44 protein-coding genes and 3 pseudogenes are annotated in these 46,164 nt (G+C 57.3%); 20 read left to right on the forward strand and 27 right to left on the reverse strand.

Annotated features, from left to right (window positions below):
• The first annotated feature begins 1,044 nt into the window (after window positions 1–1,044).
• A complete protein-coding gene (locus FH08_RS0143985) occupies window positions 1,045–2,349 on the forward strand; it encodes a DNA topoisomerase IB (RefSeq protein WP_035568838.1) in 1,305 nt (434 codons plus the stop codon).
• Window positions 2,350–2,362: 13 nt separating this feature from the next.
• On the opposite strand, the gene FH08_RS0143990 is transcribed toward FH08_RS0143985, so the two are convergent.
• The 3 genes from FH08_RS0143990 to FH08_RS0144000 form a co-directional block, all read right to left on the reverse strand.
• Window positions 2,363–3,046 carry an RES family NAD+ phosphorylase gene (locus FH08_RS0143990; RefSeq protein ID WP_031364469.1) on the reverse strand — a complete coding sequence of 228 codons (684 nt, stop codon included), beginning with the start codon at window positions 3,044–3,046 and terminating at the stop codon, window positions 2,363–2,365.
• A gap of 50 nt (window positions 3,047–3,096) precedes the next feature.
• Window positions 3,097–3,519 (reverse strand): MbcA/ParS/Xre antitoxin family protein, encoded by a 423-nt coding sequence (locus tag FH08_RS0143995; protein WP_031364470.1) that lies wholly within the window; start codon window positions 3,517–3,519, stop codon window positions 3,097–3,099.
• A 134-nt stretch (window positions 3,520–3,653) separates the two neighbouring features.
• Entirely contained in the window at window positions 3,654–3,932 is a 279-nt protein-coding gene (locus FH08_RS0144000) for a DUF2866 domain-containing protein (protein WP_031364471.1), read from the reverse strand.
• A 211-nt stretch (window positions 3,933–4,143) separates the two neighbouring features.
• Here FH08_RS0144000 and FH08_RS0144005 point away from each other — a divergent pair, with 211 nt between their 5' ends.
• Both FH08_RS0144005 and FH08_RS0144010 read left to right on the forward strand, forming a co-directional pair.
• Window positions 4,144–4,365: a hypothetical protein gene (locus tag FH08_RS0144005; RefSeq protein WP_031364472.1), complete on the forward strand. Its 222-nt coding sequence runs from the start codon at window positions 4,144–4,146 to the stop codon at window positions 4,363–4,365.
• A gap of 19 nt (window positions 4,366–4,384) precedes the next feature.
• Entirely contained in the window at window positions 4,385–4,747 is a 363-nt protein-coding gene (locus tag FH08_RS0144010; RefSeq protein WP_235210694.1) for a DUF1328 domain-containing protein, read from the forward strand.
• 39 nt (window positions 4,748–4,786) lie between these two features.
• Here FH08_RS0144010 and FH08_RS0144015 read toward each other — a convergent pair whose 3' ends face one another.
• Window positions 4,787–5,575, reverse strand: coding sequence for an SDR family NAD(P)-dependent oxidoreductase (locus tag FH08_RS0144015; protein ID WP_031364474.1), 789 nt, complete (start codon window positions 5,573–5,575; stop codon window positions 4,787–4,789).
• A gap of 168 nt (window positions 5,576–5,743) precedes the next feature.
• Window positions 5,744–5,899 (reverse strand): DUF3309 family protein, encoded by a 156-nt coding sequence (locus FH08_RS51020; RefSeq protein ID WP_035568840.1) that lies wholly within the window; start codon window positions 5,897–5,899, stop codon window positions 5,744–5,746.
• 39 nt (window positions 5,900–5,938) lie between these two features.
• On the opposite strand from FH08_RS51020, the gene FH08_RS52320 reads away from it, so the two are divergent.
• Window positions 5,939–6,160, forward strand: coding sequence for a hypothetical protein (locus FH08_RS52320; protein WP_152603074.1), 222 nt, complete (start codon window positions 5,939–5,941; stop codon window positions 6,158–6,160).
• An 86-nt stretch (window positions 6,161–6,246) separates the two neighbouring features.
• Here the strand turns inward: FH08_RS52320 and FH08_RS0144025 are convergent, their stop codons facing one another.
• Window positions 6,247–7,842, reverse strand: a complete 1,596-nt coding sequence (locus FH08_RS0144025) for an inorganic phosphate transporter (protein WP_031364475.1) — start codon at window positions 7,840–7,842, stop codon at window positions 6,247–6,249.
• Between the two features lie 223 nt (window positions 7,843–8,065).
• On the opposite strand from FH08_RS0144025, the gene FH08_RS49875 reads away from it, so the two are divergent.
• Both FH08_RS49875 and FH08_RS0144035 read left to right on the forward strand, forming a co-directional pair.
• Entirely contained in the window at window positions 8,066–9,499 is a 1,434-nt protein-coding gene (locus FH08_RS49875; RefSeq protein WP_081889799.1) for a CHAD domain-containing protein, read from the forward strand.
• 40 nt (window positions 9,500–9,539) lie between these two features.
• Window positions 9,540–10,382, forward strand: a complete 843-nt coding sequence (locus FH08_RS0144035; RefSeq protein WP_031364477.1) for a TOBE domain-containing protein — start codon at window positions 9,540–9,542, stop codon at window positions 10,380–10,382.
• On the opposite strand, the gene FH08_RS0144040 is transcribed toward FH08_RS0144035, so the two are convergent.
• The 4 genes from FH08_RS0144040 to FH08_RS0144055 all read right to left on the reverse strand — a co-directional run bounded on the left by FH08_RS0144040 (window position 10,345) and on the right by FH08_RS0144055 (window position 13,367).
• The gene (locus FH08_RS0144040; protein WP_051888993.1) at window positions 10,345–11,067 is read right to left on the reverse strand and encodes an ATP-binding cassette domain-containing protein; all 723 of its coding nucleotides are present in this window, start codon (window positions 11,065–11,067) and stop codon (window positions 10,345–10,347) included. The genes FH08_RS0144035 and FH08_RS0144040 overlap by 38 nt on opposite strands.
• 11 nt (window positions 11,068–11,078) lie before the next feature.
• Window positions 11,079–11,753 (reverse strand): molybdate ABC transporter permease subunit, encoded by a 675-nt coding sequence (gene modB, locus FH08_RS0144045; RefSeq protein WP_031364479.1) that lies wholly within the window; start codon window positions 11,751–11,753, stop codon window positions 11,079–11,081.
• A 21-nt stretch (window positions 11,754–11,774) separates the two neighbouring features.
• Entirely contained in the window at window positions 11,775–12,536 is a 762-nt protein-coding gene (gene modA, locus FH08_RS0144050) for a molybdate ABC transporter substrate-binding protein (RefSeq protein WP_419178058.1), read from the reverse strand.
• A 135-nt stretch (window positions 12,537–12,671) separates the two neighbouring features.
• Window positions 12,672–13,367, reverse strand: a complete 696-nt coding sequence (locus FH08_RS0144055) for a phosphatase PAP2 family protein (protein ID WP_031364481.1) — start codon at window positions 13,365–13,367, stop codon at window positions 12,672–12,674.
• 270 nt (window positions 13,368–13,637) lie between these two features.
• Between FH08_RS0144055 and FH08_RS0144060 the strand changes: the two genes are divergently transcribed.
• Both FH08_RS0144060 and FH08_RS51025 read left to right on the forward strand, forming a co-directional pair.
• Window positions 13,638–14,783 carry a PHB depolymerase family esterase gene (locus FH08_RS0144060; protein WP_031364482.1) on the forward strand — a complete coding sequence of 382 codons (1,146 nt, stop codon included), beginning with the start codon at window positions 13,638–13,640 and terminating at the stop codon, window positions 14,781–14,783.
• A 131-nt stretch (window positions 14,784–14,914) separates the two neighbouring features.
• Window positions 14,915–15,088 carry a DUF3563 family protein gene (locus FH08_RS51025; RefSeq protein WP_075583458.1) on the forward strand — a complete coding sequence of 58 codons (174 nt, stop codon included), beginning with the start codon at window positions 14,915–14,917 and terminating at the stop codon, window positions 15,086–15,088.
• A 188-nt stretch (window positions 15,089–15,276) separates the two neighbouring features.
• Here FH08_RS51025 and FH08_RS0144070 read toward each other — a convergent pair whose 3' ends face one another.
• From FH08_RS0144070 to FH08_RS52325, 6 genes and pseudogenes are all read right to left on the reverse strand, one after another.
• Window positions 15,277–15,696, reverse strand: a complete 420-nt coding sequence (locus tag FH08_RS0144070; RefSeq protein ID WP_031364483.1) for an organic hydroperoxide resistance protein — start codon at window positions 15,694–15,696, stop codon at window positions 15,277–15,279.
• Window positions 15,697–15,855: 159 nt separating this feature from the next.
• Window positions 15,856–16,308 carry a MarR family winged helix-turn-helix transcriptional regulator gene (locus FH08_RS0144075; protein ID WP_031364484.1) on the reverse strand — a complete coding sequence of 151 codons (453 nt, stop codon included), beginning with the start codon at window positions 16,306–16,308 and terminating at the stop codon, window positions 15,856–15,858.
• Between the two features lie 169 nt (window positions 16,309–16,477).
• Window positions 16,478–17,296, reverse strand: a complete 819-nt coding sequence (locus tag FH08_RS0144080; protein WP_031364485.1) for a BPSS1780 family membrane protein — start codon at window positions 17,294–17,296, stop codon at window positions 16,478–16,480.
• Between the two features lie 3 nt (window positions 17,297–17,299).
• On the reverse strand, window positions 17,300–18,277 hold the full coding sequence (locus FH08_RS0144085; protein ID WP_031364486.1) for a homoserine kinase: 978 nt from the start codon (window positions 18,275–18,277) through the stop codon (window positions 17,300–17,302).
• Window positions 18,278–18,492: 215 nt separating this feature from the next.
• Window positions 18,493–18,891 (reverse strand): hypothetical protein, encoded by a 399-nt coding sequence (locus FH08_RS0144090; protein WP_031364487.1) that lies wholly within the window; start codon window positions 18,889–18,891, stop codon window positions 18,493–18,495.
• Window positions 18,892–19,582: 691 nt separating this feature from the next.
• Window positions 19,583–19,876, reverse strand: a pseudogene (locus FH08_RS52325) (transposase); the annotation flags it as partial.
• Between the two features lie 209 nt (window positions 19,877–20,085).
• Between FH08_RS52325 and FH08_RS0144100 the strand changes: the two are divergent.
• Window positions 20,086–21,807, forward strand: coding sequence for an IS1634 family transposase (locus FH08_RS0144100; protein WP_031364489.1), 1,722 nt, complete (start codon window positions 20,086–20,088; stop codon window positions 21,805–21,807).
• Here the strand turns inward: FH08_RS0144100 and FH08_RS54575 are convergent.
• Together FH08_RS54575 and FH08_RS0144110 are read right to left on the reverse strand one after the other, a co-directional pair.
• Window positions 21,793–22,697: pseudogene (locus FH08_RS54575) on the reverse strand (IS701 family transposase); the annotation flags it as partial. The gene FH08_RS0144100 and the pseudogene FH08_RS54575 overlap by 15 nt on opposite strands.
• Before the next feature lie 262 nt (window positions 22,698–22,959).
• Window positions 22,960–23,673 (reverse strand): H-NS histone family protein, encoded by a 714-nt coding sequence (locus FH08_RS0144110; RefSeq protein ID WP_031364490.1) that lies wholly within the window; start codon window positions 23,671–23,673, stop codon window positions 22,960–22,962.
• A 491-nt stretch (window positions 23,674–24,164) separates the two neighbouring features.
• Between FH08_RS0144110 and FH08_RS0144115 the strand changes: the two genes are divergently transcribed.
• The 3 genes from FH08_RS0144115 to FH08_RS0144125 all read left to right on the forward strand — a co-directional run bounded on the left by FH08_RS0144115 (window position 24,165) and on the right by FH08_RS0144125 (window position 25,782).
• Window positions 24,165–24,608: an HU family DNA-binding protein gene (locus FH08_RS0144115; RefSeq protein WP_031364491.1), complete on the forward strand. Its 444-nt coding sequence runs from the start codon at window positions 24,165–24,167 to the stop codon at window positions 24,606–24,608.
• A gap of 428 nt (window positions 24,609–25,036) precedes the next feature.
• Window positions 25,037–25,264, forward strand: a complete 228-nt coding sequence (locus FH08_RS0144120; RefSeq protein WP_152603075.1) for a hypothetical protein — start codon at window positions 25,037–25,039, stop codon at window positions 25,262–25,264.
• 44 nt (window positions 25,265–25,308) lie between these two features.
• Window positions 25,309–25,782: a hypothetical protein gene (locus FH08_RS0144125; protein WP_152603076.1), complete on the forward strand. Its 474-nt coding sequence runs from the start codon at window positions 25,309–25,311 to the stop codon at window positions 25,780–25,782.
• Window positions 25,783–25,943: 161 nt separating this feature from the next.
• On the opposite strand, the gene FH08_RS0144130 is transcribed toward FH08_RS0144125, so the two are convergent.
• From FH08_RS0144130 to FH08_RS0144140, 3 genes are read right to left on the reverse strand one after another with little or no spacing between them, the layout of a single operon-like run.
• Entirely contained in the window at window positions 25,944–26,936 is a 993-nt protein-coding gene (locus FH08_RS0144130) for a CBASS cGAMP-activated phospholipase (RefSeq protein ID WP_031364494.1), read from the reverse strand.
• Entirely contained in the window at window positions 26,933–27,361 is a 429-nt protein-coding gene (locus FH08_RS0144135) for a hypothetical protein (RefSeq protein WP_035568843.1), read from the reverse strand. Before FH08_RS0144135 ends, FH08_RS0144130 begins: the two co-directional genes overlap by 4 nt.
• A 1-nt stretch (window position 27,362) precedes the next feature.
• A complete protein-coding gene (locus tag FH08_RS0144140; RefSeq protein WP_051888991.1) occupies window positions 27,363–28,565 on the reverse strand; it encodes a nucleotidyltransferase in 1,203 nt (400 codons plus the stop codon).
• A 100-nt stretch (window positions 28,566–28,665) separates the two neighbouring features.
• Between FH08_RS0144140 and FH08_RS0144145 the strand changes: the two genes are divergently transcribed.
• Both FH08_RS0144145 and FH08_RS0144150 read left to right on the forward strand, forming a co-directional pair.
• Complete coding sequence (locus FH08_RS0144145) at window positions 28,666–29,037, forward strand: helix-turn-helix domain-containing protein (RefSeq protein ID WP_235210696.1); 372 nt, start codon at window positions 28,666–28,668, stop codon at window positions 29,035–29,037.
• Window positions 29,037–29,900 (forward strand): ImmA/IrrE family metallo-endopeptidase, encoded by an 864-nt coding sequence (locus FH08_RS0144150; RefSeq protein WP_031364498.1) that lies wholly within the window; start codon window positions 29,037–29,039, stop codon window positions 29,898–29,900. Before FH08_RS0144145 ends, FH08_RS0144150 begins: the two co-directional genes overlap by 1 nt.
• Before the next feature lie 170 nt (window positions 29,901–30,070).
• Here the strand turns inward: FH08_RS0144150 and FH08_RS0144155 are convergent, their stop codons facing one another.
• Window positions 30,071–30,928 (reverse strand): hypothetical protein, encoded by an 858-nt coding sequence (locus tag FH08_RS0144155; RefSeq protein WP_031364499.1) that lies wholly within the window; start codon window positions 30,926–30,928, stop codon window positions 30,071–30,073.
• A gap of 1,337 nt (window positions 30,929–32,265) precedes the next feature.
• Between FH08_RS0144155 and FH08_RS0144165 the strand changes: the two genes are divergently transcribed.
• The 3 genes from FH08_RS0144165 (at window position 32,266) to FH08_RS0144175 (ending at window position 37,149) form a co-directional block, all read left to right on the forward strand.
• Entirely contained in the window at window positions 32,266–33,651 is a 1,386-nt protein-coding gene (locus FH08_RS0144165; protein ID WP_031364500.1) for an SIR2 family protein, read from the forward strand.
• Window positions 33,648–35,639, forward strand: coding sequence for an ATP-binding protein (locus FH08_RS0144170; RefSeq protein ID WP_031364501.1), 1,992 nt, complete (start codon window positions 33,648–33,650; stop codon window positions 35,637–35,639). The genes FH08_RS0144165 and FH08_RS0144170 overlap by 4 nt, the downstream gene beginning before the upstream one ends.
• Before the next feature lie 964 nt (window positions 35,640–36,603).
• On the forward strand, window positions 36,604–37,149 hold the full coding sequence (locus FH08_RS0144175) for an H-NS family nucleoid-associated regulatory protein (protein ID WP_081889803.1): 546 nt from the start codon (window positions 36,604–36,606) through the stop codon (window positions 37,147–37,149).
• Window positions 37,150–37,982: 833 nt separating this feature from the next.
• On the opposite strand, the gene FH08_RS0144185 is transcribed toward FH08_RS0144175, so the two are convergent.
• Window positions 37,983–38,813, reverse strand: coding sequence for an SDR family oxidoreductase (locus FH08_RS0144185; protein ID WP_031364503.1), 831 nt, complete (start codon window positions 38,811–38,813; stop codon window positions 37,983–37,985).
• 139 nt (window positions 38,814–38,952) lie between these two features.
• Here FH08_RS0144185 and FH08_RS0144190 point away from each other — a divergent pair, with 139 nt between their 5' ends.
• Window positions 38,953–39,900 carry an AraC family transcriptional regulator gene (locus FH08_RS0144190; protein WP_031364504.1) on the forward strand — a complete coding sequence of 316 codons (948 nt, stop codon included), beginning with the start codon at window positions 38,953–38,955 and terminating at the stop codon, window positions 39,898–39,900.
• Between the two features lie 166 nt (window positions 39,901–40,066).
• Here the strand turns inward: FH08_RS0144190 and FH08_RS0144195 are convergent, their stop codons facing one another.
• From FH08_RS0144195 to FH08_RS0144210, 4 genes are read right to left on the reverse strand one after another with little or no spacing between them, the layout of a single operon-like run.
• Window positions 40,067–40,546: a DoxX family protein gene (locus tag FH08_RS0144195; protein ID WP_051888994.1), complete on the reverse strand. Its 480-nt coding sequence runs from the start codon at window positions 40,544–40,546 to the stop codon at window positions 40,067–40,069.
• A 29-nt stretch (window positions 40,547–40,575) separates the two neighbouring features.
• Window positions 40,576–41,355: a DNA-binding domain-containing protein gene (locus FH08_RS0144200; RefSeq protein WP_031364506.1), complete on the reverse strand. Its 780-nt coding sequence runs from the start codon at window positions 41,353–41,355 to the stop codon at window positions 40,576–40,578.
• Window positions 41,345–42,268, reverse strand: a complete 924-nt coding sequence (locus FH08_RS0144205) for a DUF692 domain-containing protein (RefSeq protein ID WP_035568845.1) — start codon at window positions 42,266–42,268, stop codon at window positions 41,345–41,347. The genes FH08_RS0144200 and FH08_RS0144205 overlap by 11 nt, the downstream gene beginning before the upstream one ends.
• 32 nt (window positions 42,269–42,300) lie before the next feature.
• Complete coding sequence (locus FH08_RS0144210; RefSeq protein ID WP_031364508.1) at window positions 42,301–42,612, reverse strand: DUF2282 domain-containing protein; 312 nt, start codon at window positions 42,610–42,612, stop codon at window positions 42,301–42,303.
• A 2,029-nt stretch (window positions 42,613–44,641) separates the two neighbouring features.
• Here FH08_RS0144210 and FH08_RS0144220 point away from each other — a divergent pair.
• Window positions 44,642–44,914 (forward strand): annotated as a pseudogene (locus FH08_RS0144220) (aspartate dehydrogenase domain-containing protein); the annotation flags it as partial.
• Window positions 44,915–45,238: 324 nt separating this feature from the next.
• Window positions 45,239–45,901 (forward strand): RraA family protein, encoded by a 663-nt coding sequence (locus tag FH08_RS54580; RefSeq protein WP_419178059.1) that lies wholly within the window; start codon window positions 45,239–45,241, stop codon window positions 45,899–45,901.
• Window positions 45,902–46,164: the final 263 nt, after the last annotated feature.

A 46,164-nucleotide genomic window follows, 5' to 3' on the forward strand; every position in this document is an offset into this window, starting at 1 on the left:
GAGTCATTGCCGGGTTGCTGCTGCTTAGCTTGGCGGTCTGCTTGAGTTGGCTAATTTCTTTATCACTATTAGCCACTGTGCGTGGCGGCACGTCATTTCTTTGTCCAAAGCGACAAAGAAACGAAGCAAAGAAAACGCTTTCAGAACGAGGGCTCGTAAGTTGACCTAGCGTGCAGCCTCCACGTTTTTGGCACCCCAAAAGCACGGTGCTCGCCAGAACCACGGATGTGTGAACCCCTCCTTCTCGCGAATTCTTACACGCACACGCTTCGCCCCGTACGCTCTCGGGCAAGCACGAGTGCCAAGGAACCCGCACGGCCTCACGCGCTTCTAGTGCTTCATCGCTTTTAGTGCTTCATCGCTTTTAGTGCTTCATCGTTTGGTCAGCTGGTTGCTTGATCCGAGCAGCTATTTTTGTGGGTATGGCCTTACGTACTCTGCGGCTTTATTTCTTGGTGGGTTGACGACGTGGTTCGTCGTGCGTACAAATTGGTGGATGGTTGTTCGCGGATAGCGCGGGGTGAACCTTAGGCAGGTTCAGTCACTGGTGGCGAAGCGTGTGGGTATCCGTGTTCGGAGAAGGAGGGTTTCACACATCGGTGGCTCTGGCGAGCACCGTGCTTTTGGGGTGCCAAAAACGTGGAAACTGCACGCTAGGTCAACTTACGAGCCCTCGTTCTGAAAGCGTTTTCTTTGCTTCGTTTCTTTGTCGCTTTGGACAAAGAAATGACGTGCCGCCACGCACAGTGGCTAATAGTGATAAAGAGAAAATCCAACTCAAGCAGACCACTAACGCCGAAAGCAGCAACCCGGCATTGACCCCGACCGCTAACGCAGGAACCTGGCACCCCGGCATCAACCCCAACCGCTAACCCCAGAACCTGGCAACCCGGCACCGACCGCAACCGCTAACCCCTGACCCTAGCAACACCGCGCCAAAACCCGCCCCCGAGTGCGAACGAAAACCCCGTGCGAACGAAAACCCCGTGGAATGGGCTTTGCTGGAATCTCGTCCAATCGAGCGATATCCAGGCGAGGCGCGCAGTGACAGCACCCCAAGACCAACAACCTCAAAGCGAGATCAAGGGCTGCCCCGAAGACCTGCCCCCCGGTCTGCGCTACGTCGATGACTCCCGTCCCGGCTACACGCGCGAATGGAAAAACGGCGCCTTCGTCTTTTTCAACACCCAGGGCAACCCCCTCTCCGACGACGCCGACATCAAGCGCATCAACGCACTCGCCATCCCACCCGCTTATACCAACGTCTGGATCTGCCCCGACTCACGCGGCCACCTGCAAGCCACTGGCCGCGACGCCCGTGGCCGCAAACAATATCGATATCACCCGCATTGGCGCGAAACCCGCGACGCCACCAAGTACGAACGAATGCTGGCGTTCAGCGCCGTGTTGCCGAAACTGCGTGCACGCGTCACCCGGGATCTCGACCTCGAAGGCATGCCCCGCGACAAGGTCCTGGCCACCGTAGTCAGGCTCCTCGACACCACGCTGATTCGCGTAGGCAGCGAAGAATACGCACGCGACAACAAGTCGTATGGACTTACCACCCTGCGCAAGAAACACCTGAGCGTCAAGTCCGGCACGCTGCGCTTTCAGTTCCGCGGCAAAAGCGGGATTGAACACGATGTCTCGGTGAACGACGCTCGAATCGCCAGGATCATCAAACGCTGCATGGACCTGCCCGGTCACGACCTGTTCCAGTACCTCGACGCGAACGGCGAACGCCACACCGTCAGCTCCTCCGATATCAACGACTACCTCCACGACATCACCGGCGCCGACTTCACGGCCAAGGACTACCGGACATGGGCCGGCAGCGTATTCGCCCTGGCGGCGCTGCGCAAGCTGGCGTGGGAAACCGTGACCGAAGCACGCATGCATGTGGTCGGCACGATCAAGGAGGTATCGAAGATATTGCGCAACACACCGGCCGTGTGCCGCAAATGCTACGTCCATCCAGCGGTGATCGAAGCGTTCGAAGCCGGTGAACTTGCCGACGAACTGCCATCTTCGCGCCGATCGGGCCTGAAAACCGACGAAGCGACGCTCGCCATTTTTTTGGAAAAAGACGCGAAGCGCCGTGCTCGCGAAGCGGCGCGAGGCCGCAAGAGCCAGGCGAATGGAGCAGATCCGCGGCTCGCCCGGCTGCTCGCCAAGTCCAGTCAAAAAGCGAAAGCGGCTGCGCTGAAGAACTCGTCGAAGGACGTTGGGATGGAAGCGCTTGCGGCGGTATCGAAGGCCGCTGCACCGAAAACCGCATCGACGGCCGCGCGCCCCGCGACCAAGAAGATCGCGCGCGTACGGTCGTCGACGGCGGTGTCTATCAGTTAAGTGCTCAGCGGACCTAACCGACCTTGCTCATCTCAAAGACGTTGGTCACGGTTTCGCCATTCCATTCGTATTCCAGATACGCAGCGTGGCGGCAGTCGCGCAGCAGGGTAGTGCGGAAAGCGGCAAGGCATTCGCCGCCGTGGTCTCGCACCGATGGATACGCAATTCCCGGTGCGCCCGCTCCCCGCGCAGCCCGTCCCAACGCCTGGCCCGCAACGTAACTGGATGGCGAAAGAATCGCAGGATCGAGCGCAGCTTGTTCCAGCCGACCCTTGCATAGGTCGATGACATCCCCTTGCGCCAGCACCGTATAAAGCCGCATCTGCTGGCGCAGCGGCGCTTGTTTGGTGTCCGCTAGAAACAGCCCCGAGTGATAACGCGTCTCCTCAATGGCCGTACGCCGGTCGCGCGCGCAATAAAACACGCCGTAGCTGCCATCGGAGAAACGGCTGCCGTTCGGGTTCAGATGAGTGAAGGCCGCCATGATCGGGCCGTAACCGGCACCGAACTGCCGCTCGGCGAGCGGCACCAGATCCAGGTCACCCACTTCCGTGCGCAAGCGGTCATTGGTCATGGCCTCGAGCGCGTAGAGGGCGTCGAAATCCTGGGGCGACGCAACGCGATCGAACAAGTTCACGGCTGGAAAACGCGTGGGAATCACGCGGTAGGCCGGCGACCAGTTGAGGTCGATATGCAGCCAGTCAGCGTGCCAGTCGTTTTCAGCTTGCGGCAGATTGGATAGATCGCTCACGCCCAACCGCCCCGCATCGCATCGAGATATTGGCGAACCGCCACGAGATCGCTCACGTTGCCCGCGAGCATGCGGTCAAGCGCGCGCCGTCCGCCAAATGGCGGCGCGGTATTCGCGCGCTTGATCCAGCCATCCGCTGCTTCGGCTTGCGGCAACAGGATTTGCAAGGCTTTGTAAATGCCGAGAATCAGTGACAGCCGCTCGAGCGTGTCGCGCCCGAGACGCGCCGTTTGCGGCGTTTGTTTCCACTTGAAGTACGTGGACCGCCCGGGAGAACCCAGCAAGACGATCTGCTCATCGGCCGACAGAGTCCAGTCGCGCGCGATATTGAAAAACGCGCGCAAGCCTGCCGCGGACATGTCCGCGATCGACGGCTGGGGCGTAGGAATGGGTCGCGGGACGCGTTGAGCGCGGGACATAGATAAGTCTCGTTAAGAACTTGATTCACATATTAGTCCATTTGTGGACTATATCAAGTTTTAACTGAGATTTTGCGCTGCGCCCAAATCGATGTCCGTTCGCAGCGGAGCCAAAAAAGCGCCGCTGCTTGTGTTCAAGCGTCGTTGTTCACGGTCCCGTCGGTATCCGTGGGACCGTAGCGCCGCCCCGATACGTGCGCGCGCAGTACTTCTGCAATCTCGGAGGTAGTGAACTCTGCCGGCACGACGCTCAGTTGACTGCATGGATCGCTTTTGCGCGCCCATTCAACCATGCGATACGGCTTGCCCCATGGCCTTTCCACAGCCTCGGAAAGCCGGCATTCGTGCAGCGGCAGGGCGTGATCGGTTTTCATCGTGGACTTGATGTTTTGAAACGATGCGCTTGCGGCCATGACGTGTCCTCGCGGTGAAAGCCCTGATTTAAAAGCCGCCGTCTTCGGCGGCGACAAAAGCTCGCGTTTGTAATGTGCCCTCTGACAATTAAGTGCAACTTAAAACCAGGCGGGTTTACGTGCACACTGCTCTTCGCCGCACGAATGCTTTTCCGTCGCGCGGCATTACTGTATATTCATACAGGTGAGTGCTTTTGCGTGGACACGAAACATGAACAGTCATTCTTCTGCTGAAGCCGCTGCGCTCGCGCGATACGTGCAAGCTACCCGCGCGGTATCGGCCGCTTTTGACGCTACACGCAGCGAACCGGAACTGGCCGCCGACGGCCGCACCGTCGCGTTGGCGCTGCAACGGCTGGACAGCGCGTTGCTTGAACTCGATACATCGCAGCGCTCGCTCGACGCTATACTTTCGCGCGCTGGCGGACACTGAACACTCTGGAGCAATTGCTGTGAGATCTGCTTTATCCACACTCTCTTCGAACGTCTTGCTTGCAGTCGTCGCCGGATTCCTGGGTTTCGGCTCACTCGCAGCGGCAGCAGCCGAGCGATACGTCGAAGTCTGGAATCCGCCTGAAGCGCAGATGCATAAATCGAAGGCCAAACCGCATGGCGTGCAGTCGGCGCAGGTAAAGAAAAAGCGCAAGAGCGGCCCCGCCGTCAAGCAAGTCGCCGATAAAACCAACATCGCACCACCAGCGCTCACGACGGCTCCGGCGATTCCGGGACACGCGAAAACAGCGCCCAAAGGACCGGACTCAACGCCGCGCCTGCCGCCGCTGATCGGGCCGGACGGACGTGTCCTGCGCGTGTGAGCCTGCGTTTAGTACGTTGATCCAGCGCGGCACGCAGTTCTAAAAAGCGGACCGCACAACTCCGCCGTCCACTCGCAACGCTGCGCCATTCGTAGCCGACGACGCTTCCGAGCACACATACACCACCATATTTGCTACTTCCTCGGTTGTGGCAAAACGCTTGAGCAGCGAACTCGGCCGCGCCGTTTCGAAGAAGCCCTTCTCGAACTCTGCGAACGACTTGTCGCCCATGCCCTTCGCGGCCATTTCATCGAGGCCGTCGGAATGCGTCGGACCCGGTAATACCGCGTTCACCGTCACGCCTGTGCCTGCACAGTGTTCGGCAAGCCCACGCGACAACCCGAGTTGCGCGGTCTTCGTCACACCGTAGTGGATCATCTCGACGGGAATCTGAATGCCGCTCTCGCTGCTGATAAACACCACACGGCCCCAGTTCTTCGCTTTCATCTTCGGCAGGTAGGCGCGCGCCAGCCGTACGCCTGACATCACGTTGGTATCGAAGAAACGCAGCCATTCGTCGTCCGGAATTTCCTCGAACGGTTTCGGATCGAAGATGCCCAGGTTGTTCACCAGCACGTCGACGGCCGGATAGCGCGCGACCAGCGCATCGATCTGGCGGGCGTCTGAGAGGTCCCCGGCGAAGCCTTCAGCGTTCGCGTTGGGCACCTGAGTGCGTAGCTTTTCCAGGGCTTCATCGACGGATGCCTGCTTGCGGCCGTTCACGATCACGCGCGCACCTTCGCGAGCAAGTCCCGTGGCGATCGCAAGGCCAATGCCTTTCGTCGATCCCGAGACGAGCGCGAGTTTGTCTTCCAGGTGGAGGTCCATGAAATGTGTACTCCTTGATTAGCGGATGTCGAAGAGTAGTCGGTAGCCAATGAAAACCGCCTGCCACAAGCGATGTTCTACTTTGGCAGGCGATAACACAGCAGTTTCGAGTCTGCGCCTGACTAAACGGCAAACAGGCAAACGGCTGACACCAGTCGACTTATACCCCTAGATTCGTCCCATGAGCAGCAGCACGATCACAACGACCACCACCACGCCCAAAATCCCGCTTGGGCCATAGCCCCAGCTACGGCTGTGCGGCCATGAAGGGAAAGCCCCGAGTAGCAGCAGGATCAACACGACAAGCAAGATTGTTCCGATCATTCCACTTCTCCTTAATTATTAAAGTCTGCTGAAGAGTGAATGGCGATGCCGCGTATGGTGCGGCGTGAGTATTGGCGGATTGCTTCTTTATGTGTCCACAGCGCCAATACCCTCGCGATTGCCGCTTTGATTGAGCAAGCGCTGTGCCTATGGCGAAAAGCAGGTGGCGCGGGGAGGGAGCCGGAGAGAGGAAAAACAGCTGCCGGCTATCGGCAAATTCTGCAAGCGCGCGAGCGGTTTGAAAAAACCGCTCGCGCTTAATGTGCAACGGTGCGTGCAACTGGGGGCGCGTGAAACGGGCTTAAAACCGCGTTTGGAATAGCCCGATAAATCTACTCATATGGCGCTTAGAACAAACCGCGGAACACCCAGAACAATCCCGCGGCGAGTCCGATCGAAACGGGCAGGGTCAAGATCCAGGCAAGCGCGAGGCTGCGCACAGTGCGCCATTGCAGCCCTGAACCGTTCGCCGCCATGGTTCCCGCCACGCCCGAGGACAGCACATGGGTTGTACTGACCGGCAGGCCGTAGACGTCCGCTGCGCCAATCGTCAACATCGCGACGAGTTCCGCCGACGCCCCTTGTCCATAGGTCAGATGGGTCTTGCCGATCCGTTCACCGACCGTCACCACGATCCGCTTCCAGCCGACCATCGTGCCCAAGCCGAGCGCGACCGCCACCGCCACTTTCACCCACGTCGGGATGAACTTGGTCGAATGGTCGAGCTGGCCTTTGAAGTTCTTGAGCACGGCAGCGTCGTCGGCGGCGAAGGCGGGCGCATTTTGCTTGTCCATCAGGCGCAGCGCTTCGGAGGTCACATACATGTTATTGCGGACGTTGCCCACGATATCTTGCGGCACGGTCGCCATCGACGACGAAGGCCCGACTTGTCCATCGATGATATCGGTGAGCTGCTTCAGCGCGACCACGGTGTCCGGCTGGACCGCCTTGGTCTGCACGTAGTGCTGTACCACCGCGCGCGGGTCTGCAACGGGTGCGGCGCCACTGGTGTACTTGCCGAGCACTTCGGACGCGTGGTGGCCGACCGACAGGAAGGTCTGCGTCTCGGCCGGCGTAACGGCCTTGTTCAGCGCATAGGCGGTCGGCACGGTGCCGATCAGGATCAGCATGATGAGGCCCATGCCTTTCTGGCCGTCGTTGGAACCGTGCGCGAACGACACGCCCGTGCACGTCAGGATCAGCAGGCAGCGAATCCAGAACGGCGGCGGCGTGTTTTTCTTCGGCTCTTTGTAGAGCGCGGGAATGCGCACCACGAGCTTCATCACGTACAGCAGGAATCCCGCCAGGATGAAGCCGACCAACGGGGAGAACAACAGCGATTTGCCGACCGCGAGCGCCTGGTTCCAGTCGACACCCGATGTCCCCGACGGGCCGTGCATCATCTGGTTCATCAAGCCGACGCCGATCACCGAGCCAATCAGGGTATGGGAGCTCGATGAAGGAATGCCCAGCGCCCAGGTACCGAGATTCCAGATGATCGCGGCAATCAGCAACGCGAAGACCATTGCAAAACCCTGCGATGTCCCGACGCCCAGGATGAGTTCCACCGGCAGCAGTTGCAGGATGCCGAACGCCACCGCGCCGCTCGATACCAGCACGCCGAGAAAATTCCATGCGCCCGACCAGACGACCGCGAGATTCGGCGCGAGCGAATGGGTATAGATGACGGTGGCGACGGCATTTGCCGTATCGTGGAAACCATTTACGAATTCGAACCCAAGGGCGATCATCAAGGCGACGCCAAGCAGGACGTAAGGCAGTATCGAAGACTGTTGGACCGACTCCAGGTCGTGCATCAGATGCGTCACGCAATAGATAATGCCAACGCCGATCACGACGAGGAATATCGGCATGCTCAGCCGGCGTCCGAGTGAGCGGGGCCCGTTGCTGTCGTTACTATCGGGTAGGGTCAAGTCAGGCATGGAACATCCTTTGAGCTAGAGGCTGCGCGTGTGACGTAAGGGATTCAGGTGTAGAGAAACACTGGAAACACTGAAAGGCGTTGCTTCTGGCGGTGGCGGCAACCATGTTTGCACACGGTTTATGGCTTTTTGATGACATTGAAAGAATTGAAATTTGTCTGATCTGAAGGTGCGGTTCGCGACTTGCTGCCAGCTAAGGACAGCCGCTCATGATGGGGAAGTTATGTTGCAACTCGTCGAGTTGAGGATGGTTTCTCTGGATGTTTCGAATGGTCCGCTGGACGAAGCGCTGGCGCGACTGAGCCGGTTCGCTACGGCGCGCCGGACGGATTTCGCGCTGCGATCGCAAAAAGCCGGGACGAATCTGGCCGAGTGGGAAGTTGGGATCGAGACGCACGATGACCATCGGGTTTTCGTGGCAATGCACCGGGACTGGCCGCTGGTCCGGCGGATTGAAACCGAGGCGGGTCCGTTTGACACGCTGCATGGCTGGATCAAGTCGGAGGAAGCGCTGACTGATCTCAAGACCTTGCTCGGCGATGCCAGCTTTACATTAAGCGAGGCCACCGAGACGGCGATCGTCGAGTGGGACACGCCCGGCGAGATGGACACCGGTGTGCACGTGCGCGCCACGCTGCGACCCGACCCGGATCGCCCGGCAATGCTGACGCTCACGGCCGCTCCCGACGCACACGAAGCGCTGTTCGCGAGCGCGCATGAGATTGTGGAGGCGCTGCCGTTCCTGATCGTACCTATTCCTATCGACAGCTCCTTGCGCGAGCCGGTCACGGCCTGCAAGCTGAAGTTGCCTGAAGAGGCCAGCACGACCGATGCATTCGTCTTGATTGGCAAGTCAGTCGCGGCGCAGTGGTTCGGCAACGACGCTGCGTCGCGTGGCGGGCTCGAGGTGGAACACGTGCATCAATTGCGTGTCGCGCAGCGTCGCCTGAAGACGGCGCTCAAGCTTTTCCCGGATTGGATCGACGAGGCGTGGACCACGGAAATCGCGCCCGACCTGAAATGGTTCGGCGATTTGCTGGGCGATGCCCGCGACTGGGACGTCTTCACCGACACCACGCTTGCCGCCTATGCGGAATCGGATGATCCGCAGCACAAGGACGCGTGGAAACCGACGCATGGCGCCGCCGACAGCAACCGCATCGCTGCCCGGCAGCGTCTGCAGGACGCGATGAATTCCCCGCGTTACGCTCGGCTCGCGCTGTCCTATGTCGAGTGGTTCAGCGCGCTTGAGCCGCCCCCTGGCCATGCGGACCAGACGCTCGCCGTCTATGCACAGAAGCGCATCACGAAGCATTATCGGAAGATCGAGCGTGCACCGGACCTCACCACGATCGATGCCGCGACGCGGCACAAAGTGCGCATACACGCCAAGCGCTTGCGTTACGCGCTCGAATTTTTTCGCTCACTGCTGACCCGGAAAACCCGTAAGGAGGTGGAGGACGCATTGGGGAAGTTGCAAAGCGTCCTGGGCGACGGCAACGACGCGGCCGTTGCTGCTCAGCGTCTGGCCGATCTGAAGGAAGCCGGCGAATTCCAGAAGGGTTTGGCCAAGGGCTTTGCCGTCAACGCGCAACGGATGAGCGCAATGGAAGGCGAGCGCATCCTGCGCAAGATAAAGCCGCCGCGGATCAAGTGAATGAACGCATCGCTATACCTACACTCTTCACACTTTCCTCATGACTGACGAATCCCGTAGTACACCGCACGATCCCATCGAAGTAGGCGGATCAGTCTGGTTTCGCAGCGGCGAGGCCACCCTCGGCGGCGCGGCGCGCATCGCGTTGCTCGCGGCCATCCAGCAGACCGGTTCGATCACAGGTGCCGCGAAGGCCGTCGGCATGAGTTATAAGGCGGCGTGGGACGCCATCGACACCATGAATAACCTCGCCGGCACCGCGCTCGTCGTGCGTGCCACGGGCGGCAAGGGCGGCGGCGGGACCACTTTGACGGCGAAGGCTCTCAGACTGATCGATACGTATCGGGCGATCGAACGGGAGCATCGGGCGTTTCTGGAACGCGCCGGCGCCGCGATTGAAGGCTTCGCGCAGGACTGGCGGCTGATTGGACGAATCGGCATGAAAACGAGCGCACGCAACCAGCTGTTCGGCACGGTCAGTAAAGTCACGCGCGGTTCTGTGAACGACGAAGTCCAACTTACGTTGTCCGGTGGCCAATCGATCGTCGCGGTGCTCACGCACGAAAGCACCACATCGCTCGGTCTCAAGGAGGGTGTGGAGGCGTTCGCGCTCGTGAAGGCGTCGTGGGTCATGCTAATGGTCGATGACGCCGAAGAGTCCTCCAAACCCATGCGGATCTCGGCGCGAAACCAGTTGCGCGGCAAGGTGTCCAGCGTGACGCCGGGCGCGGTGAACGCGGAGGTATCGCTGGCACTGGACGATGCCACCACCGTCACTGCCGTCATCACGAACGAGAGCGTGACGACGCTCGGCCTGGTGGAAGGCCAGGCCGCCATCGCGGCATTTAAGGCGTCGAGCGTGATTCTTGGCGTGACGGACTGAGTGTGTTGAGGGCATCGTCCGGTTGCACGATGCCTTCGCGCAAACTCACGACCTGATCGCCGAACATGGCGACGTCGTCGGGATCGTGCGTGATGAGCACCATGGGAATGTCCAGGCGGCTTTGAAGGTCGGCCAGTTCCTGGCGCATGCGCTGACGCAGGGTCATGTCGAGCGCTGAAAAAGGTTCGTCGAGCAACAGCAATTGCGGATGCGGAACCAGCGCTCGCGCCAACGCAACGCGTTGCTTTTGCCCACCCGACAATTGCGCCGGAAACTGCCGCGCGACCTGGGTCAGGTCGAACGCGTTCAGCCAATAGTCCACATCGGTGTGCGCAACATGTTTCGACGGATTCCACCAGCCGCGCTTCAGGCCGAAGGCAATGTTCTGGCGCACGTTCAGGTGCGGGAACAGCGCATAGTCCTGAAACAGATACGCGATCCGACGCGCTTGCGGGCTCAGGTCGATCGCGTTGGCTGTATCCAGCAGCGTGGCGCCATTCAGGACGATCTCGCCTTCATCCGGTGTGATCAGCCCGGCGATGGTTTGCAGCGTCAGGCTTTTGCCTGCGCCCGATGGCCCGAACAGCACGATGCGCTGGCTGGTCGAACGAAACGAAATATCAAGCATGAAGTCGCGCTCGGGCGTGATGAAATGCTTGCGCAAGCGGACGGCGAGGGCGGTCATCGCGGTCATCTTCAACGCACCGATGCGGTGGAGCGCTGCGGCAGCAGCCGTCCGGCTGCGAGCAGGATAACCACGCACGTGACCGAGGTCACGATCACGAGGATGTTTGCGGTGCTGTCGTCGCCGGCCTGGACCGCGGCGTAGACGGCGACCGAGAGCGTTTGCGTTCTGCCCGGCAAGTTCCCCGCGATCATCAGCGTGGCGCCGAACTCCCCGAGCGCCCGCGCGAACGCGAGCAGTGCGCCGGCCAGGATGCCGCGTGCGGCGAGCGGCAGCGTCACGCGAAAGAACACGGCAGCTTCACAAATGCCGAGCGTGCGTGCCGCACGTTCGAATTGCGGGTCGACGGTTTCAAACGCGGTGCGCGCCGACTTCAGAACGAGCGGAAACGCAACCACGGCTGACGCGATCACCGCGCCTTGCCACGTGAATACCAACTGGATGTCGAACTTGTCGAGCCATGCACCGATCACGCCGCGCCGGCCAAGCAACACGAGCAGGTAATAACCGAGGACGGTAGGCGGCATGACCAGCGGCAGCGTCAGCAACGAGTCGACGAGCTCACGCGCCGGCGAACGCCAGCGCGACAACCCAAACGCCACCGCGACGCCGAGCACGACGTCGATTGCTGTCGCCCATCCCGCTACCTTCAGCGACAACAGCAGTGGGATCCACGCCTGGTCCATGGTTCTATGTTCTATATAGCGTCATTTCACCGGCGGTTTGAAGCCGAATTGCGCGAGCGTCTTCTGGCCGTCCGGCGACAACACATACGCGATGAACTGCTGGGCGTCGGCTGCGTGTTTGCTCTGCGCAACCTGGGCGATGGGGTAGGTAATCGATGTTTGCGTCGGCACGTTCAGCGCCACTTTCACGCGATCCGGCATCACGGCGGCGTCGGTGCTGAATACGAAGCCGGCGTCCACTTCGCCGCGTGCCACGTAGTCCAGGCTTTGGCGCACGTTGGCCGCGAGCACGCCCTTGGCGCTGACTGCGTCCCATACGCCGGCTTCCTTGAGCGCGCCTTCGGTATAGCGGCCGACCGGTACTGACGCCGGGTCGCCGTAAGCGACGCGTTTCACGCTGGCGACTGTCAGGTCCTTGACGCTGGCGGGTGCAAACGCGCTGTCTTTCGGCACGATCAGCACGAGCGAGTTGGCGGCAAAGTCGCGGCGCGAATCGGTGGCGATGACCTTTTCGTCGACAGCCTTGTCCATGGCTTTTTGATCGGCGGAAGCGAACACATCGGCGGGAGCGCCTTTCACGATTTGCTGCATCAACACGTCGGAGGCGCCGAAGTTCATCAGGACTTTCGTACCGGGATGCTGTTTCTCATAAGCGTCGCCGATAGCCTTGAACGCATTGGTCAGGCTTGCTGCAGCGGAGACGACAATTTCATCAGCGTGGGCGGCGGATTGCAGCGTGAACGTGAAGACAGCGGCGATCAGCGAGTGCTTGAAATTGAACACGATGGACAGGTCGAGGGAAATGGAAAGCGCATCGTAATATATTTGGGTTTATAACGATAGGTCGTTCGTTTCCCCTACTTTGCGCTGGTGGCATCGACCCCGATCGCCCTCCAGATGGTGACGAGCGCAGCCCCTTTACGACTCCGACGTCCCTGAAAACCTCACATCGATATGTTGCGACCGCGGTGCAACGGGCTTGTCATAGCGTCCCGCTTTCCATCGAGCGCGAATGTAGGGTTGCTCGCGGCCTGACAAATGCAGGGCGACATCCGTGATCCAGCGCTGCGTTGGCACAGAAATCCCGTGCAGCGTGATAGCTACCATTGCAAGGCTTACCGCAACCGGCGCCGCTGCCAATTTGCCGGATTCAGCCCGCCAGGCGAACACCACGAAAACCAACGCGGCGAGCGCGCCGAGCCCGCATCCTGTCACCACCTCCGACACTGAATGCGCATGCAGCAAGATCCGCGACACGCCGACCACAATGCCGATCAGCACGCCAGCGGTCACGCCAGACGCGCGCACCCATCGACGCCCCGGCAAACACGCGACGAAAAAAGCCACCGGCAATACCGCCGACGACACCATCGCATGACCGCTGATGCCCGTGAAATCCAGGTCGCGCACGCCGACACCCCATCCCATGAACGCGATTTTGGTCAGCGCGACCAGTACGCTGGCGGCGCCGAGCACCGCTAGCCAGCACGCGGCGTAACGCCATGGATACCCAAGCGCCAGCCATGCGGCAACCGCGAGCGCGAGCGGAATCATGACGCCGACGCTGCCGAGCGAAGTAATCGAGAGCCAAAGAGAAAGCGGCAAGTCAGGCATGAAGATTGATACTGCAGAGCGTGAAAGAGCCAACAGTATACCTGCCAGGCGGCCCTCTAAAATTTTTAGAGGGAGTCTAAAAATAACAACGCATTGAATCAAAATTCTTGCAACGTACGGTATCAACCGCTTACATGACGTCAACCTGACGCAATGTGAAATTCTGTGATGCACACACGGTCTCGGAATCGGTGTTATTGTGCACTGCACAACATTCGTCATTCCCGATGGGTTTGGCGATCCTTTTCCTCAGTGCGGACCCTTAATTCGATGCCAAAAAGCCTGACAAAACTCTGGCTGCGAGGCTTGAAACGCCTTGTAGCGACGCAGCTCGCTCCGCCCCGAGCGCCTAAAACGCGCGCTCCGGCGAAGTCTGTCCGCGCCAAGGTGGCCAAGGTGACTAAGCCGGCCTCGGCGAAACCCAAAATTACACCGAAACCGCGTGTTGCTCGCGAGTCACGGGTGAGGCCGCGCGCCTCGGCGTGGGCGGCGGGAAAGTGGACCCGGTCGTTCCATTCGGCTCCGCCGACAGCGGGCCGCTTCGTCAACCACCTGGCATACGCGTTGTATCTGCCGACAGGCGCATCCCTCACGGACATGCCGCTGGTCGTGATGTTGCATGGCTGCCAGCAATCGGCTGAAGAGTTCGCCCAGGGCACGCGCATCAATTTACTGGCCGACCGCTTCGGATTTGCCGTGCTGTATCCCGAGCAGTCGAAAACGGCGCACGTGCACCGCTGCTGGCATTGGTACGAAGATTCAGCCAATTCGGGCGGGGGAGAGGCGGCAGCGGTCGTTTCCCTGGTGCGCGAGGTGGTTGCGCGTCACCATTTCGACTCCGAGCGTATTTATGTGGCCGGAATGTCGGCCGGAGCGGGGCTGGCAGCCATGCTCGCCGTTAAGTATCCGTCGCTGTTCGCGGCCGTCGGATTGCACTCAGGCGTGGTCTTCGGCGACGCACACTCCGCAATCGGTGCAATGGACGCCATGCGGCGCGGCAGCCGCGGCGACCCTGTCGGCCTGATCGACGCTGCGGTCGACGTCGCCGATTACCCCGGCATGCCGGCCATGATCGTGCATGGCGAGCTGGATTCGGTCGTATCGAAGACCAATGCCGAGCAACTGACAACGGAATTCCTGCGCCTGAACCGTTTCATCGACGCAAACGGCGCCTGGCGCAGCGGTGAACGTCGCGAGGAAAAGCAAGCCGACAACGTTGTGACGGACTACGTCAAAAGTGGGCGGCGAGTCATCAAGACGTGCGTCGTCCGCGGTTTGGGCCATGCCTGGAGCGGCGGTGACGACACCGTGCAGTTCCATTCTTCCAAAGGTCCGGACGCATCGGCCATGTTCTGGGAATTCTTCAAATACCAGCGTCGCGTGCAATCGGCCGTGCGCGACGAGACCCTGGTTTAGCCTCGAGTGTTGTAAAAAAGTCTTTCGTATCAACGTGATTCTTTTTTGAGCACTAGTATTTGCTTAGGGATTACCCTATACTTCGTTCAAAGCAGTAGGTAATTACCCTAATCATTTAAGCGAGGTTCACCATGTATCTACTCAGCCGCCTCTTCCTGTTCCTGACCAAATCCGCCGACCAGCGTGACAAGGAGCGCAACGACGCTTATCTGGCCGAAGCTACCGACATTTATGATCTCGAATACCGCATGCAGAAGCTGGATCGTCGCGTAACGTCGCGTCATCCCTCGTGGCTCGCACAGTAATTCCGCAATAGTCCCGCGGTAGTTCGCTAGTCAGTAGAAGGACAAGCAGGATTCGTCACGCCGAAGACGGCGTTGTCGAAGCAAAAAAATGCCGGCCACGAAGGCCGGCATTTTTGCGTCTGGCGCTTGCTGGAGCGTTGGCGCGATAGGCGCGAGCTTTCCGCCGCTCATGCGCCCCAACCTTGAGCTCAGACCAGCTTGACCCGTACGTCGACGTTACCGCGCGTCGCGTTCGAATACGGGCACACTTGGTGAGCTGTCTCTACCAGCGTTTGCGCTTCAGCCGCATCCAGTCCCGGCAATGAGACACGTAATTCAACGTCCAGCGCGAAGCCGCCCTTGTCATTCGGGCCCACGCCCACGTCGGCGGTAACCGTCGTATCGGCGGGGATGGTCTTCTTTTCGTGACCGGCGACAAACTTCATCGCGCTCAGAAAACAGGCCGAATAACCAGCAGCAAACAGTTGTTCAGGGTTCGTGCCGGCTGCGCCCGAGCCGCCCAATGCCTTCGGCGCGCTCAATTTCACGTCCAGGTTTTCATCCGACGATACTGCCCGGCCGTCGCGGCCACCCGTGCTCGTTGCGGTTGCTGTGTAAAGAATGCTCATCATGTTCTCCTGTTCAATGGTTGCCGCCCGGCGGCAGAAAGAGGTTACTGCAGGTCTGAAGTTCGGTAACGCGGTGCCAACGGGAATAAATATATCGCACTAATCATTAGTGCACAAATTAAATTGACGTATCGACGATTGATTGTGACTATCGGTTTTTTAGGATTCGTTGTGTTCCATCAGGGACGTACGCAGCTGCACGAGATCGTCGCGCAGTTTGATAAGCTGGTCGGCGTCCGATCCGGCTGCGCAGTAGATCTCGCCGGGAATATCGCGGATAGCGTTCTTCAGTTCACGGCCGGCGTCGGTAAGGTGGATGTGTACTTGCCGCTCGTCTTCAATACCGCGCACGCGCTTGACGTACCCCTGCGCTTCAAGACGCTTGAGCAGAGGCGTCATGGTTGCCGAATCGAGACTTAGCCGTTCGGCCATCTGCTTGACGGTCAGATCATCGCTTTGCCATAACACCAGCATGGTCAGGTACTGGGGATAGGTCAGTCCGACCTTGTCCAGCAGCGGTTTGTACGTCTTGGTCATCGCGAGTGAGGTCGAGTACAGCGCGAAGCAAAGCTGGGCGTCGAGTTCGAGCGAGAATTGCGGGAGTGAGGTCATGGCGGTCGCGCCTGAATACGCTAAAAACGGATATAGCGATAGTGTACGCAAATATTTAGCGCACGAAGGAAGTCGCGGGTCCCCGCTTCACGACACGTCACAAAATAAAACGCCGATGACCAGGCAGTCATCGGCGTTCGCTCATCAGTTTTCGTTCATCCGGGAAGACTCACACCGGCGGTTCGGACGGATCCGGGATATCAGGTGAATCCTCCGATTGCACCCCGAAACAGCCGCGATACGTCGCGTAAAACGAGCAATACAACGCGGTCGTGACAAGGATGGACGCTGGCATCAACACCGCGAGGGCCATATCCTGCTCGGCGCCCAGCGCCTGCATCAACGCGCTGAGTCCGAAGGACACGGCCAGCGCAATACCAATCCATAACACGCCGTAGATGACGAACGCGCCGCGATTGCGCCAGCAACTCACGAAGCTGAAGAACAGCGCTTTCACCGGCGGTACGTCGTGCCAGGCGACCAAAATGGGCGCGAACCAGAACAGCATGGCCACCGGCAGATAGCAGACCATGGCGACCAGCACCGCGAGCGGGTTGAAGCTTGCCGCCACGGTTTCCGGATCGCCGGCCGGACCGTTGCCGAGCATCATGTTGAGCAGCAAGCCGCCGTCGGCCAGCGCGGACGCGGCGAAGATCAAGCCCATGGCCGCCACGTAGATCACGCCAAGTACGAGCAAGCGGCGGGCGACGATCTGTCCGTAGGTACGAAAGCCGTCGACGAGCACCGTCGGCCAGACCGGTTTCTTGGCGATGGTATTGCGGCAAGCCGCCATGAACCCTACGGCCACGCCCGGAATCAGCAGCAGCGGCAGCACGGGACCGATCAGCGGCAGCCGCGAGATCAGCGTCATGGCAAACAGATAGGCGAAGAACACCGTGAGAAACGCGAGCGGATTCCGGCGAAACAGCCAGATACCCTGGCGGAACCACACATAACCGGTTTTGGCGGGGACTTCGATCAATTGCATTGATTAATTACCGTGAACGGGAGGGGGCGCAACTTTGATGCGCTCGCGCAAGATGCGTTCGAAATGGCCGGGATCGTGCGGTTTTAGCATCTCGGCTTCGCGTGGCCGGTGAAAATCATAAAGGCGCGACACCCAGAAGCGCAACGCGCCCGCGCGCAGCATGTCGTTCCAGTGATGCGCTTCGGCCGGCGTGAACGGGCGCACTGTCTGATAGGCGCGCAGCAACGCGTCGACTCGTGCCATATCCAGCGCGCCAGTAGCCAGATCGATGCACCAGTCGTTCACGCACACGGCGACATCGAAGAGCCATTTGTCGTTGCCGGCGAAATAGAAATCGAAGAACCCGCCGAGCCGCGTTTCATCCGCGCTCGGATGCGCGAACAGCACATTGTCGCGGAACAGGTCGCAATGGCATGGGCCTTCGGGCAACAACCGGTACTCTTCCGATGCAAAAAACGCCGCCTGATGCGCGAGTTCGCTGGTAATGAGCGCGCGCTGTGCGTCGCTTAAATGCGATAGCACCGCTGGCACGTTCTCTTGCCACCATGCGAGGCTGCGCAGGTTCGGCTGATACGCGGGAAAATCCCGGCCGGCCAAATGAAGCCGCGCCAGCATTTGGCCCACTTCAACGCAATGCAAGGGACCCGGCGCCAGTTCCGGTGCGCCGTCCAGTTTCGTCACGATCGCCGCCGGCTTGCCGTTCAGCGTACCGAAAAGCGCACCGTCGAGGCGGGGCATGGGATCGGGAACCGGCACGGCGTGATGTGCCAGATGGCGCATCAGATCGAGATAAAACGGCAATTGCGTGGCCGTGAGGTTCTCGAAGATCGTCAGCACATACGCGCCGCGCGTGGTCGTCAGGAAGAAGTTGCTGTTCTCGATACCGGATGCAATGCCACGGAAATCGACGGCTTCGCCGAGTTCGTAGTGCTGGAGCCAGTCGGTGAGCTGGGAATCGGTGACAGCGGTGAATACGGCCATGCGGGAGAGCTTTGGTGAGGTTGAACATGCAGGATGACCGGCAACAACATGCGGCGGGCGGGTCAGTCAGGCGTTGCGTCGCCGTGAAACGGTGGCGCGGCGCCGGGCTCAGCGGATGAAACGGACGGCGGTGGCAGGCTGTCGAGCGCTCGATAGGCGCTCGGAGCGCTCAAAACTACTCATCACTAAGCGCTGGACAACCCTTCAATAAACGCTCAGTAAGTCAGGTTCCACGAAGGCAGGCGCGTGCTGGGCTTGCCGTTATCGCGGACGCTCGGCGACGTGTCGGCGGGTGCGCTCATCTGATAACGCGTGCCGAAGTTCGAGCGCACGTCGATTTCAACGGGCTTGCCTTTGTCGCGGTATTCCGTGATTTCGGTGCCGTTCGTGCTTTGTTCGTGATAGCTCGGCAGGCGCGGCGGCGAAATTTCGACCTTCGACGTGACCTGCGCGGCCGGCCGGTTGATGGCCTTCAGGTCCGGCAGCCCGGCATTCTCTTCAGGCGACATGACGTGCGCAGGCGGAGCATCCGTCGCGGGGGCCGATTGCGCGTAGGCGCCCATGCTGGCTGCGGCGAGAATGGCCGCGATGGCGACAGATTGAAGCGGCTTCATGATGTTTCTCCAGATGAGTGCCCGGATTTTAGCAAAACGCACTCGTGAAAGGGGCACTAAAGGGTCACCGAAGGGACACTAAAGGGTCACCGAAGGGACCTTGAGCCGCGCCCAAAAGCCTTATTTTGCGCTGGTTTCATTGAAACCGTGTTGGCGTGGCGAAACGTGTTGAAGAAACGCATCGCCGGGAGGGGTGTTCATGGGCGGGTGGTTCTTCCGTGTTAATGTCGATTCATCACAAGAGGTAAGCGCGTCTTTGTCACTGTCGTCTGTTAAGCCACGGGCGCAGAAGTTTTTGGTTCGTGTACTAACGTGTGTACTTTCCCGTTCCCGTGCCCTCAGACATGCTCCTTTCGGTTCCGGAATAAGGAAATCTCACGGCACAGTGCGCACTGTCGAAGGTGAACGCTCCGAACACACTTGTCGAACAGGGAGTGAATTCTATCTAGACGCGAGAATGGAGAAGAATGCTGAGAAGATCTGGGCGAAGGATCCGCGCGAGACTTTGATTTGAATTAGATTTAGTATTACAGCCGTAACTATTTATTCATGGGGGAGTACAGCCGCGCTTGCGATAGTGGGCTTGTTGCGCCCGCCACTGGTGGGTTCGGCGCCAAATTGACCATAACAGGATCTGGTCGATCGACCAGATTGTTCGCCACAGCAGACGGCACAGCAGCCGACGGATCTCCTATAGGCTGAGCGGAACCACGCCGTCAGGCTTTTTTTTGCTACGTACCCGAAGGACGGCAAGCATGGCGTGAGCGAGCAGCGCGAGAGTGATATGGCGATACCAACCCTGCCATCGACGCACTTCATACTGATCAAGTCCGCATTCGCCCTTGGCGGCTTCAAAGCCAATCTCGATCTCCCACCTACGGCCCGCGACGCTGACCAACGTCTGCGGTGTAGCCTTGCGCCGTGGGGTGTAGACGACGTAGTGAGTATGCTCGCGCCTCTCATCCAGGCTGCGCCTCACCAGCAGGTAATGCCCGAAGCGGCGTTCCTCAGGCCTTACATTCCGCAGATCGAGGACACAATTTGGCGTGAATTTCGTTGGCGGTCGGGCAGGCGAAGTGCGCATCCGGCCCCGCCGGGTAGCCTGAGCAACTGACGCTGCAAATCCGTGATTGGTGTGAAACAGCATTAACCGACCTTGAATATTTAGTATTCCTACATTAACATAATGGGAGAATGTCCAACCCACAAGAACTTTCTCCGCCCAAGGCTCGCTTTATCCTGCACAGCGAGCGACTGGGACCTTTACCCCTCGTCAATCACTTCATTGATCGCATCGGCCTGGAGTCCTTGCTCGATCGCCACGTTCTATCAGACGCGCGCTGTGCGGTGCCTCACGCCCGGGCCCTTGGCGTGCTGCTGCGCTCAATCATCGTCGAGCGCGAGCCGATTTACCGCCAGCAGGAGACGGTCCACGGCTTTGCGAGCGGGATGTTTGGCGTCGGTTCTGAGGAGATGAATCACCTCAGCGATGATCGGCTTGGCCGTGCGCTGGATCACCTGTTTGACGCCGACCGCGCGGCCTTGCTCACCGAGGTGGCACTGGCCGTTGCAGAGCGCTTCGACGTGAACTTCGACGAATGTCACAACGACAGTACGACGATCAGCTTCTATGGCAGCTATCGTGGTGCCTCAGGCCGCAAGATCCGCGGACGCACGGCACCGGTGATCACCTATGGTCATTCGAAGTGCCATAGGCCCGATATGAAGCAACTGCTGTTCATCCTCACCATGAGCGCCGACGGCAACATTCCCGTCGCGTTTCGCTGTACCGACGGCAACACGAGCGACTCGCGCACCCACATCGAGACCTGGAATACGCTGCGCGCCGTGGCGGGGCGCAGCGACTTCCTCTATGTGGCCGATTCAAAACTTTGTTCCCGAGAGAACATGGACCATATCGATCGCGCGGGCGGACGGTTCGTCACCGTGTTGCCCCGCAATCGCCTGGAAGACGCCGAGTTCCGCCAGTGGATCCAGACCAACACCCCTGACTGGACCTGTGTGTGGGACCGGCCCAATGCGCGCCACAGCGACGGGCCGCGCGACTGCTGGTATGTCTTTCGCGCGCCGCTACTGTCGGCCGAAGCCTGGCCCGTAGTATGGGTGTGGAGTGCGTTGCTGACCCTGCGCCAGGAGGCCCGGCGACGCAGGAACATCGCCGCGGCCATTGAAGAGTTCCAGCAGTTACGCGCGCGGCTAGCCGGCTCGAAGACGCGGCTGCGTGGCGCTGCCGAGATTGACCTGCAGATAAAGGTGATTCTCGAGAAGCACCACGTCGCTCGCTATCTGAAGGTCCGTCGTACCGTGCGCGAAGAACACGAGTACCGGCAGACGCGGCGGGGTCGCCCGGGGCCCGAGACGGCTTACCGCAAGATCACCAGGCGGCGCTTTGACATCGAGTGGACGACGGACGAACAGAGCATCGCTTACGATCACAACAGCGATGGGATGTATCCTCTGGTCACAAACGATCGCAGTCTGTCGCCGGCCCAGGTGCTGGAAGCCCACAAGGGTCAGCCGATGATCGAGAAGCGCTTCGAACAGATCAAGACCGTGCATGAGATCGCACCGGTGTTCCTGAAGGATGAGGGCCGCATTGAGGCTTTCTTCACGCTGTACTTCCTCGCTCTGCTCGTGCAGGCGCTCATTGAACGCGAGCTGCGCCTTGCCATGAAGCGCGAGACTATCGACGAACTGCCTCTTTATCCCGAGCAGCGTCAGTGCGCACGCCCCACGACCGAACAGATCCTGCGCCTGTTCAGCCTCGCCGAACGTCACCGGCTGATCGAGGGCGCACACACGGTGCAGGTCTTCGACGTTCCCCTCACGGAATTGCAGCGTCAGCTGCTCAGGCTACTCGGCGTCCCGGAAGACGCCTTTCGCCCGCCGGACTAGCGACGAAATTCGCGCCAAATTGTGTCCTCGACGTGCGGAATGTAAGTCAGGCGTGGTCTGCAAACGCCAAAGCGGAGTAAGCGCCCAGTCGTACAGACGCTCGCCTTTGATGCCCGCGCCTGCCTAGAGACGTCGCCACGCCCTGGCCGGCAAGCTCTCTGCGATCTTGTCAGCGCGAACGTACGTCGGCCCCTGCCACCACAGTGGTTCGTTCTTCGCGACAGCCAGCACGAAGGACTGTTCGCGCGACTCAAGCCATAGCCGCAGATGCCGGTCACCACCGTATACCTCATCGCCTGTTACCGAGGCGCACGGCACGCCTACATCCAGTGCTCGCTCAAGCATGTGTCTGGCAAGCTGGGGTTTGGTCGAGAGCTTTATCGTGTCGGGAGCGCCTGCAGCCTTGCAACGCGGTGGATCATCAATCCATGATTGGGGTAAAAATAAAGCTCGCGGTCGATGAAGGCGCTACCCCCATGGCCCGCATAGCAGAGAAACACCCCGATCTGGCTGTTCTCGATACGTCCGGCGGTCCCGCTGTACTGGCGCTGCACACCCGCCGAGTGTTCACATTTCTTGACGAAGCCAGTCGCATCCACTACCAGCACCGCGTCACTCGCACCCAACTGTTCAACCACGTACTGGCCCAATACATCGCGCGCGGCATCTGCATCCCATCTCGCTCGCTCGAGCAGATACTGAACCCCGTCTGGGCTCGAGTCGCCGATGCATTCCGCGAGCTGCCAGCCGTTCTTACGTTCAACCGTACCCAGCAGTCCCTTCGGGTAGGACAGCGAGCGCTGTCGCGATTCCGAGCGACTGAACTGGTCACAGAGCCGCTCGTGCAATGCTTCAAGCCCACGCTCCCATGCCTTCACGAGTATCTTCATGTTTCATAATTTATGTAGTATGACTAATTTAATATGGCATTAAATAGTTACGGCTGCAGTATTAGAGCCGAATGCGTCCGGACCCGTTTGAGTGCTGCCGCAGAAGCGCGTCCAGTTTTAATCGGTTACCCCGCAACTGACAACTGCGCTCAGGTCGTCGGCTCGCACCAGTCGCGACCGGTGCCGCCCGAGTAGCCACGGTCACACTTGTGCGTTTTTTTCGCCGATGCCGCTTTGCCTGTCGGTGCTTTTTAGCGATGGCCTACTTAGCCGGTGCCTTGGCGGTCGCAGTTTTCTTGGGAGCACCCTTCGTTGATGTTGTCTTCTTCTCTGCTGTCTTCTTTGCAACAGCGCCGCTTGCAGCCGAAGACCTCGACTTACCAGCTTTGCCTGCGGAACTTGTCTCAGTCGCGACGGCAATCAAAAACTTCGAACGATCTTCTGCCGCCGCAAGCCATGCAGGCGCCGGGCCACGTCCGCTCCATTTTGCGCCGCTTATGGGGTCGAGGTATTTCGCTGGCTGCAGACCTTTGCGCTGTCCTTTGTGATCCACTGTACCGCCAACTGCCACGGTTTTCTTGGTTGCGGTCTTCGCCGTTCTCACGGTGCCACCGCCCGTGCCGCCAATCAAGAACTTGCTGCGGTCCTTAGCATTTGCAATCCATGCCGGCGCGCGCCCGTGTCCAGTCCAGGTGGCACCCATTTTAGGATGGCGATATTTCGGCGACTTGACTCCGGTGACAACTGAACTACTCGCCACCTTTCGCGTCGCGGCGGTGTTGGGCTTGGAGCCCGCTGGTCGACCGCGCCGCTTCTTTCCAGTCGAGTGAGCGGCGATGTCTGCGGTAGTAAGACCATGCTCTTCCATTAGCTTGCGGATGTCGGTTAGGACAGACTGCGCGCGCTTGGCAATCAACTTTTCGGCTTGTTCTTGAAGCTTCTTCATCTTGTCTTTGATTTGTTCGAGCGTCGGCATTGTGGCCTCCTTAGTAGATCTGCCCGCAATATGCCACGCGAGTTCCAATTGCGAAAGGGTTGAAAAGACTTCGCAGTCCACTGACGTAGCGACTTATTACGATAGGGGGTGAGGGTCTCCGGCGATTCAAGGTCTGTCGTCACCACCTGCGTATGCCGATTACACCGACTCCAATGCGCGGTGAGGTGCTGTTTGTCGCAAAACAGTGACCATCCGAGAGCAGGACTGTCGCTTAATTCGGCCGCCTTTGAAGGCGCTCAAAGCTATATTCGGTAAAGGTTTTGCTGGACTCACCCAGATGAAGCGAGGTACAGGCCACCATTTTCGTGATTTTCATGTCAAAAACCCTTTGATTTAAGGCCTAAAACGTTGCGTCTTGATGTCAGTGTTGATACGCTGGCGCCCAACCCGAGGATTTGTACCTTTGCGTTAGTCGGTGACGGCGCAAAGGCAAAGGTCTTGGGCAACCTTTGACTAGAGAAGAGGAATTCATGGCAACAATCGGTACCAAGAAACCTGCGGCTCCCGCCACGAAGAAAGCCGCACCCGCGAGCAAAAAAGTTACTGCACCGGTCGCGAAAAAAGCAGCCGCGCCTGTGGCAGTTGCTGCCACGCCCTTGAAACCTATCAAAGATACGTTCACGAAGGCATCGCTGACCATTCATCTGGCTGAGCGATCTGGTGTCGAACCGAAGGCGGCCAAGGCGTTGTTGGCCGCCCTTGAAGAGACGGTGCTCGCATCCATTCACAAGAAGGGCGCGAAAGAGTTCACGCTGCCGGGCTTACTGAAGGTAGTCGCACAAGATGTGCCGGCCAAGAAAAAGCGCTTTGGCAAGGACCCGTTCACGGGTGAAGACAAATGGTTCGCGGCGAAGCCGGCTTCGGTGCGCCTCAAGGTGCGCCCGCTGAAAAAACTGAAGGACGCCGCGCTGTAAGCGAAAGTGTTTTGAAGCGGTAACGCCCCTCGCGACGAAAATCCGAGGGATGTTTTCCATTTTCCGCCGGCGGCCCAAGACGTCGACATGACAAACTGGGAGGCTGAGAATTTGATAGAGGGCGATGCATGAGTCGTCTCCCAGTCTCGTAGCTGAATGCTTGAGTCTGCCATATCACAAGCACCGCGGCCGTAGGCGCCTTCGCCTGCGATAGAAAACTAAAAAAGTGCCACTAGCTGAAAAATAACGGGGTAACTGTGTATAAAAATAAGCGGGTATCCCTCGTGGTTGAATGCCAAAGAGTAGCGTTTGCTAGCTATGGTGATTTGACAAGTGACGAAGGAAAAAAACATATTCGTGCCGCTAAAGAGTTCATGCCGTATAGACACTACATGTTCTGTACTGCGTCGCGGTTAGCATATTTGTCGATGGAAGACATCGACGACGACCACATCGTGATAAATTTGAGGCGAAGCTCTGCGCCGTTCACTCACGTTGAGCACTTCATCAGAATAAACCGGTACATAACGGTTTCGAACGAACTGCGCGGCAAGATTGTTTCTATCGATGGACAGCACTATCCAGAGGTCAAAGTCACGTTAGATAACGAAAAGGTGCTGCCATACGCAAGCGTGTTTGAGTTTCTTTGGGCGTGAATGTGCATGCCAGCCATACTTGTGAAGTTGACGAGTTACTACGATTGGAACTGCGCTACGTCGGTCAAACAGACGTTACCGAGCAGTACTTTCGTTTTGACACGCACGGAACCTATGCGCGAGAGGCGGATCGATTGATGAAGGGGAGGCCAGATCAAGAGCTTTTTATAAAGCTGCTGCAATTCAACGATATGGTAGTTCTCTTGGACTATGAGAATCCATCTCCGGAAGAAGAAGGAGATTTGCGCAGTCTCATGGGGTCGCTATGGAAGGAAATGGAATCACAATGGGTAACCTTTATTGAAGCGGCTATGATCGGGGCTATGAATCCGCCGCTGAATACACACTACAACGGAAGCTTCCCGACGTCGGATCATACGACCTACGGTTCTTTTATCAACGGTCCAATCGATGAGCTTTGTTTGATCGTTGATGAAGATCTGCGCCGTTACAGCACCCTTATAGGTGGAAAATACAGACGCACGTTTGCTTGTACGATTGCGCTTGATCGATGCTGACGCATTGTCTACATAGAATGTTGCAATGACGGGCCTATGTATCTCATGCGGAGAGTGAATTCAATTCGAGCGCAGTCGAATGGCGAGCGGGAGGAGTGAGATGCTCCCATTGCCGATAAATTCGGCCCGTTGAACTATGCAGGTTCTCGAAGTTCACTGTCCTATAACGGGACAAATTTGTCCGCTGGAATATCCAGAAAGTTCGTCATCAGCATCGGTAGCGCATCACGCGCGCAAGCCGCACCCAGGCCGCGTAGGCGGTCGATCATCGATGTACGGTCAAGAGCGAACTTTCCAGTTACTACCTTTGGCTGGTAGCGAAAGACGCGCGGCGCTGCCTCGGAGTGCCCGGAAAGCAGATATGCGGTACCCATTGACCCGCGAGATTGCCCTTGCATAAACAGGGCTGTAGATTTGAACAGCAGATCCTTGTATCCCGATCCTACCGGGATATCTATGAGTTCCTCCGTACATCCCAGGCTGAGCACGAAAAGGTTATCGGAATTCCAGCCTAGGACGCCGCGTGCCTCTACTGTTGCTACACCAGCCGGATTGTTCGCCCAGATCCCGCCGTCGATCATCGGGGAGCCGCTGGGTAGGGAATGTGCACGAAAATAGGTAGGGGCGGCCGCAGTCGCCAACGCGACGTCGACTGCCCTTTCCTTCCAGTCGACTTGGAGGCGTTCATGGTGACGAGTCTTGAACACGTACAGGTCTTCCTTGTCGGCGTGATAAGCCGGGATCACAAGCCTCAGTCGACTTTCTCCAAGTGTACGCTGGCCAAATACGGCTTCGAGCGAGCTATGCAACTTCGCGGGATCGTATTTGGGCCAGATCACCTGGCGTGCGCCACGTCGAGCTTGACTAAAACGCTGCCACAGCTTCCCACTCCAGGTGCCGGCTTCTTCAACGCGCAATTGATCGAAGATCGACGGACCACGCTCGACATAAAAATTGACGATTTCTCGAGCGGATAACCCGAGCCCGAGGCCCAACGCAATGATGCCGCCGGTGGAGGTTCCGGCCACCAAATCGAAGTGATCGGCGATACGGCAGTGTGTTGCCTCTTCAACTGTCGCGAGAAACTCGGCCACCAGCACACCTTTGATGCCACCCCCATCGAGGGCGAGTAAGCGCTTTTTTGTATTCGTCATAGATCCCCGGGATGCTTGCCACCCCCCTTCCAGTCATCGGTGAGAAGCCAGTCCTCAAAATAAAATAGCCAGACTGCGATCCATGGAACGATTGTTTCCGCCAACGATTTCGAAGGGTCCCACTCGCCCGAGCCGGGAAGATAAAGACAGAGAGACAACGGGGTCGTCGCGTAATACACATGTGGCAAACGACGATCCGGTGCGAGCGACGTGAGGTTCGGGGAAATGACCGTCACGCGAGGCGGGTTTCCCAACTTGTAGCGCAGGCGCACGTGGTAATTACGCCCGAGCGGCGAGGGCCGGACAAAGCAATCCCACGCTAGCTCGCTCCGACGAACGTATCCTGTTCCCCCCTCGAGGTTGGCCGCGCGCAGTCGCATCCATTGCTGCGCGAGACCAAGTTTTGCGTTGCCGTAGTGCCGCATGTCAATCGCCGAAGAAGGTATTCGGGCGAACCTGCGTTGCATCTGGCCGCATGTCGGTCGTCAAGCCGAGGGTCGGCACGACCAGCAAACTGCCGTTCGAGCGCGCCGCGGTTGCGCTGGCAATCGGGCTACCGAGCGCGGCCGTCGCCTGACTTCGTGTGGCGCCGTAGGACTTGATAAAGTGTTCGGCGATTACATCTTGCCCTTCGATTTGCAGTAGCTGTGATAGGTCGTCGAGCACGCGCTTGTGCCAGTCGTAGAAGGCTTCCGGCAACCGGGGATCGCGGTTCCACTTCTCAGCAAAGTTTTCTCCCGTGGTGGCGTCGTTGTCGATGAAATATTGAGTTTTCGCACTAACTTCAACGCGGCGAATCGAGTCCGGCATTCGACGAATAACGTCACACAGCAGCTCGTACATGTCGACATAGACGTGATTAGTCACGCAGTACTCGTAGGCATTCGCGGTGAGCGTCGTCACGATGACCGAGATCGGCATCCATTCCCGGACGTCCCTGCCGGAAAAAACCTGATCACGATGACGTTTGAGCAGTTGCACAAGACGTTTGAGTGGCGGCTTGGTCAATTCCTGTTCGGGAAAGCTGTCGACGGAATCGGCCGTGATTTTTGCGCGCTTTTCGAGGGCATAAAAGCGAGGACGCAGTGCCGCCCGTCGTTCGAAGTTGTTCTTGTAACCCTGAGGGTTCGTTGGTTTCCAGTCGCGCAGACTTTTGTCTGGAACAAATTCGCCACCGTACATGCACATATCGTTCGAGATAGCCGGCGTGATGTCCAGGTGGAATTCGTTGGCATAGTTGATGCGCCAGCAGCGTTGCTTTTCTTCGAGCATACCCTCGTAGTGACCGTGCTCCTTCAACCGGTCACCAACCAGCGCCTTGACTCCCGCAGGCGAGGACGTCGCACCGATAGTGGGCAGGAAGCAGACGAGATCGACATCGAATTCGGCCCGGTTCAACGGTTTGACGGTCGTTCCAAGAGCGATTGAGCCTTGCGGGTATACAGTCGCCACGGTGAGAAACTTGTTTTCCGACCCCGCAAGCCATCCGCCGACGGACTCGTAACGCTCGCGCGCCTCATCGTACCGGGATGGCGGCAGCTCCAACTCCTGGCATAGACGGTCAAGTGCCCGGACTAGAGCGGAGCGCTTGTGCGACGCAAATTCGTGTATCTGACGATCGTTATTCATGTTCCGCCCTTTGCCTGGGGATGTTCGCGTGCTAAACTAGACTTGTCGATTTCGACAAGTTCAAGCCAGTGTAGCCGAACTTGTCGAGTGTGGCAAGTCTATGTATACTTTATCGACAAAAATGGAAAATTCCGCACGAAACATATTTGCTGAGCGCCTGAAGTACGCGCGCGAAACGCTTCGGCAGCTCACGCAGAGCGAGCTCGCATCGCGAGCGGGTCTGCCATCAACCTCGATTTCTCACTTTGAGAATCCAGCGGGCACCCGCAAACCGTCTTTCGATAATCTCCGACGGCTGGCCAACGCGCTTGATGTAACCACCGACTATCTGCTGGGCAGGACGGACAGCCCGGTTGGGGCGAGCATGAATGAGGCTCTGTATCGGAATGTGCAGATGCTGAACGACGCAGACAAGGAGTTCGCTAATCAGATGATCAGGCAACTTGCGGAGCGACGAAAAAAGGAGGAATGATGAGCGATACGTCATTGCGCGATGCCGAACAGCTCGCAGAGCAGGTCGTTCGCGATTGCGGACTCACACTACCAGTGGACGTTTTGGGCCTGGCTCAAAGCAACGGTATTTTGGTCAGTGCCAAGCCTGCTGCGGCGATGGGCGTGTCCGGCATGCTGTTGCGCAGTGGTGACGATTTCGCGATCGGATATGCGACCCATGTCCGCAATGAAGGTTTTCAACGGTTCAGCATCGCGCACGAACTCGGGCACTTCTATCTTCCGGGCCACCCGGAGCATATTTTCAGTGCGGGAGCCGTCCATGAGTCCCGTGCGGGCTTTGCATCCGGCGATCCCATAGAGTTGCAGGCTGATCATTTCGCTGCTGGGTTGCTGATGCCATCAGCGCTCTTCACGAAAGAGGCTGCAAAGTATTCCGATGGGTTCACGGCGATAGAGCATCTGGCCGAAATCTGCAAGACATCACTCACGGCCTCCGCGATTCGCTACTCGGAAATTACCGATGCGGCGTTGGCTATTGTTGTCAGTTCGAGGTCGTCAGTTGAGTATTGCTTTCTCTCGCCAGCGATGCGTCGGATGAAGGGACTCAATTTTCTCAAAAAAGGTTCTGTATTGCCACGGGAATCGCTAACGCGGACCTTTAACCAAACGTCGGAGAACATTTCGCTAGGACGTCGTGTGGATGATTCAACAGACCTTCAGCTCTGGTTTCGCTGTGACGACGAAATTGATGCCTCAGAGGAAGTAATTGGCCTAGGCGATTACGGCAAGACGCTCACGGTTATTACAGCGGATGCCGATGACGGAGACGGTGCGGACGAGGGTGATAAACCATGGGGGCAGCCACAGTTCCGCTACCGCTAGACTGAATGCCACTTGAACGGCAACGTGAGGCGCAATGAGCGTTTCGAATTGGAAAACACATGCAGATCTTTCTCTGCGGCTATCCATGATCGATGAATCACATGGTTATCGTTTGCGACAAGTCCCCAGGAGGGTAGTTGCTTTCTAGTGTTGGACAATAGTGATCGCTCTCACCAGTCCTTCTCATACTTTGTCGATGGAATGTGGGGTGCATCCTTCAGCAGTTGACTTAGAATTCTTCGAGCTTGATTGTAAGTTCGTTGAGCACCCACGTCGTGAGTAAGAAGGCCGTCGAAGTAAAGAGCTATGGTGCAATATGTGGAATCGATCAGATCGCTCCTGTGAGATCTGCTGCCGATGTCTTTGGGATTCCCTTTAGCGCTGCGGTGGACAGCTCTGATGGAGAAACACAAGGGAAACGCGAAATTCATGGAAAGCAGCAGATCCTGTAGCGTTTCCGGGCAGGCTGTGGGATGAGCGAGCTCTAACATCGTGTCTGATAGCTCTATGATGTTTTTGAGGAAAGTGTGCTTGAACTCGGACGTCCACTCATTCTCTTTTCGAAGCATCTTGACGTCGCTTTCTCTAAAGGTCTTTAGCCATCCGCTTAGCACGTCCTTCATCGCATCTCCCGCAGGGGATAGGTTCTCGAGGTACAAGCTGGCCTCATACATTCTTTCTTGAATGGCCAACTGAATCCGTAGATCTACATGCATACGGCCGATCTGCCTGCTAAGCCGAGTGAAGTCCTTGGTTGATGAGGCGTCAATTAGGTTCTTTGGTTTATGTAGGTGTTTGGGCTCCAACTGGCACAGAGGATTTATCGGCTTGGCAACCAGCACTTGGTCGGGGTGGTTACGCAGTATGTCGAAATTTTCTGCAACGCCATGAGTATCCCGCGCATTGAGAGCCTCCACCGCAAAGTATTCGGTCAATACCACGAAGTGCTGCTTGCTTTGTTTCAGCCAGTTAGCCAGCCTTGGATCCTTGGCATAACTTATGTCGAGAACTTTTCTGCAAACTGCCATTGGATGTCCGAGTATTTTTGAGGGAAAACATTCCCCGCTGGGGAAAACCCCTGCAGCCCTGTACAAGCTCGCCGAGCGTGGCGGCATTTATGTCACGGTATCCCCGGCGGCCTCACTGCAAGCCTAGGTCCGTATCTGAACTTGCAGAGGGACATCGCAGTATTGTGCCCAATCGTTCATAAGACGCATGCGCTTCGCAATCAAGGTGCCACGTGCGTACGCGGCTCGAGTTGGTGTGAAAGCGCGGCTTCGATGACTTCGCGGGCGTGGTGAGTTGTTTCGCCTACCCAGTCGCGGAATGTTGAGCGGAAGCCATGTACGGACGCCTTCTCCGGGTCGATTTTCATGCGATCGAGCACGGAACTCATCGCGGCATTGGAGAGCGGTTGGTCGATCTTGCCGCCTGGAAAGACGTGCTGACGTCTCCGTCTCCGCCAGTCGATGGTTAAAAACCCCGTAGAATCAACGTTCTACGGGGTTTTTGTTTTTTGCGACCTACAAATCAACCATCAAAATTGTGTCGGATTTTACAAGCCGTTAGCGGTACATTCCGGAATACGTACCGAGTGATGCGGGTCACCGGACCCGCAGAAGAGAGATCTTTTTTAAGCCCTTCGCACGCTAACAGAAGTTTCTGCTGACGGGCTGCGATTCGCGGCCTACCTCGCCTTTGTGTTGCCATGCGCTAATTACGATTGTCGCTACACGCCGACTGGACAAGACGATTGTCGCCGCACACAAACTTGACAACAGCGGTGAGATCCCGACCAGTATCTGGGTGCATATCATCCACCCCTTGAACTGCTCTGGCACTTGCCAGGAAGACGGCACGCAACCGACGGTCTAGCGCAACAGATGGCTGGCTAACGGCAATGCCGCTCGATTGCTCGACATCCGACGAACGCGATATGTTGAGCCGAGCGTCTGCTATGGACCGAGCAAGGCCAACTAGCAATAGGCAGGGGCGACCAAGAGCGATGTTCGCTATCTGCGTTTGAAGCGCGAAAGAGTCCGATCATCGCACCACAAAAGCAGCAGGAGGGTCAAGCCATACGCACGCCAATCTTTTCGGCGATCCTCTGTCACTGCTTGGTGTCGACAATCGGCCCAGGATATTTTTCACCGGTTGCGAATTCGAAGTCGCGTGACCTATGACTTTTGTGTGACGATGCGCAGGCGGAAGGCTACGGGTCCAGTGAGTTCTGATTCAGAAGCTACATGGCGCGTGCCCTAAGGTGCGTACTCGACAGTCCAACAACAAGTATTCTAAGGACGGCATTGGGCTCACACGACGAGGTCACGCCGGCCATGCGTAATCATAAGGCAAGGGGGGACATATGGCAGGCGAGGAGGGATCCGTTCGAGAATTCTCGTTCCTTAAAGGGGCGGAGAATATCGTTGCGTCCAAAGACGGGAGTGCATTTCAGTGGAACGTCGCAGCAACGAGGGTGCGAGAGAACCTTCACGATGCCTTGAATGCAAAAAATCTAGCTTTTCTTTTTGGCTCAGGCTGCTCCTCGGTTGTTGACGGAGGTACGCAGAAGGGGATCCCGACTATGGGGCCACTCGCTGGTGAATTTTTAAATGTGCCTTCAAGGTCCGGCGATGCGGCGGTGGCGAACGCGGTTACCGCCGCCGATATGATCCCGCCTCTGTCTACTTCTACCAGCCCTAAGGGTGATTTTGAGCGCCCCAGCGAGGAAGAGCGCAGAGTTCTGCTTCAAACGCTCGGTTTTGACTTGGCCAGTGCGGAATTCGCTAACAACTTAGAGCGCCTGATGGAGGCGCTCTATAGTTTTCAATTCGTCCTCCGGCGAAGCTCGAGCGAAGCCCTAAAGCCTGCAGCGCAGGTTGTCGATTCGCTAATCAAGAAGGTGACCAAATTTGTCACCGTCCGATGCTCTAGTGGTGCGTTTTCCCAAGGGGACGACACGCTAGTTCGTCTCTACCAATCGTTTTATCGAAAGTTGAGCTATCGAGATCGCACTTTGCCCAGGCCATGGGTATTCACGACGAACTATGATTTGTTCAGCGAGACAGCGATGGATCGCTTAGGAATGCCTTATTGCAATGGGTTTTCCGGTACCGTCGAGCGGCGATTCAATCCCACCACTTACCGCTACGCGCTGGCGGAGCAGTTGGATCTTACGAACCGTAAATGGGCTGCTGTCGACAGCTTTATCTACCTCTGCAAGCTCCATGGATCTATCAACTGGGTGGAGGAGGGCGGAAGCCTATTTCCCATTCGAGAAGTGACTGTGGACCAAGCTCAAGATGCCGATCGCGTCATGATCTACCCAACCCCAATGAAGCAAAATGCCAGCTTCGGATCGCCTTACTCTGACTTATTTCGAGAGTTCCAGGCGCGAGTGGTCAAGGAACAAACGGTCCTATTCGTCGTGGGTTATAGCTTCGGTGATGAGCATGTCAATAACATAATTTTCCAAGCGCTCACGATCCCAAGTTTTCGGCTCGTGGCATTGCTCTCCCCGGATACGCCCGGGATTCCCAAGAAGCTCCGTGATCTGAATGATCCGCGCATTTGGTTTATAGGTGGTGACGGTCCTGAAGACCATACTCGCGCGCATTATTTCGATATATTCGTCGAGAGATTCATGCCGGAAGCGCCTGGAGACAAGGTCGATACCGCCGTCGAACGCGTGCTTCGCGAGTTAATTGCTCGTGGCAACGAACCGGACGGCGACGAGGAGCATCTGTCATGAGCAATGACGACAAGCGACGCGCCATCGGAAAGGTAGTGTCCGTGGCGGCGGATAAATTTGTGGTCGAGCTTAACGGAGGCACATCGAACTTCACCGTTGTGGGGTTCGACGATATCCACTATGTTGCTCGATTGGGATCGTTCGTTGTGATGCCAGCACAATCGGAATACGTCGTGGCTGAAGTCGTCGGCTTGCGCGAGAAAGATGCTCCTTCCTCCGGGTATCGTTCCGGCGAAGGCATCGACATGGATAAAGCATCCTCAGCAAAGTACCTCGATCTGGTGCCGGTGGGGATGCTGCCCCAGCAGCGAGATGGATCATTTCGCTTTGGCGTGTCGACCTACCCTTCGTTGTATGCAGATGCACTCTACGTATTGGACGAAGAGTTGGACAGGATCTTCGAAGTTCAGGGGGCGATAGATGTCGTTCCTGCTCCAAAGGGAGATGGCGTCGCGACGCGGTTCAACGCTCTCACGATAGGCACGTCGGTTGTTTTCAAAGATTATGCTGTAAAGATTCGGATCGATGAGTTCTTTGGCGGGCATTCGGCCGTACTGGGCAACACCGGGAGTGGCAAATCCTGCACGGTCGCAACAGTCCTTCAGTCGCTCTTTGAGAAGAAGGACGAGTTTTTTGCCCGAGGTGCCACTTTCCTGCTGTTTGATGTCAACGGTGAATACCGCAGCGCATTCGCGCAGTTGCCGTCGACCATTTCGCGACGGTACGTAAAACTTCACCCCAACCCGATGTCGGAGCCGCCTGAGGTCGGCGGAGACTCGGAGTCAACGGGCGTGTTCCGACTGCCGCATTGGTTTATGGCCGTCGAGGAATGGGAACTACTTCTGCGGGCCAGCGAGCGTACACAGCAACCAGTCTTAAGGACTGCTTTAGGTTTATCTACGTTGTTTGCTGGCCCCGAGCATGCGCTTGACGAATTGCGCAACCATATCTTGGCGTCCTGTCTACTCTTCATCATGCAAAGCGATGCTGGAACTCCCTCAAAAAAAGATCGTATTGTTGCTTTGCTAGCGACGTTCAAAACACCAGAGATCAATCTAGACGTTGTTAGGCCCATGATTAACGTCAGCTTTGGTGAGATGAAAAATGCTGTCGGCTTCAGTGAGTTGCTCACAAGGCATGTGCGTGACGATGTCGCGATGCCTCATTATGCAAATCGCGAGTTCAGATTTGATGATTTAGAAAAAGCACTTGATCTGGCGTTGTTGTACGAGGAGTCACACGGCAACAAGCAAATCCGCGACTACTGCGCACAGATGGTGACGCGACTCAAATGGATTCGCGATCGTGAAGAATTTGCCTTTCTTCGTGTTCCGCCTGAGCATCTCAGCGAGGACGAGCGGGATGTCAGCCGATTCGTCGAGGGTTACCTCGGCCTCAGTCGCAAGAACGACCAATTTGTCCGGACGGGGCAAATTATCATCTTGGATATGAATGAGGCACCCGACGAAGTCGTCGAGGTTGCATCGTCCGTTATGGCTCGGCTTATATTCGAGCGGCTGAGGAAAGCAGACCCGCGCAACCGACTGCCCGTCAATATGATTTTGGAAGAGGCACATCGTTATATCGCAGAGAGACCGACGAGCCACGCGATCGACTCAAGCCGGATATTTCAGCGTATCGCCAAAGAGGGACGTAAGTATGGGTTATTTCTTACTGTGGCTTCGCAGCGGCCCAGCGAACTATCGAAGACCGTGCTCTCCCAGTGTTCGAATTTCGTGGTCCACCGCATCCAGAATCCAGACGATCTCGCGCACATCCGGCAGATGACGCCTTTCATTTCTGATAGCGTGATGAAGCGTCTACCATCGCTACCAAAGCAACACGCGCTGATCTTCGGTAACTCTGTAAACCTGCCGATCACCTTCAAGGTTCGGGAGGTTAATCCAAGGCCGAAGAGCGACGATGCCGCTATCCGAGAGCTTTGGTTTCATCGCGAGGGTACGATAAGCGATTTTTGTTTATCGTAAGCAGATCGGTGATTGTCTATCTGCGGGCTGAAGGGTTACTCGCGGGCCGTTTTGGCCGATGCGCCGCCGGCCCGGTTCGAGGCCGATTGGCGCTTGCATCAGAGCCATCATCTACTGATGTCACCCACTCGCCTGACAGGGTGGTCAGGGCCGGGGCCGGAATCGAACCATCACGCCTACAACGCTGTTTTGCCTGCAATCGCGGCTTCTTCGCGACGACCTACTTGGTCGGCTCCTTGGCGTTCGTAAACTTCTCAGCGGCACCTCTTGTTGATGTTGCATTGATCTCTACCGTCTTCTTCGCGACAGCGCCGCTTGTAGTCGAAGGCTACGACTTGCCGGCTTTGCTCACGGCACTGGTCTTAGTCGTAACGGTGGCCGCGTTGACAACGAATATTTCGAGCGGTCCTTTGCCACGCGCCCATATTTGGTCCCGTGCGTGCCGGATCGAGCGCTTACTCTATCAGTAATAAACATGGCGACGATGCAGCAATCGTTTGTAAAAAGAGTCAGTCAACTCCACCCAGACAAGGTGATGATTCGCCTATTGCATGCAGCTATTCGGTTGGCGTCATTTGTTGGGGAGCTCGCGTAAAGATTCGATGCGTCGTTCGATTTGGAAATCTACGCAATGATTTACGCACGGCATTCCTGAGTTCCTGACTGCGTGCAGCAGCGCTACACTAGACCTCCGCATTTCCTCGGAGGGTGGAGGAGGTCAGCGACGACTTGACGGCCAAATTGTCTTTAGATTCAGACGGGTATTTCTTCGATTGAGCGCTGTGAAAGGAAGGTGCCGTGGTGGCTGAGCAACGCGTCGGTGAAGTCCAAGGTCGCGCACAGCACTTTCGTTCCTTTAAGATACCGCGGCAACGAGCTGGATATGTAGACCGCCGTTGAATCGCATCCTTTCGTTATCGTATGGAATGGTGCACCTACTGCTAACCAAAACACGGAGAAAAATATGGTCACATTGGAAAGCCTGCAGGCAAAGATTGCGAAGTTGCAGGCACAAGCGGAGGCGCTTGTAAAAAAAGACTCGACTGCTGTCATCGAAAAGATTCGCGGCCTGATGGAAAGGCATGGACTCACGACGGCGGATATCGATGCGCATGTCGGCGGCAGCAAAAAACGTGGTCGCAAACCAGGCACCAAGGCTGCCGGCGTAAAACCCGCGGCGCCGGCACAGTATCGCGATCCAAAAACAGGCGCGACGTGGACTGGACGTGGACGCGCTCCAGCATGGATTGCGAATGCCAAGGACCGCTCGAAGTACCTAGTTGAAGGCACTTCCGTCGCTTCGACTCCTGTTGCCGAAAAACCTGCGAAACCTGGAAATTATGTGCGTGGCCCGCAGCCGGTTTTGTATACTGACCCCAAGACCGGTGCAACGTGGAGCGGTCGAGGTCGAGCGCCGGCGTGGATTGCTGGTACCAAGGACCGGTCGAAGTTTTCGATTGCGGTAGTGCCTAAGACAAAGTCAAAGTCCGACACCGTGGTAAAGATTTAGCAAATCATGAGAATCGCCGTTGTGAAAAGAACTGTGACGAAGGAGCAGCTGAACGAAAAGAGTTCAGTGTGAGATACGCCAGCGGGCGAAGAGCGTGAACGTCGCGTAGGGCGTGATATAGCGCGTCGACAGCTGAACACCGAGGGTGGTAATAACAGTCGGATACCGAAAAGGGAATAGGGTCTCGTGACCAGTGCGGCGCTAAAGCTGGCAATAGTGTGCTGGCGCGTGTTCGCCCTCTCCGTTCGTTAATAACCGATTGAAGTTGTCTGGAGGCGGCGATGGCAATTGTTGCGGCTTCACCATCGTCCAGTGTCAGAGATGTGGATGTAAGTTGGTGGAAATTAGATACTCAGCGTCAGTCAGATCAACGACAGTAACGATTTGATCTAACACAAGCGCCTGCAGAAAGCTGTACTCGCCATTTTTACGGTGTCTCTCATGTTCCAGCTCTCCTGCAGCCTGCTTACCGAGGATGCCATGCCCATGGATGACATCGTCAATGCCCTCGCTTCAGAAGGAGGTCCAGGACAGTATGAGTTTGAGCCTTCCTCAATCCGTGTAGCGTGCCTCGGAGTTCAGATGCCTGAGGAAGCGGCAGTACTAGATCACTGAGATACATCGCCGGTCGCCTCCTGGTATGCGAGTTGAGCAAATGGAACTTGACAAGCGATACTTCCAACTGAATTCTACGCGTCTGCTTCGCAATCGATGATCCGTAGTTAAACTGCAGCGCGGCCTGCGCTTAGTTGGTTTGATTCTCGGACCCCCGTCCAGCGGATGAGCCTTCGCTCGTGGCAGAAGAAGGAAGCGCTGACTCGACGTTCGCTTCCTCATGAGGCATCAGTCGAAAACGCAAGTTCTTTCTGTGCCTCAAGCGCATTGAGACGTTCGGTCAACTGCTTGTGCATAACATAGTAAGCATCACTACCCAGTGCCAAACGTTTAGGAGCAGGATGGTGGTTGACGCTGGCAATTATGATTTCCGCCATCTTTCCCGGATCACCAATCGGGATGCTGGTTCCTTCCTCAATCGTGCGGTGCACTGTGCGCGCAGGCGACGTCTCGTAAGCGTCGAGCTTTGGCGAGAGCCGGGAGCTTTGATAGCGAAAGTTCGTTCGCGCGCCTCCGGGTTCGACTAGCGTACAACCAATGTTGAATACGGCTACCTCTTGTCCAACTGCATCAATGAAGCCCTCGATTCCCCATTTGCTCGCGTGATACAGCGAGCCGCCCGGAAACGCCGCCTGCCCACCCATTGTAGATAGTTGGATAATCCGTCCACCGCCCTGCTTTCGTAGGTGGGGCATCGCTGCGCGAACTGTTTGAATGGAGCCGATCAGGTTCGTATCGATCTGATGTGTGATCTGCTCATCGGTCATTTCTTCGGCAGCACCGAACAGCCCGTAACCCGCGTTGCTCACGACCACATCAATGATCCCAAGTTCACCGAACGCCAGGTCGACGACGCGGCGAATGGCGGGAGTGTCTGTCAAGTCGAGCTTGGCGAGCCAGAGCGCATCGCTATGGCGGGCACTGAGGTCGGCCATTGAATCCAGATCACGTACCGTACCGGCAACGCGGTCGCCTCGCGCAAGAAGTTGCTCTGTCATGTGGCGTCCAAAACCGCTGTTGACTCCAGTGATAAACCAGGTGTGCTGCATGGCGCTTAGATCCTCCCCGATCTCTTCGAGTGATAGTTTCGTCTGGCAACGTGTCCAGGCAATCAACGCAGCTTAAGGGTAGGCGATCCGTTTTTGAATGCTTGAAAGTCTGGTTCTCTTGCGTCAAAATCTGTTGATAATGCTCGACCCCTTCTCCGACTTTCTAAGCCTCATGAGCGCGCGGTCCATCATTACGGGTGGACTGGTCGCCGGCGGGACTTGGGCAATCAATTTTCCGCGCTCGGACATGGTCAAGTTCTGGGGCGTTGTGCGGGGAAGCTGCTGGCTGCTTCTTGAAGAAGACAGCGCGCCCGTGCGAGTCGAAGCGGGCGATGTGTTTCTACTGTGTTCCCCGCGCTCGCATGTGCTCGGCAGCGATGTTGAGGCGGAGCGCGCCGACCTCGCCCAAGTGCTCGAAGGGCGCACGGGCCCCGTGGTGCATCACGGTGACGGCGACGAATTCTTCATGATCGGGGGCAAGGTCGAGTTAAGCATCAGTTACAACAAACTTCTGCTTGAGGCATTGCCGTCGGTGATTCACGTGCGAGCATCATCCAAGCAGGCGCAGCCACTCCGTTGGCTGCTGGATCAGCTTGTTGGAGAGCAGGAGGATTTGCTACCCGGCGCGCATGTCGCATCGAACGAACTCGCGCATTTGATGTTCATCCAGATACTGCGAGCGCACTTCGAGACAGGCGGTCCCCAGCCTGCAGGGTGGCTGCGCGTGTTGGGTGACAGGCGACTCGCCCCCGCACTTCAACTGATGCATGGTGAGCCCGGTCGCGCATGGCAGCTTCAGGAGCTTGCGCAAGCGGCAGCGATGTCGCGTGCGACGTTTGCCGCTTACTTCAGAAAAAGTGCCGGATTGTCGCCACTTTCGTATCTGACGGAGTGGCGGATGCTTCTCGCGCAGCGCGCTCTGCTGGATGGTCGGACGCACGTCAATACGCTCGCACGTTCGCTGGGCTATGCGTCTGAGAGCGCATTTAGCAACGCCTTCAGGCGCGTCACTGGACGCTCGCCTACGGACTTTCGTACGCGAGCGGTGAAGCAGGGCGCAACTGAGCGTGAGGTGGGGACACGGTGATTCACTATGCACCGAGGAAGACCGACCTGCTGAGCGATCTTACTCCCCGAGAACTTACGGGTGCGAATCGTTCCTCGTAGTTTGTCTTTCCAATCCGGTAGCTTTTGCATATAGACCGGGGAAAGAAATTCGCTTACCTCCCCTGACGGTTGGTGAATACGCCGTGTCAGGACCTGGGCGATCTGTCGCCAAGCAGATAATCGATGGATATCAGGCCCGGGCCCCAGGCTGCTATTCCCAGTGCCATCGCCAGCCATGTCAGATGAATCGGCCAGCCGTCGGGCACGGTCAGCTCAATGATGCAAGTCATTAGTATCAGCCCGGTTGCGGCGAACCGGGTTCCAAGGCCGAGCACGAGCAGTACAGGGAACATCACTTCGCCGCAGCCCGACAGGAAGGCAAAGACTGCCGGGTGAGGAAACGAATATGGACCGCCCGGAAGGTGTAATTTGAACTCGTCCGTGAACAGGTCGATCGCCGTATCCTTGAGTTGAAGGAATCCGTCCCATTTGAGAATACCCGATTTATAGAATGGCAGGGCCAGAGCAAGCCGTAGAACGAGTTGAACGAGCCAGGGTTGTGCGAGTTGCTGAACCAGCTGCTTTGCCATCCTAATTGCTGATACGACCGTGTCGGGGGACCGCATTTGTACTTCCTGTTGATTTGACATCTTGGTCAATCTCCATGTTGAACGGCGCTAAGTACGCCGGCTGAGATCATCCCTGCCAGATTGGCCTGGAGATCGAAAGAAGGAGCTTCTGCAAATGCCGCGGCGATCGCTTCGCCCAGCGTCGCGCCCCCGATAAGACCGGCAAGGAATGTCGCGCCACCTGCCGGCAGGCGAGATACGATCACTTCCTGCTCCGGCCGCGTTACGAGCGCATCCTCCGATTCGCTTGATCGGAGCGGAGAAACGGGGCCGTTGGCCCGGTTCATCGCAAAGATCGCAACCGCGGGATAAGCGGATCGCACGATCCGCGTGGCGGGGTGTGGCCTGAAACGCACTCCGGCGAGCAAGACTGGCTCGATGCGGGCCAGGGCTCCCGCGGCAAGCACTGGAACATCAGCGGCGTGATAGGCATCGAGCCACGCGCGCTCGATGCGCGCCGTATCCGACAACCAAGGCATGTCACGGGCATATTCGTAAGACTCGATGAATGCGGGAAAATCGCGCCCATACTCGAACAGCAACACGGAGGTGGGAGGCGTCGCGCGAACGTGGAAGCGGGCCATCGCCCTAAAGAAATCGATGCCGGTTATGCGTTGTATCGCGGGATAGATAGCGGCGAGCGTATCGATCAGGCTGACTGTGACATTGTTGCGATAGACGTTGTACCGCTTGACCACACCCTTTCCCGAGAGCGCGATCAAATCATGCGGTGCCGCGATCTCCGGGTCCGTCAGACCGGGCGCAAAAGTTGTGGCGTACTCGCATGGACGATTTTCAGACCTCACGGCTCACCTCCGTGCCGAGTGACACTCCGTTTTCCGCCATGATCCGCCGCGCCGTCAGTGCCTGAGCGCGTAGCACCTGCCAGTCAGGAAGCTTGCTGTCCCACTCGATCAGCGTCGGCCTCGCTCCAATCCGGGGTATGACATCCCTGTAAAGCGTCCAGACGGAATCGGAGACGGCACAGTCGTGGCTGTCTATGAGCAGTCGTTCGTTCTCGTCGTCGTCCTGCTCGCTGTATCCGGCCAGGTGTATTTCACCCACATGTTCAAGCGGGAACCCGGCAAAGTACGCCGAGGGCGAGAAGCCGTGATTGTTTGCCGAAACGAACACGTTATTGATGTCCAGCGACAGGCCGCAGCCGGTATGTTGCACGACTGCCCGAATGAACTCGGTTTCGCTCATTGTCGAGGAAGCGAAGCCGATATACGTTGATGGATTCTCGAGCAGAATGGGGCGCCTGATTGCCTCTTGGACCTGATCGATGTGTTCGCACACCTTTTCAAGAGTCGCTTTCGTGTACGGCAAAGGCAGGAGGTCGTTGAAGAACGTCCCGCCGTGGGAAGACCATGCCAGATGCTCGGACACCAGCGCAGGCTGGTAGCGCGCCACCAGATCTCGGAAGCGCGCGAGATGAGTCATGTCCAGTGGTCCCGGACCGCCAATCGACATGCACACGCCGTGAATGGAGAGCGGATAGTCTTGGCGGATAGTCGAAAGCGCCCGATGAGATGGTCCGCCCGCTCCCATATAGTTTTCTGCGTGAACCTCGAAGAATCCTCCGTCCAGCCTGTCCGCGAGAATCGCGGACAGGTGATCGTGCTTGAGACTGGTACCGACGAGGCCCTGGGCGCCAGGCGTCATGTGAAGGAGGAGGCTTGTTTCAACCACCGCCGTTGTACTTGTGGAATCTTCCATGGCTGTTCCCGTTCCTCTTGTCGGTCGCCGGTTTAGGACTTCAGCGGGGTGAGGGAGCCGTGGCCGCCGCCCGGCACTTGGATACTCGCACAGGTGCCGCCTTGGACGAACTTCCACGAGTTACCCTGGAAATCCATCGCGGAAGTGCCCTGACATGTGGTGCCGGGGCCGGCGGCGCAGTCGTTTTGCCCCTTCAGGGCGACGCCGTAGCACTTCTCCTTGTGAGCGGCGACGGCGGCGCTTGCTTCAGCCTTCGTGAGCGGTGCTGCCTGGGCGACGGATGCGAGCAAGCTCGCGACTACGCCAGCCAGCAGGGTGGCACTGACAGTGGTCTTTGCGGACATTGAATCTCTCCAGAGGTTGAATTGGAATGTACCCGTGATGGATACGCGGTTTAATTCGCCGGCTGTCTATGCCTGGTTACAGGCGTGCAGTTTTTTTTGCGTTCAATTTCGTGCGCAGGATCGCGGGTAACAGTTCTTAATAGATACGATTAGCAACTAGTTAGGGTGTATCGGTGGTTGCGGCCCAGTTTTCTATATATCAGCATGCTTCCACCTGATTACCGCATTTCTGCGCCTCGGCTGCACTGATGGCCGTCGTAGACATCGTTTGGCCCGCGAGTGTGCGAGGAGTCATTACAGTTACGTTCAGTCTCAGCGGTCACGCGTTCATTGGGAACACGAAGAAGCTAGACAAGTCGGCGTATGGAGCAGGAAATACGGCTAAGATGTTTGGCGCAATTGATGAGTTGTTCGTCTCAATTTTTCCTGCATCGCATCGCGAGTGAAGTGCTGCTTATCTCGCGATTCGAATCCGGGCGATCAAGATCCTTGCGCAGTTAGCCTGTATTCGTTGCAAGAAAGCGTCAGCATCGTAAGCTTTGCTTCCTATGACTGATGTTCTTTGCAGATGCTTGACTGAATGAGCGGCGCGCGCCACCTTAGCGGCTCATTTTGGGACGGTGAGGGGTGCCGACGACTTTAGAGCGCGCCGGTAGACGCAATTCAAAAGTAATCTTTTGTTGAATCAATTAAAAATACCTGTATTTAGGTTTACTAAACACTTGCAATTGTGTCTGTATTGGTGATGTTCGTCACGAGTGATTGGTCGGACCATCCACGCCACAGATGGAAATATAAGCTAGCCAATGGAATAAATTGCGCAGCTGACCGTTACCATTTTATGAGCATTGATCATGATTAACCGATTGGCTGGTATCATTTCGTCACAACGGCAGGAGACTTGTTGGCGCAGAGAACATTCAATTCTTGGCACCGTTCACAAAAACGCATCTCGCGTTCCTGAGCGCGAAATAGCCCGCCTCAGAGCGTCGTTATGGCGCTGACTAAGGCCCGCCCGAGCACCGAAAGAAGTCGCATCCGAAAATGGATGATCGATGGGCTCCTCTTCGACAAGTTGGTCGCCTGTGTCATGAGAAGGCGAACGCGCGATTTTCGCATCGCGGTTCGGACCTGTTTTGTGTTTCCTGCAAATGCGGTCTGGTGGGGGACCATGATGAGAGCAGCGCACTTCGGTGATTCGATCGCCTACCGTAGACTTTTGCTAGAGATTGCTCAATGGATGGAGCAACCCTACCAGTCGCTGCTTCCACCAGCTTTAGTTGAACAAGCCATGCAGCGGACTTTGCTAACTATTCACCGCGCACGTCATACATATTGTCCCCGCGGAGAATTCCGAGCGTGGCTAGCCGCGCTTGTCGAATATCAGCTAATGAGCAATTACCGCGAGCTTTGTGGGAGTTCATACTTGGCCGAAGACATCAACCGAGAGTCGGTGCAATAGTCTGAATAGGATAACGAATTAATAAAAATCCGCTCGGACTAGGCAAATAACCGCTCTCGCAAGGGGTGCGGGGGCAGTCGTGTGTGCTTATGCTGGTGCGATGCCGACGTAATGCCGTGCGTCTCGGGTAGCTTATGCGCACGTGCTCCAGCGGACTCGGTCATGCCCCGTGCTGTTCGTAGCCCTACTCGGGGTATGCAGCGGCGAGCAGGGGCTGGACCCTGGATCACGGACAATACGGATTGAACAACTAGGCGGATAAACAAGCATGAGCCAAGTCGGATACGCGAGAGGGTCATGCACTGCTTCAAATCGGGTATCGGTTTTAACCTTACTAATGAGCGTGTTCTCCCGCGCGAGCGAGCCGAAGCCGCGGCTCGGGCAGATAGAAAATGTAGACTTTCCGCACGACTACTATTGTGTCCGGTGAATAGGAATAGCCTGATAACGATATAGGCGATCTCGCATATCAACCGTATCAGGGCGGCCCTTGAGTATCGGCGAATCTGTTGGTCTGAGCAAACAATGCGCATGCTCTTCACGGAGCGAGTTCGGACTTTGCTGAGTGCTCGCGAGGCAGCGCGTCTCTACCCTAAGAACGCGAATGTCGCGGCGTCGGTGGCGCTGGCGGGGGTCGGGATGGACCGAACTCGAACGCAACTGATTGCTGATGCGCGGACTCAGCACAATACTCACCGGATCTTCGCAAGAGGAGCCTTCGGTAAACTCACTATCCAGTTGTCAGGCAATCCGCTTCCCGACAATCCCAAGACGTCAGCGCTGGCCGCTTTTAGTGCGCTTCGCGCGTTGCGCGATCAGGCAGCACCATTGGTCATCTGATGGAGGCATGCTGTCCATGTTGATGTATCGCACGGGACCGTCGAACTAGCTGTGGGTCCAAAGCGCGCATCGTTCTCCCCGTCTGGACGAAAAGCAACCTATTTGATTGTTCCGGGGGTTGCCGTCGAACTTATGGCACACAAAACTACGCAGCATGTCGAAGCCGATGAAGTTGTTGGATTCGAGCGTTTTTCGTGCTTGAGTTGATCAAGGAAGGGAGTGATGACCGGAGTGCATTTGCTTGATGTAAGGGAGCGTCTCCAGACCCTTGGGGCCGCGGAAGCTGCGGACGCGTTGCGGAAACTGGGGATAGCGCATGTTGTGATGCACAACCTGCATCTATTCGGCGAAGTAACGGGACCGGTAGTCGGACGCGCGCGAACCCTCCGCTATCTTCCGCATCGCGAGGATGCTGCCGATGCCCCAAATGGGCCAGTGAATAGGCAGCTGTACGACACCATAGACGCAGGTGATGTCCTCGTTCTGGATTGCATGGGTTTGACCGCCTACGCGGCGCTTGGCGACATGATGTATTCCCGGCTGATCAGTCGCGGTGTTCGCGCAATTGTCGTCGATGGCGCGGTGCGCGACATTGCTGTTGCGATCCAAAAGACCTTTCCCGTGTTCGCGCGCGGCCAATCTCCGCAGCCCTATTTCGGGGAGATGCGGCCTTGGGAAGCGGACGGCGATATTCAGTGTTGCGGGGTGCTGGTGCGGGCGGGCGACTGGATTGTCGGCGATACCGACGGGGTCGTAGTGGTGCCGGAGCGCCTTGTGTTTGACGTTGTTGAATTGGCGGAGAGCAAGCGCTTGCACGACCAATTCAGCCAAGCCCTTTTGGCAGCGGGGTTCGGGCTCGACGACGCCTATCCGCTTGCACCACATATGAACCCCTTCCTCCTTCGATACATGGAGGATCAGATCTTGCCCATGCAAGAAGAGGTGGACGCGGCGCGGATGGCAGCGAGTCGGATGCCGCATCTGTAGTGCCACCACGAGACCTCTCCAGAACGCTGAGTCGCGGGCACTAACTCGGCTGGCTTTCGCTTCCCGAAAATGCATCACATATGCCGTTCCATGAGCTATGTCCAGACTTGGCTGGCGATCGCCTTGCTCCAGCGTGGCCTCGTCACCTTCGCGGCATGACTGCTTATCCTGTTCGGTTTGGCCGATAAAAAGCGTTTCGGCAACCAATGCGAGAGGGGTGATGCCTATGTTTATAAATTGGTATAGGTACTTTCCCTTGATAT

Origin of the sequence: Caballeronia sordidicola, from assembly GCF_000729995.1 — a bacterium.
Lineage (GTDB): Bacteria > Pseudomonadota > Gammaproteobacteria > Burkholderiales > Burkholderiaceae > Caballeronia > Caballeronia sordidicola_A.

What these genes read in the sequence shown, in the direction of transcription:
- FH08_RS0143995 (WP_031364470.1), bottom strand. Translation starts at nt 3,519, where the DNA reads ATGTCCCGCGCTCAACGCGTCCCGCGACCCATTCCTACGCCCCAGCCG.
- FH08_RS0144000 (WP_031364471.1), bottom strand. Translation starts at nt 3,932, where the DNA reads ATGGCCGCAAGCGCATCGTTTCAAAACATCAAGTCCACGATGAAAACC.
- FH08_RS0144005 (WP_031364472.1), top strand. Translation starts at nt 4,144, where the DNA reads ATGAACAGTCATTCTTCTGCTGAAGCCGCTGCGCTCGCGCGATACGTG.
- FH08_RS0144015 (WP_031364474.1), bottom strand. Translation starts at nt 5,575, where the DNA reads ATGGACCTCCACCTGGAAGACAAACTCGCGCTCGTCTCGGGATCGACG.
- FH08_RS51020 (WP_035568840.1), bottom strand. Translation starts at nt 5,899, where the DNA reads ATGATCGGAACAATCTTGCTTGTCGTGTTGATCCTGCTGCTACTCGGG.
- FH08_RS52320 (WP_152603074.1), top strand. Translation starts at nt 5,939, where the DNA reads ATGGCGATGCCGCGTATGGTGCGGCGTGAGTATTGGCGGATTGCTTCT.
- FH08_RS0144025 (WP_031364475.1), bottom strand. Translation starts at nt 7,842, where the DNA reads ATGCCTGACTTGACCCTACCCGATAGTAACGACAGCAACGGGCCCCGC.
- FH08_RS49875 (WP_081889799.1), top strand. Translation starts at nt 8,066, where the DNA reads ATGTTGCAACTCGTCGAGTTGAGGATGGTTTCTCTGGATGTTTCGAAT.
- FH08_RS0144035 (WP_031364477.1), top strand. Translation starts at nt 9,540, where the DNA reads ATGACTGACGAATCCCGTAGTACACCGCACGATCCCATCGAAGTAGGC.
- FH08_RS0144040 (WP_051888993.1), bottom strand. Translation starts at nt 11,067, where the DNA reads ATGACCGCCCTCGCCGTCCGCTTGCGCAAGCATTTCATCACGCCCGAG.
- modB (WP_031364479.1), bottom strand. Translation starts at nt 11,753, where the DNA reads ATGGACCAGGCGTGGATCCCACTGCTGTTGTCGCTGAAGGTAGCGGGA.
- FH08_RS0144055 (WP_031364481.1), bottom strand. Translation starts at nt 13,367, where the DNA reads ATGCCTGACTTGCCGCTTTCTCTTTGGCTCTCGATTACTTCGCTCGGC.
- FH08_RS0144060 (WP_031364482.1), top strand. Translation starts at nt 13,638, where the DNA reads ATGCCAAAAAGCCTGACAAAACTCTGGCTGCGAGGCTTGAAACGCCTT.
- FH08_RS51025 (WP_075583458.1), top strand. Translation starts at nt 14,915, where the DNA reads ATGTATCTACTCAGCCGCCTCTTCCTGTTCCTGACCAAATCCGCCGAC.
- FH08_RS0144070 (WP_031364483.1), bottom strand. Translation starts at nt 15,696, where the DNA reads ATGAGCATTCTTTACACAGCAACCGCAACGAGCACGGGTGGCCGCGAC.
- FH08_RS0144075 (WP_031364484.1), bottom strand. Translation starts at nt 16,308, where the DNA reads ATGACCTCACTCCCGCAATTCTCGCTCGAACTCGACGCCCAGCTTTGC.
- FH08_RS0144080 (WP_031364485.1), bottom strand. Translation starts at nt 17,296, where the DNA reads ATGCAATTGATCGAAGTCCCCGCCAAAACCGGTTATGTGTGGTTCCGC.
- FH08_RS0144085 (WP_031364486.1), bottom strand. Translation starts at nt 18,277, where the DNA reads ATGGCCGTATTCACCGCTGTCACCGATTCCCAGCTCACCGACTGGCTC.
- FH08_RS0144090 (WP_031364487.1), bottom strand. Translation starts at nt 18,891, where the DNA reads ATGAAGCCGCTTCAATCTGTCGCCATCGCGGCCATTCTCGCCGCAGCC.
- FH08_RS0144100 (WP_031364489.1), top strand. Translation starts at nt 20,086, where the DNA reads ATGTCCAACCCACAAGAACTTTCTCCGCCCAAGGCTCGCTTTATCCTG.
- FH08_RS0144110 (WP_031364490.1), bottom strand. Translation starts at nt 23,673, where the DNA reads ATGCCGACGCTCGAACAAATCAAAGACAAGATGAAGAAGCTTCAAGAA.
- FH08_RS0144115 (WP_031364491.1), top strand. Translation starts at nt 24,165, where the DNA reads ATGGCAACAATCGGTACCAAGAAACCTGCGGCTCCCGCCACGAAGAAA.
- FH08_RS0144120 (WP_152603075.1), top strand. Translation starts at nt 25,037, where the DNA reads ATGGAAGACATCGACGACGACCACATCGTGATAAATTTGAGGCGAAGC.
- FH08_RS0144130 (WP_031364494.1), bottom strand. Translation starts at nt 26,936, where the DNA reads ATGACGAATACAAAAAAGCGCTTACTCGCCCTCGATGGGGGTGGCATC.
- FH08_RS0144135 (WP_035568843.1), bottom strand. Translation starts at nt 27,361, where the DNA reads ATGCGGCACTACGGCAACGCAAAACTTGGTCTCGCGCAGCAATGGATG.
- FH08_RS0144140 (WP_051888991.1), bottom strand. Translation starts at nt 28,565, where the DNA reads ATGAATAACGATCGTCAGATACACGAATTTGCGTCGCACAAGCGCTCC.
- FH08_RS0144145 (WP_235210696.1), top strand. Translation starts at nt 28,666, where the DNA reads ATGTATACTTTATCGACAAAAATGGAAAATTCCGCACGAAACATATTT.
- FH08_RS0144150 (WP_031364498.1), top strand. Translation starts at nt 29,037, where the DNA reads ATGAGCGATACGTCATTGCGCGATGCCGAACAGCTCGCAGAGCAGGTC.
- FH08_RS0144155 (WP_031364499.1), bottom strand. Translation starts at nt 30,928, where the DNA reads ATGGCAGTTTGCAGAAAAGTTCTCGACATAAGTTATGCCAAGGATCCA.
- FH08_RS0144165 (WP_031364500.1), top strand. Translation starts at nt 32,266, where the DNA reads ATGGCAGGCGAGGAGGGATCCGTTCGAGAATTCTCGTTCCTTAAAGGG.
- FH08_RS0144170 (WP_031364501.1), top strand. Translation starts at nt 33,648, where the DNA reads ATGAGCAATGACGACAAGCGACGCGCCATCGGAAAGGTAGTGTCCGTG.
- FH08_RS0144175 (WP_081889803.1), top strand. Translation starts at nt 36,604, where the DNA reads ATGGTCACATTGGAAAGCCTGCAGGCAAAGATTGCGAAGTTGCAGGCA.
- FH08_RS0144185 (WP_031364503.1), bottom strand. Translation starts at nt 38,813, where the DNA reads ATGCAGCACACCTGGTTTATCACTGGAGTCAACAGCGGTTTTGGACGC.
- FH08_RS0144190 (WP_031364504.1), top strand. Translation starts at nt 38,953, where the DNA reads ATGCTCGACCCCTTCTCCGACTTTCTAAGCCTCATGAGCGCGCGGTCC.
- FH08_RS0144195 (WP_051888994.1), bottom strand. Translation starts at nt 40,546, where the DNA reads ATGCGGTCCCCCGACACGGTCGTATCAGCAATTAGGATGGCAAAGCAG.
- FH08_RS0144205 (WP_035568845.1), bottom strand. Translation starts at nt 42,268, where the DNA reads ATGGAAGATTCCACAAGTACAACGGCGGTGGTTGAAACAAGCCTCCTC.
- FH08_RS0144210 (WP_031364508.1), bottom strand. Translation starts at nt 42,612, where the DNA reads ATGTCCGCAAAGACCACTGTCAGTGCCACCCTGCTGGCTGGCGTAGTC.
- FH08_RS54580 (WP_419178059.1), top strand. Translation starts at nt 45,239, where the DNA reads ATGCACAACCTGCATCTATTCGGCGAAGTAACGGGACCGGTAGTCGGA.